At 29.4% G+C, this 43,302-nt stretch carries 35 protein-coding genes, 10 tRNA genes and 1 other annotated feature; of the genes, 4 read left to right on the top strand and 41 right to left on the bottom strand.

Features of this window, described 5'->3' with window-relative positions; translation table 11 throughout:
* Positions 1 to 13: 13 nt before the first annotated feature.
* From murD to purR, 40 genes are all read right to left on the bottom strand, one after another.
* Complete coding sequence (gene murD / locus CSBG_RS17600; protein WP_008681677.1) at positions 14 to 1,390, bottom strand: UDP-N-acetylmuramoyl-L-alanine--D-glutamate ligase; 1,377 nt, start codon at positions 1,388 to 1,390, stop codon at positions 14 to 16.
* Between the two features lie 582 nt (positions 1,391 to 1,972).
* A complete protein-coding gene (locus CSBG_RS17595) occupies positions 1,973 to 3,364 on the bottom strand; it encodes a glycine--tRNA ligase (protein ID WP_008681675.1) in 1,392 nt (463 codons plus the stop codon).
* Between the two features lie 43 nt (positions 3,365 to 3,407).
* Positions 3,408 to 3,574: a binding site (T-box leader), on the bottom strand.
* Positions 3,575 to 3,783: 209 nt separating this feature from the next.
* Positions 3,784 to 3,858, bottom strand: a tRNA-Asn gene (locus CSBG_RS17590).
* A gap of 31 nt (positions 3,859 to 3,889) precedes the next feature.
* Positions 3,890 to 3,964: transfer RNA gene (locus CSBG_RS17585), tRNA-Asn, on the bottom strand.
* A gap of 29 nt (positions 3,965 to 3,993) precedes the next feature.
* Positions 3,994 to 4,068: transfer RNA gene (locus tag CSBG_RS17580), tRNA-Asn, on the bottom strand.
* A 183-nt stretch (positions 4,069 to 4,251) separates the two neighbouring features.
* A complete protein-coding gene (gene lysS, locus CSBG_RS17575; protein ID WP_008681674.1) occupies positions 4,252 to 5,757 on the bottom strand; it encodes a lysine--tRNA ligase in 1,506 nt (501 codons plus the stop codon).
* Between the two features lie 14 nt (positions 5,758 to 5,771).
* Positions 5,772 to 6,254 carry a transcription elongation factor GreA gene (greA, locus tag CSBG_RS17570; RefSeq protein WP_008681672.1) on the bottom strand — a complete coding sequence of 161 codons (483 nt, stop codon included), beginning with the start codon at positions 6,252 to 6,254 and terminating at the stop codon, positions 5,772 to 5,774.
* A 214-nt stretch (positions 6,255 to 6,468) separates the two neighbouring features.
* Complete coding sequence (gene dusB, locus CSBG_RS17565; protein WP_008681670.1) at positions 6,469 to 7,455, bottom strand: tRNA dihydrouridine synthase DusB; 987 nt, start codon at positions 7,453 to 7,455, stop codon at positions 6,469 to 6,471.
* Positions 7,456 to 7,461: 6 nt separating this feature from the next.
* Complete coding sequence (locus CSBG_RS17560; protein ID WP_008681669.1) at positions 7,462 to 8,241, bottom strand: type III pantothenate kinase; 780 nt, start codon at positions 8,239 to 8,241, stop codon at positions 7,462 to 7,464.
* A gap of 131 nt (positions 8,242 to 8,372) precedes the next feature.
* Positions 8,373 to 10,043, bottom strand: coding sequence for a formate--tetrahydrofolate ligase (locus CSBG_RS17555; protein ID WP_008681667.1), 1,671 nt, complete (start codon positions 10,041 to 10,043; stop codon positions 8,373 to 8,375).
* 321 nt (positions 10,044 to 10,364) lie between these two features.
* Positions 10,365 to 12,167 carry an ATP-dependent zinc metalloprotease FtsH gene (ftsH, locus tag CSBG_RS17550; RefSeq protein WP_008681665.1) on the bottom strand — a complete coding sequence of 601 codons (1,803 nt, stop codon included), beginning with the start codon at positions 12,165 to 12,167 and terminating at the stop codon, positions 10,365 to 10,367.
* Positions 12,168 to 12,212: 45 nt separating this feature from the next.
* Positions 12,213 to 12,752 (bottom strand): hypoxanthine phosphoribosyltransferase, encoded by a 540-nt coding sequence (gene hpt, locus CSBG_RS17545; RefSeq protein WP_008681664.1) that lies wholly within the window; start codon positions 12,750 to 12,752, stop codon positions 12,213 to 12,215.
* A gap of 4 nt (positions 12,753 to 12,756) precedes the next feature.
* Positions 12,757 to 14,151 (bottom strand): tRNA lysidine(34) synthetase TilS, encoded by a 1,395-nt coding sequence (tilS, locus tag CSBG_RS17540; protein WP_008681662.1) that lies wholly within the window; start codon positions 14,149 to 14,151, stop codon positions 12,757 to 12,759.
* 330 nt (positions 14,152 to 14,481) lie between these two features.
* Entirely contained in the window at positions 14,482 to 16,866 is a 2,385-nt protein-coding gene (spoIIE, locus tag CSBG_RS17535; RefSeq protein ID WP_008681661.1) for a stage II sporulation protein E, read from the bottom strand.
* 494 nt (positions 16,867 to 17,360) lie between these two features.
* Positions 17,361 to 17,447, bottom strand: a tRNA-Leu gene (locus CSBG_RS17530).
* A gap of 5 nt (positions 17,448 to 17,452) precedes the next feature.
* A tRNA-Met gene (locus tag CSBG_RS17525) sits at positions 17,453 to 17,529 on the bottom strand.
* Positions 17,530 to 17,535: 6 nt separating this feature from the next.
* Positions 17,536 to 17,611 (bottom strand) — tRNA-Met (locus tag CSBG_RS17520).
* Positions 17,612 to 17,633: 22 nt separating this feature from the next.
* A tRNA-Leu gene (locus tag CSBG_RS17515) sits at positions 17,634 to 17,720 on the bottom strand.
* 5 nt (positions 17,721 to 17,725) lie between these two features.
* Positions 17,726 to 17,802: transfer RNA gene (locus tag CSBG_RS17510), tRNA-Met, on the bottom strand.
* Between the two features lie 6 nt (positions 17,803 to 17,808).
* Positions 17,809 to 17,884, bottom strand: a tRNA-Met gene (locus tag CSBG_RS17505).
* Between the two features lie 22 nt (positions 17,885 to 17,906).
* Positions 17,907 to 17,993, bottom strand: a tRNA-Leu gene (locus CSBG_RS17500).
* Positions 17,994 to 18,182: 189 nt separating this feature from the next.
* Positions 18,183 to 18,593: a S1 domain-containing RNA-binding protein gene (locus tag CSBG_RS17495; protein ID WP_008681660.1), complete on the bottom strand. Its 411-nt coding sequence runs from the start codon at positions 18,591 to 18,593 to the stop codon at positions 18,183 to 18,185.
* An 82-nt stretch (positions 18,594 to 18,675) separates the two neighbouring features.
* Positions 18,676 to 18,960, bottom strand: coding sequence for a septum formation initiator family protein (locus CSBG_RS17490; protein ID WP_311315505.1), 285 nt, complete (start codon positions 18,958 to 18,960; stop codon positions 18,676 to 18,678).
* Between the two features lie 84 nt (positions 18,961 to 19,044).
* Positions 19,045 to 19,434, bottom strand: coding sequence for a spore cortex biosynthesis protein YabQ (yabQ, locus tag CSBG_RS17485; RefSeq protein WP_008681656.1), 390 nt, complete (start codon positions 19,432 to 19,434; stop codon positions 19,045 to 19,047).
* An 8-nt stretch (positions 19,435 to 19,442) separates the two neighbouring features.
* On the bottom strand, positions 19,443 to 19,736 hold the full coding sequence (gene yabP / locus CSBG_RS17480; RefSeq protein WP_008681654.1) for a sporulation protein YabP: 294 nt from the start codon (positions 19,734 to 19,736) through the stop codon (positions 19,443 to 19,445).
* A 51-nt stretch (positions 19,737 to 19,787) separates the two neighbouring features.
* The gene (locus CSBG_RS17475) at positions 19,788 to 20,048 is read right to left on the bottom strand and encodes an RNA-binding S4 domain-containing protein (RefSeq protein WP_008681652.1); all 261 of its coding nucleotides are present in this window, start codon (positions 20,046 to 20,048) and stop codon (positions 19,788 to 19,790) included.
* Between the two features lie 76 nt (positions 20,049 to 20,124).
* Positions 20,125 to 20,400 carry an HU family DNA-binding protein gene (locus tag CSBG_RS17470; RefSeq protein WP_008681650.1) on the bottom strand — a complete coding sequence of 92 codons (276 nt, stop codon included), beginning with the start codon at positions 20,398 to 20,400 and terminating at the stop codon, positions 20,125 to 20,127.
* A 203-nt stretch (positions 20,401 to 20,603) separates the two neighbouring features.
* Positions 20,604 to 22,076 carry a nucleoside triphosphate pyrophosphohydrolase gene (gene mazG, locus CSBG_RS17465; RefSeq protein ID WP_008681648.1) on the bottom strand — a complete coding sequence of 491 codons (1,473 nt, stop codon included), beginning with the start codon at positions 22,074 to 22,076 and terminating at the stop codon, positions 20,604 to 20,606.
* A 19-nt stretch (positions 22,077 to 22,095) separates the two neighbouring features.
* A complete protein-coding gene (locus tag CSBG_RS17460; RefSeq protein ID WP_008681647.1) occupies positions 22,096 to 23,631 on the bottom strand; it encodes a polysaccharide biosynthesis protein in 1,536 nt (511 codons plus the stop codon).
* A 105-nt stretch (positions 23,632 to 23,736) separates the two neighbouring features.
* On the bottom strand, positions 23,737 to 24,285 hold the full coding sequence (spoVT, locus tag CSBG_RS17455; RefSeq protein ID WP_008681645.1) for a stage V sporulation protein T: 549 nt from the start codon (positions 24,283 to 24,285) through the stop codon (positions 23,737 to 23,739).
* Between the two features lie 219 nt (positions 24,286 to 24,504).
* Positions 24,505 to 25,482 carry a peptidylprolyl isomerase gene (locus tag CSBG_RS17450; RefSeq protein ID WP_008681643.1) on the bottom strand — a complete coding sequence of 326 codons (978 nt, stop codon included), beginning with the start codon at positions 25,480 to 25,482 and terminating at the stop codon, positions 24,505 to 24,507.
* A gap of 96 nt (positions 25,483 to 25,578) precedes the next feature.
* Positions 25,579 to 29,088, bottom strand: coding sequence for a transcription-repair coupling factor (gene mfd, locus CSBG_RS17445; RefSeq protein WP_008681641.1), 3,510 nt, complete (start codon positions 29,086 to 29,088; stop codon positions 25,579 to 25,581).
* Between the two features lie 20 nt (positions 29,089 to 29,108).
* The gene (gene pth / locus CSBG_RS17440) at positions 29,109 to 29,684 is read right to left on the bottom strand and encodes an aminoacyl-tRNA hydrolase (RefSeq protein WP_008681639.1); all 576 of its coding nucleotides are present in this window, start codon (positions 29,682 to 29,684) and stop codon (positions 29,109 to 29,111) included.
* A gap of 124 nt (positions 29,685 to 29,808) precedes the next feature.
* Positions 29,809 to 30,942: a S1C family serine protease gene (locus tag CSBG_RS17435; RefSeq protein ID WP_008681637.1), complete on the bottom strand. Its 1,134-nt coding sequence runs from the start codon at positions 30,940 to 30,942 to the stop codon at positions 29,809 to 29,811.
* A gap of 25 nt (positions 30,943 to 30,967) precedes the next feature.
* A complete protein-coding gene (locus tag CSBG_RS17430) occupies positions 30,968 to 32,389 on the bottom strand; it encodes a HAMP domain-containing sensor histidine kinase (RefSeq protein ID WP_008681635.1) in 1,422 nt (473 codons plus the stop codon).
* Positions 32,389 to 33,075, bottom strand: coding sequence for a response regulator transcription factor (locus CSBG_RS17425; protein ID WP_008681633.1), 687 nt, complete (start codon positions 33,073 to 33,075; stop codon positions 32,389 to 32,391). The genes CSBG_RS17430 and CSBG_RS17425 overlap by 1 nt, the downstream gene beginning before the upstream one ends.
* A 167-nt stretch (positions 33,076 to 33,242) precedes the next feature.
* Positions 33,243 to 34,202, bottom strand: coding sequence for a ribose-phosphate diphosphokinase (locus tag CSBG_RS17420; protein ID WP_008681631.1), 960 nt, complete (start codon positions 34,200 to 34,202; stop codon positions 33,243 to 33,245).
* A gap of 49 nt (positions 34,203 to 34,251) precedes the next feature.
* Complete coding sequence (gene glmU / locus CSBG_RS17415) at positions 34,252 to 35,622, bottom strand: bifunctional UDP-N-acetylglucosamine diphosphorylase/glucosamine-1-phosphate N-acetyltransferase GlmU (RefSeq protein ID WP_008681629.1); 1,371 nt, start codon at positions 35,620 to 35,622, stop codon at positions 34,252 to 34,254.
* 256 nt (positions 35,623 to 35,878) lie between these two features.
* Positions 35,879 to 36,163, bottom strand: a complete 285-nt coding sequence (spoVG, locus tag CSBG_RS17410; RefSeq protein WP_008681625.1) for a septation regulator SpoVG — start codon at positions 36,161 to 36,163, stop codon at positions 35,879 to 35,881.
* A gap of 127 nt (positions 36,164 to 36,290) precedes the next feature.
* On the bottom strand, positions 36,291 to 37,109 hold the full coding sequence (gene purR, locus CSBG_RS17405; RefSeq protein WP_008681622.1) for a pur operon repressor: 819 nt from the start codon (positions 37,107 to 37,109) through the stop codon (positions 36,291 to 36,293).
* Between the two features lie 279 nt (positions 37,110 to 37,388).
* Between purR and murC the strand changes: the two genes are divergently transcribed.
* The 3 genes from murC to CSBG_RS17390 all read left to right on the top strand — a co-directional run bounded on the left by murC (position 37,389) and on the right by CSBG_RS17390 (position 41,132).
* Entirely contained in the window at positions 37,389 to 38,762 is a 1,374-nt protein-coding gene (gene murC, locus CSBG_RS17400; protein WP_008681621.1) for a UDP-N-acetylmuramate--L-alanine ligase, read from the top strand.
* 269 nt (positions 38,763 to 39,031) lie between these two features.
* On the top strand, positions 39,032 to 39,850 hold the full coding sequence (locus tag CSBG_RS17395) for a purine-nucleoside phosphorylase (protein ID WP_008681620.1): 819 nt from the start codon (positions 39,032 to 39,034) through the stop codon (positions 39,848 to 39,850).
* Between the two features lie 61 nt (positions 39,851 to 39,911).
* Positions 39,912 to 41,132, top strand: a complete 1,221-nt coding sequence (locus CSBG_RS17390; RefSeq protein ID WP_008681618.1) for a NupC/NupG family nucleoside CNT transporter — start codon at positions 39,912 to 39,914, stop codon at positions 41,130 to 41,132.
* An 80-nt stretch (positions 41,133 to 41,212) separates the two neighbouring features.
* Here CSBG_RS17390 and CSBG_RS17385 read toward each other — a convergent pair whose 3' ends face one another.
* Entirely contained in the window at positions 41,213 to 42,289 is a 1,077-nt protein-coding gene (locus tag CSBG_RS17385; protein WP_008681613.1) for an aminopeptidase P family protein, read from the bottom strand.
* 289 nt (positions 42,290 to 42,578) lie between these two features.
* Between CSBG_RS17385 and CSBG_RS17380 the strand changes: the two genes are divergently transcribed.
* A complete protein-coding gene (locus tag CSBG_RS17380) occupies positions 42,579 to 43,277 on the top strand; it encodes a metallophosphoesterase family protein (RefSeq protein WP_008681612.1) in 699 nt (232 codons plus the stop codon).
* The last annotated feature ends 25 nt before the right edge of the window (positions 43,278 to 43,302 follow it).

Genomic DNA, 43,302 nt, shown 5'->3' with positions numbered 1-43,302 from the left:
TTTTATTTTTTTATCATATCTTGTTTACTATTTCCTTAAATCTATTTCCTCTTTCAGCAAAATTAGGGAACATATCAAAAGATGCACAAGCTGGTGATAAAGTAACTACATCCCCCTCATCAGCTAAGTCTTTAGCTTTAAATACAGCCTCTTCTAATGTATCTACTAAACTTATAGAAACTTCAATTCCTTTTTCTTCTTTTAATTTTACAAAAGCATCTTTTATCAAATTTTTTGTAGCTCCTAATAGTATTAGCTCTTTTATATATGGATACCCTTCTTCTGCTAAAGGTTCAAATGGAATATGTTTATCATATCCTCCAGCTATTAAAATTACCTTTTTATCAAAAGCAAATAATCCAGCTAATGTTCTTGTTGGGCTTGAAGCTATTGAATCATTATAGTATTTAACACCATCAATTTCTCTAACTAATTCACATCTATGTTCAACACCACCAAATCTCTCAGCAACTTTCTTCATAACATCTATAGATACATCATCTTTTGTTGCTAAAAATGCAGCTAAATAATTTTCTATATTATGAATCCCTTTAATAGCTATATTTTCTTTTTCACAAACTATATTATTTTCTAGGTATAACATATTATCTTTTAAGTAAGCACCATTTTCAATTTCTCTTTTAGAACTAAATTCTTTAACTATCCCTTTAGCCTCAGGAACAAACCCATGAGTTATTTCATTTTCTCTATTTAATATTAAAACTCCATCTTTATCTTGATATAAGAATATATTTTTCTTAGCATCTATATATTCTTGCATATCAAGATGCATATCCAAATGATTTGGTGCAAGATTAGTTACTACAGCAATATCAACTGGAACATCCATAGTCATAAGCTGAAAACTAGATAATTCTAATACAACTTTATCCTCTTCTCTTATTTCTTCTATATTAGAAAACAATGGAGTTCCTATATTCCCCCCAACCCAAGTTTTATATCCTGCCTCTTCTAAAAGCTTTGATATAATTGTTGTTGTTGTTGTTTTCCCATCACTTCCTGTAATTCCGTAAACTTTCCCTTTACAATATCTAACAAACTCCTCCATTTCTGAAGTTATATATGCGCCCTCACTTTTTACTTTTACTAAAGCATCACAATCTATTCTCATTGACGGGGTCTTAAATACTACGTCAAATCCTGTTAATCTATCTAAGTAATCCTCTCCTAATTCTAATGTAACTGATAACTCATCAAACTCTTTTGCTATATCTCCTAGTTCTTCTCTATTTTTCTTATCAAATGCAGTTACAACTGCTCCAAGTTTAACTAAAAATCTTATAAGAGGTATATTACTAACTCCTATGCCAACAACAGCAACTTTTTGTCCTTTTATAAAATCTTTAAATTCATTAAATTGCTTCTTCATAATCTTCCTCCAAAACCATATATAAAATATTATATGAAACTCCTTTTACTAAGTTCAAATCAATAATATAAACTTACTAAATAAGTCATTTAAAATCCAATAAATATGTATTTACCACTCTCACATTTTTCTAATGAGTAAGTTTACTTTGCCAAATATAAAATTTGGAAGTTTTGTTGTAACTCCTTCTCATATGCATTCGAATGAGTAAGTTCGCCTTGCTAAATATAAAATTTGGAAGCTCACTTATCTTTAAGTCTGTCCCAATTCTTTCTAATTATAACACTTAAATTTATTAAATACAAAAAAGACGCAGTCTCAGAAATCTATTTAATATAAAATTTATTTAATTTCAAATAAGCTTTATTGCCTTAAAAAGTTAATCTCTTATTTTTATAAAAGGGCTCACGAAACGCGAGCCCTTTTTAAACTATTGATTTTACTTACTTAAAGGTATCTTTAAACTTAAATGGAAATTTAGGGTATATTATTTATATATGAACAAAAAGAGAAACTCTAATTCGAGCTTCCCTTTTTATCAGCTAATATCAAAGTTTATTTTAATATAGCCCCTTCTTAAAATTAGAATTCTAAGCTTTTTTCAATATAAGCTTCTAAATCTGAAATTTTTATTCTTTCTTGTTCCATAGTATCTCTATTTCTAATAGTAACTGCTTCATCTTCTAAAGTATCAAAATCTATTGTTATACAGAACGGAGTTCCTATTTCATCTTGTCTTCTATATCTCTTACCAATACTTCCAGCTTCATCATATTCTATATTGAATTTTTTGCTTAAGTCAGAATATACATCTAAGGCTTTTTCTGAAAGCTTCTTTGAAAGTGGTAAAATTGCTGCCTTATATGGAGCTAAAGCAGGATGTAAATGCATAACAGTTCTAACATCCCCACCTTCTAACTCTTCTTCATCATATGCATCTACTAAGAAAGCTAATGCAACTCTATCAGCTCCTAAAGATGGTTCTATAACATAAGGAACATATTTTTCATTAGTGCTTGGATCTAAGTAACTCATATCTTGACCTGAGTGTTCTTGGTGCTTTTTTAGGTCATAATCTGTTCTATCAGCTATTCCCCATAATTCACCCCATCCAAATGGGAATAAATATTCTATATCTGATGTTGCATTTGAATAGAAAGATAATTCTTCTTCACCATGATCTCTCATTCTTAAATTATCTTGTTGTACTCCCAGATTTAATAAGAAATTCCAACAATAATCCTTCCAATACTTAAACCATTCTAAATCTGTTCCTGGCTTACAGAAAAACTCTAACTCCATTTGCTCAAATTCTCTTGTTCTAAATGTAAAATTTCCTGGAGTTATTTCATTTCTGAATGATTTACCAACTTGAGCAATACCAAATGGAACTTTCTTTCTTGAAGTTCTTTGTACTGATTTAAAGTTTACAAATATACCTTGAGCTGTTTCCGGTCTTAAGTATATTGTACTAGCAGAATCTTCTGTTATTCCTTGGAATGTTTTAAACATTAAATTAAATTTTCTTATATCAGTATAATTTAATTTTCCACACTTAGGACATACTATATTATTCTTTTCTATATATTCCTTTAATTGCTCATTAGACCAACCATCTGCACTAGCAACTTCTGCTCCATTTTCAGTCATATGATCTTCCACTATCTTATCAGCTCTGAATCTTGCTTTACATTCCTTACAATCCATTAAAGGATCTGAAAATCCACCAACGTGTCCTGATGCAACCCACACTTCTGGATTCATTAATATAGCACAGTCTACTCCTACATTATATGGACTTTCTTGAACGAACTTCTTCCACCATGCCTTTTTAACGTTATTTTTAAATTCTACTCCTAATGGACCGTAATCCCAAGAGTTGGCTAACCCTCCATATATCTCTGATCCTGGGAATACAAAACCTCTACTCTTACAAAGAGCAACTATTTTTTCCATAGTTTTTTCTACTGCCATTTTAATACCTCCAATTTTTTATAAATAAAAAAGGCCCCAAACCTAAAGGGACGAAATTTCAATTCCGCGGTTCCACCCTTCTTGGCTTTAGCCCAACTTTCAGTGTTAATACTCAAAAGCGCCCTTCAACTTAAATTAATAACGATTTACACCAACCATCGTCTCTCTAAAAGAAATATTAAGTTTACTCCTCTTTATCATTGTATCTATTAAATTATATATTAATTTTACCAAAAGCCTTTTATATGTCAAGTGCAAAAGGCTTTCTATTAAAAATCTTTATTAAATTAATACTTATATTATTTTTAGCTATATTCTATTTATCATTATTTAAATTTAAATATTATATCTCTCTTATATACAAAAAGAGTTTTATAACAATAGACAAATTATCTATTCTTATAAAACTCTTATAAAAATGGCTCCGTGGAGAGGATTCGAACCTCCAACCTATCGGTTAACAGCCGAGTGCTCCACCATTGAGCTACCACGGAATATTCTTATAAATTAATTTTAAAATTAAAATGGCTCCGTGGAGAGGATTCGAACCTCCAACCTATCGGTTAACAGCCGAGTGCTCCACCATTGAGCTACCACGGAATATTCATAAATTAATTTTAAAATCAAAATGGCTCCGCGAAGAGGATTCGAACCTCCAACCTATCGGTTAACAGCCGAGTGCTCCACCGTTGAGCTATCGCGGAATATTTACTACATTAGTTATTATATCAAGTTTCATTAATATTGCAAGTGTTTTTTATGATTTTTTTAATTTTAATTTTTAAATATCTCAAAATGCATTAAAATTTAATAAAAATATTTATGTGAATTTTAATAAAATCTATCTACTACAAAATAAAAAGGCTGTCTATGACAGCCTTAAAATACTACTTTTGTGGTTTCATTGTTGGGAACATTATAACATCTCTTATAGATGCTGAATCTGTTAAGAACATTATAACTCTATCTATACCTATTCCTAATCCACCTGTTGGAGGCATACCTGTTTCTAAAGCACTCATAAACTCTTCATCTATCATGTATGCTTCATCATCCCCTAGTTCTCTTTCTTTTTCTTGTTGATTAAATCTTTCTCTTTGAACTATTGGGTCATTTAATTCTGAATATGCATTACATATTTCTCTTCCAAATACAAATCCTTCAAATCTTTCAGTAAATTTATCATTTCCTCTTTTCTTTTTAGTTAAAGGTGATATTTCTACTGGGTAATCACATATAAATGTTGGTTGTATCATATGTTGTTCTGCATATTCTTCAAATAGAACATTTAACACTTCGCCCTTTGTTACGTGCTTAATATTCTTCTTAAATTCTAAATTCTTTTCTTTAGCTATAGCCTGAGCTTCTTCATCTGATTTTATCTCATTAAAATCTATACCTGTATGTTCTTTTACAGCATCAACCATAGTTATTCTTCTCCATGGCGGTGCAAAGTCAATTTCTGTACCTTGATAATTAACCTTAGTTGTTCCATTTACTTTTTCGCATACTGATGCAATCATATTTTCTGCAATTTCCATCATATCGTTATAGTCTGAAAATGCTTCGTATAATTCTATCATTGTAAATTCAGGATTATGTCTTACAGACATACCTTCATTTCTAAAAGTTCTTCCCATGTCATAAACTTTTTCTAATCCAGCAACTATACATCTCTTTAAATATAATTCTGGAGCTATTCTTAAATACATATCTATATCTAAAGTATTATGATGAGTTATAAATGGTCTTGCTGACGCTCCTCCAGCTATAGGTGCAAGCATTGGAGTTTCAACTTCTATAAATCCTCTGTTATCTAAGAATTCTCTTACTCCTTTAAGTATAGTTGCTCTCTTCATGAAATTAGTCTTAACTTCTGGGTTTGAGATCATATCTACTTCTCTTTGTCTATATCTTAAATCTGGATCTTTTAATCCATGCCACTTTTCTGGTAATGGTTTTAATGATTTACATATTAATTCAAAATTCTTAACCTTAACTGAAACTTCTCCAGTTTTAGTTTTAAATACTTCTCCAGTTGCAACAACCCAATCACCTAAATCATATGTTTTATATGACTTTAAAGCTTCTTCTCCTACTTCATCTATTTTTATAAATAATTGAATTTTTCCGTCTCTATCTTGTACGTCTGAGAATACAACTTTTCCTTGACCTCTTTTAGACATGATTCTTCCAGCAACTGTAACTATAGTTCCTTCTAGGTTTTCAAAATCCTTCTTAACATCCTCTGACATATGTGTTCTTTCAACTTTATAAACGTCAAATGGATCCTTTCCTTGATTTTGTAACTCTACTAACTTTTCTCTTCTTAATGCTTCTTGCTCACTAAACTGAGATTCTAACTCTTGTATATTCATTTCCTCAGTTGACATTAAATATCCCTCCGTTACTCTCTTCTTATTCCTAATATTTCAAACTTGTTTATTCCACCTGGAACTAAAACTTCAACTATTTCTCCAACCTTTTTACCTAATAAAGCTGCTCCTACTGGTGATTCATTTGATATTTTAAATTCCATAGGATCTGCTTCTGCTGAACCTACTATTGAATATTCAACTTCCTCATCAAATTCATAATCTTTAACTTTAACCTTTGTTCCTACTGATACCTTATCTGTTGGAATTTCTGATCCATCAACAACAACAGCATTCTTTAGCATATTTTCTAATTGAATAATTCTACCTTCAGTAAATGCTTGTTCGTTTTTAGCTTCATCATATTCTGAGTTTTCGCTTAAATCCCCATATCCTAATGCAACTTTTATTTTTTCAGTTATTTCTTTTCTTTTAACAGATTTTAAAAACTCTAATTCATCTTCTAACTTTTTTACACCTTCGTATGTCATTACGAACTTTTTAGTTTCACTCATGATTTTCTCCCCTTCAAAATTACTACTTTTATTTAAATACCTAACACTAGGTCTGATATTCTTAAAATCATTTAAAACATTATAAATCAGCAAGTATTATATGTCAACTAAGTTATAATATAAAGACATCCCTTTATATTTATTTAACAGATATATAGTATTCTCGCTTTTAATATATTTATTCTTTTAAAAATTTATTATTCAGGTATATTATTTAAACTTTATCAGAACTTATTGTTAATTCATTTTTATAGTTATTTAACAATTCAATTACAGCACTACTATCCTCTAAAGTATTCATAACTCCCCTTATGTCAGCACTCTTAGGTAATCCCTTTATATACCAGGATGCATGCTTTCGCATTTCCCTCACAGCTTTTCTCTCACCATCGTACTTAAGTGCTAATTCATAATGCCTTAAACACATATTTATTCTATCTAAATATGTTATCTCTAAAGGTACTTTTCCTTTTAGTGCATATTCAATTTGCTTAAATATCCAAGGGTTCCCCATACTACCTCTTGCAATCATTATTCCATCACAATTAGTTTTATTTTTTAACTCTATTGCATCTTCTGAAGTAAATACATCTCCGTTTCCCAGTACTGGTATTGATACAGAATCCTTAACTTTTCCTATTATATCCCAATCTGCTTTACCTTCGTACATCTGCTCCTTTGTTCTTCCATGAACAGTAACTGCATCTACTCCAGCCTCTTCAAGTCTCTTGGCAAATTCAACAGCATTGATATTTCCTTCATCCCAGCCTTTTCTAAATTTAACTGTTACTGGTTTAGTAGATACCTTTTTAATTTCTCTCACTATATTAGCGGCTAGCTCTGGATGCTTTAACAAAGCTGATCCTTCTCCATTTTTAGTAATTTTATTTACAGGACAGCCCATATTTATATCTACTAAACAAATATCTTCTCTCTCATTAAAATATCTTTGTACTACTTCAGCCATTATCCTAGGATCATTCCCAAAAATTTGAGCTGCAACAGGAGTTTCTTCATCAGCTATTCTAAGCAATGACTTGGTATTTTCATTTCCATAGTAAAGAGCCTTAGCGCTTACCATCTCTGTATAAACCAACCCACACCCCATCTCCTTACATAGTCCTCTAAAAGAGATATCGGTTACCCCTGCCATAGGCGCTAGAAAAACATTATTTTCAAATTCTAGGTTTCCAATTTTCATATTATACTACTCCTTATTTTTTTCGTATATTATTCTTAACCCCTCTAATGTTAAACTAGAATCAACCTTATCTATAACGTTAGTTTTCTTAGCTATTAATTTTGCTAATCCTCCAGTCGCTATAACTAAAGGCTCATCTGAACCAAGATCTTTCATTTCTTTTTTTATTTTATTTACTATATATTCTACCTGCCCTATATATCCATAAATTATACCCGCTTGCATGCTAGATATAGTATTTTTACATATTATATTTTTGGGTACTTCTAATTCTACTCTCGGTAACTTTGCAGCTCTATCAAATAAAGCATCAGATGCTATTCTTATACCTGGTGTAATACACCCTCCAAGATAGTTTGCTTCTTTAGTTAATGAACAAAATGTTGTTGCTGTTCCAAAATCTATTATTATAAGATCCCTCTTATATTTGTCATGAGCAGCTACAGCATTTACAATTCTATCCGCTCCTACTTCCTTTGGATTATCATATTTAATATTTATTCCAGTTTTAACACCTGGACCTACAATTAAAGGATTAATTCCAAAGCTCTTTTTTATCATATTTTCTAATGAATGCATTATGTTAGGAACTACAGATGAAATTATTATTCCTTTTACCTCTCTAGGATTTAGATTACTTTGAATAAAAAGCTGCATAACTTGAATAGAATATTCATCTGATGTCTTTTTTGCATCAGTAGAAATTCTCCAGCTAGCAATATTTTCAGAATTATTATATACTCCCAAGACTATATTGGTATTACCTACGTCTACCACTAAAATCATACAAGCACCACCTTAATACAATTAAAAGCAGCTTTGAAAGCTGCCTTTATTAAATAAATATAATCACAATAATTTAACAATCTAATTTTAACAATTACAAATTATTTGTCAAGTGTTGTAAATTTTATATATTAAAATAACCCTACTATTTCTCCATTATCTAGTATATCCATTTTATTTGCAGCTGGAACTTTTGGAAGTCCTGGCATTGTCATTATATCACCATTTAATGCAACAATAAACCCTGCGCCATTAGAAACTCTAACCTCTCTAACAGTTATATCAAAATTTTCAGGTCTACCTTTTAATGATGGATTATCAGATAAAGAATATTGAGTCTTTGCCATACATATAGGCAATTTATCTAGCCCAAATTTCTCTAATTCCTCAATTTGTTTTTTTGCATTTTGAGTAAATACCGCTCTATTTGCTCCATAAATTTCTCTAGCTATTATATTTATCTTTTCTTCTATACTATTTTCTATATCATAAATAGGTTTAAAGTTAGATTTTTCTTTTTCTAATACATTACAAACAACTTCTCCTAATTCAATTCCACCTTCTCCACCTTTTGCCCATACATCCGATAAAGCAACCTCAACTCCTAATTTGTTACAATAATCTATAATAAACTCTACTTCTTCATTGCTATCACTTATAAATTTGTTAATAGCTACAACTACTGGTACATTATATTTTTTAATATTTTCAATTTGCTTTTCTAAATTAGTTATTCCCTTAGCTAAAGCTTCAACATCAGGAGTACTTAACATCTCCTTATTCACTCCACCATGATTCTTTAAAGCTCTAACAGTTGCAACTATGACAACACAATCCGGAGTTAGTTCACCATATCTACATTTAATATCCAAGAATTTTTCTGCTCCTAAATCAGCTCCAAACCCAGCTTCAGTAACAACTATATCACCTAATTTCAAGGCCATCTTGGTTGCTATTATGGAATTACATCCATGCGCTATATTTGCAAAAGGTCCTCCATGTATTATGGCTGGAGTATTCTCTAATGTTTGAACTAAATTAGGCTTTATAGCATCTTTCATAAGTAAAGCCATTGCTCCTTGTACATTCAATTGCTTTGCATAAACTGGATTCCCATCTAAATCATATGCTATTAATATATTACCCATTCTTTCTTTAAGATCTGATAAACTATTAGCTAAACATAATATAGCCATAATCTCTGATGCAACAGTTATCATGAATCCATCTTCTCTTAAAAAACCATTAAGCTTTCCACCTAATCCAACAACTATGTTCCTAAGTGCTCTATCATTCATATCCATTACTCTTTTGAACACTATTCTTCTTGAATCAATCCTTAAATCATTTCCTTGATGTATATGATTATCTATAGCTGCCGCTAATAAGTTATTAGCACTAGTAATAGCATGCATATCACCTGTAAAATGTAAATTTATATCTTCCATTGGTACTACTTGAGCATAGCCACCACCTGCTGCTCCCCCTTTTATTCCAAACACCGGTCCAAGTGAAGGTTCTCTTAATGCTATAACTGCATTTTTACCCATTTTACAAAGTGCTTGCCCTAGACCAACTGTAACTGTTGATTTTCCTTCCCCCGCAGGTGTAGGATTTATTGCAGTAACTAAAACTAACTTACCATTTTCTTTATTTTTATTTTTTTCTAATATATCTAAGGATAATTTACATTTATATTTTCCATATTGTTCTATATCATCTTCAGTTAAATTTAGCTTTTCTGATATCTTAGTTATATATTCCATTTTAGCTTCTTGAGCTATTTGAATATCGCTCTTCATCTCAATACACTCCTAACTTTCATAAAATTATTTCATATTCTTATTCTATACATAAATTATATCATTTAATTCATAACTTTTAAACATATATTCGAACATTATATTTTTAATAACCGTTATGATTCGTAAAATAGCTATAAATTGCTTGTTTTCGATTTGCACTTGCAATATATAATTCGTATTTATATTTTTATAAGATATCTATTAAATTTATAAAGTATCTTTTATATTATAAACATCTTTATATGTTAATAATTAATTTCAAACTTTATTATAAATTCCTAATAAAAAAACAGTAGCCATATGGCTACTGTTTTTTTATTAGCTAGCTTCAAAAATTCTTACAAATTCTGCGCCATCTATTTTTTCTTTTTCTAATAAAGTTGCTGCTACTGCATGTAATTTATTAATATTTTGACTTAATAAAGTTTCTGCTCTTTCATATGCTTCATCAATAAATCTCTTAACTTCCTTATCGATTTCTGCTCCAACTTCTTCACTGAAATTTCTGCCGTGTCCTAAGTTTCTTCCTAAGAACACTTCATTATTATCTCCGCCATATGAGATAGTTCCAAGCTTTTCACTCATTCCATATTCCATTACCATAGCTCTTGCTATAGCACTTGCTCTATCAATATCATTCTTAGCTCCAGTACTAATATCTGATAATATTAACTTTTCAGCAACTCTACCACCAAGTAATCCAACCATATCATCTCTTAATTTTTCTTTTGATGTATATGATCTATCTTCTTCAGGTAAATGCATTGTATATCCACCTGCCATACCTCTTGGTATTATACTAATTTCATGAACTGGATCTGAATGAACTAAAAGTTTCATTACAACCGCATGACCTGCTTCGTGATATGCAGTTAACTTTCTATCATGTTCATTAATAGCTCTACTCTTCTTTTCTGGTCCAGCTATTACTCTAGTTATAGCTTCCTCAAAATCTTGCATTCCTATTAATTTTTCATTTTTTCTAACTGCTAATAACGCAGCCTCATTTGCTAAGTTTTCTAAATCCGCCCCACTAAATCCTGGAGTTCTCTTAGCTAAAACTTTCAATTCTACCTCTTCTGATAAAGGCTTTTTCTTAGTATGAACTTTTAGTATCTCTTCTATTCCCTTTACATCAGGAGCTCCAACAACAATTTGTCTATCAAATCTACCTGGTCTAAGTAAAGCTGGATCTAAAATATCCGGTCTATTTGTTGCTGCAATCATTATTATTCCTTCATTAGCACCAAAACCATCCATTTCAACTAATAGTTGATTTAATGTTTGCTCTCTTTCGTCATGTCCTCCACCAAGGCCTGCACCTCTTTGTCTGCCTACTGCATCTATTTCATCTATAAACACAAGTGATGGTGCGCTCTTTTTAGCTTGCTCAAATAAATCCCTAACTCTTGATGCACCAACACCAACGAACATTTCAACGAAATCTGATCCTGATATACTATAGAAAGGCACTCCAGCCTCTCCAGCTATAGCTTTTGCTAATAAAGTTTTACCTGTTCCTGGAGGTCCTACTAATAAAACTCCCTTAGGTATTCTAGCTCCCATCTCAGTATATCTTGATGGTTGTTTTAAGAAATCAACTATTTCTTCTAATTCTTGCTTTTCTTCATCTGCTCCTGCTACATCATCAAATGTAACTCTCTTGGCATCTGGAGGCATTATCTTTGCTCTACTTTTTCCAAAATTCATAACACCTCTTCCACCCCCGCCACCTTGTGACTGTTGTGACATCATAAAGAAGAATACAAAGAATAGAACCATTATCATCACTGTAGGTATTATACTAATCCATACACTACTATTTGAAGGTTGTTTAAAATCTACTCTAATATCATCTTTAGGAGTTTGAGCCATTAACATCTGCACCATTTCACTAGGAGCATATGTATTGAATTGCTTACTATCTCTTGTCTTTCCTGAAATTAACATCTTATCTGGATGAACCATAATACTTTCTATCTCATCATTAACCCATTTTTGTTGAAAATCACTGTATGATATCTCATCTGCCATCTTACCGCTATTCCATAAGAACGTTGCAGATAAGAAAAGTATCAAAATAACAAATATCCATACTGTTGCACTTGAATATTTTTTCATTCAAGGCCCCCCTTTCTTCTAGTTTTATTATATTGCATTTTAAATTTAATTTTTATACACTTCTTCTTTTAATATACCTACATATGGTAGGTTCCTATATTTTTCAGCAAAATCTAATCCATATCCAACTAAAAACTCATCTGGAACTTCAAATCCACAATATTTAACTTGTATATCTACCTTTCTTCTAGATGGCTTAGTTAAAAAAGTTATTATTTCTATGCTATTAGCTTTTCTAGTTTTCAAGTACTTTAATAAGTAATCTAGTGTAACTCCACTATCTATTATATCTTCTACTATAATTATGTCTTTACCTTCAATGCTATGATCTAAATCTTTTAAAATTCTAACCACTCCAGATGTTTCTGTAGAACTTCCATAACTAGATACCGCCATAAAATCAATTTCGCAAGGTATTGTTATATTCTTTATAAGATCAGACGCAAACATAACTGACCCTTTTAAAATCCCTACAACAAGTAAATCTTTATTCCTATAATCTTCACTTATCTTAGTTGCTAATTCTTTAACCTTTCCTACTATTTGTTCTTCAGTAAGTAATATTTCCTTTATGTCCCTTATCATTTCCCTATTCCTTTCTAGTAAAAGTAATTTTTAGTACATTTTTAGTATCCTTAGTTATTTTAAACTTATCTGAAACCTTATGACCTACTATCCAAGCTATTTCATTATCAAAACATAAAATAGGAATTTCAGGTCTTTGTTCAACTGGAACTTTTAGATTAATAAATATGTCTTTTACTTTTTTACTTCCTTTCATTCCAAGAGGGACTATCTTATCCCCATTTCTTCTTTTTCTAATAATTATCTTTTCTTTTATCTTATCATAATCAAAATATTTTATTAATACATTATTTGAAAATTCTATATTATTTTTACCTTTTATAACCTTAAAACCAATATCATATCTGTCATATTCAAAAGAACCCTTATTCAATTGACTCTTATTTATCAACACCTCTTTTTCTACATATTCTTTATTATTATATTCTTTATTTTTTAAGTATATATCTCCATATATATTTTCGGCTACTATTCCATTTGGTAAATCAACTTTTTTATTTGTAGAATTTTTTGCAATCTCAATCACTTCATAAATATGCTTCATCTCGAAATTATTGTACTTTCCAGTAAACTCTACAAACGACTTTTTTATAATCCTTGTTATTATTGCCTTCTCTAATAAAAATGCTTCTTTCGATATAACTATATGACTATTTTTATTACTACAATACTTTTTATAACTATTATTACATTGTTTTTCAATAAAGTCATTATCTATTTGTAATAAATTTGTCATTCTATTCAAAGTTTCTATTATATCTTTATTAAAATTTTCTTTCATATAAGGTAGTATATCTAACCTAACTTTGTTCCTACTATATATATTTTCTAAATTAGTTTTATCTATTCTAGGATTCAAATTATTTTCTTTACAATAATTTTCTACATCTTCTCTTGAAAGACATAATATAGGCCTTATTATCCCGCCATCCCGCTTACTTCTAATTCCACACAACCCTTCAATTCCAGCCCCTCTCATCATATTCATAACAACAGTTTCAGCTTGGTCATTAGAATTATGAGCTACAGCTATTTTACTATAGTTTTGTGTGTTTTTTATAAAGTCAAAGAATTTATATCTTTCTTCTCTTCCTGCCATTTCATGAGAAATACCCTTTTCTTTAGCTATTTTATCTATATCAATCCTTATTGGATAAAACTCGATATTAAATTCTTTACATATTTCTTTTGCATATTCTTCATCATTTAAAGCATCTTGACCTCTCAGCATATGATTAACATGAGCTGCTCCTATATCTATATTTAGAGATTCTCTTAACTTATAAAGTATATGAAGTAAACAAACTGAATCAGGCCCTCCAGATAAAGCAACTAAAACTCTATCTCCTTCTTGTATAAGATTATTTTTAATTATAAAATCCTTTACTTTGTTTATCACATTTATGCTCCTCAGTATATTTATTTTATTATATAACTCCTAATAATCACTTCTCTAATATAATTCAATTAATATTCTTCCTATTAATTAGTGTTCTTCTTATAATAGTTTTCTAATATTAATAATCTTATGAACTTATTTAATTAAATATAAACCTTAAAGTTATATATCGCACTTTATATTTCACATTAATAATCAAAACATATATAATATAATAACCTTAACATTTATATATGTAAACAATTATGACTGTTAATTTTTTCAACATAAAAAATTGAAGAAGATGAGATACTACATTTATATCCCATCCTCTTTTATTTAATCTTCTTATTAATAAACAGAGTACATTTTGGAAACTAAAACTGTCATATCATCCCATACCTTTCCACCACTTAACACTATTGCCTTTTCAAGAATATCCCTAGACAACGCCGCTGGATTCGTATCTGCATATTGTAAATATTCCTGTAACCAAGAATAACTTCCAACATTATTTTTGTCTATATCTAATACACCGTCGCTAATTGAAATTATTATATCACCATGTTTTAGTTTTACTTTCTCTGAACTTAAATCTACACTATCCAATATTCCAAAAGGTAAACTGTTAGATTTAACAACTTTAACGCTTTGTCCTCTCTTTATAAAGCTAACAACTCCACCTATCTTTATAAATTCCGTTTCACCAGTATATAAATCAACTACACTTAAATCCATAGTAGTAAATTTTTCATCTTCGTTAAATTTCATAGCCATTATAGAGTTAACCGTATCTATGGCTGTTTTTTCACTAAATCCATTTTCTATAAACTTTTCAATTAAATCAACAGCTAGTCCACTTTCTGTTCCTGCTTCAGGGCCCGATCCCATTCCATCACTTACTATAGCTAAATAAGTACCATCATTATTTTTAGAAAAACTATAACTATCTCCCATTGAAGTTTCTCCATCCTTAGCTCTTGTCGCTGCATAAGACGTCATATGATATTTTGGAGTTTCTTCTATTATAATTGAGCAATCATTTGTATCAGGATCTATTCTGCATCCTTCACTTGATATTGATACCGGAACTCTTACTAACCCATTAATTATAGGTAATATGTTTTTTGCACAATAGCATCCGCCCTCACAGTTATTTAAAGTTACTTTTATTTTCATTCTACCTTTTCTATCTAAATAACAGAACACATCCTTATACTCTATTTTATTTTTACTTAAGGCCTTCTTTAAAACCTTGTCTATTTCTGAGCATATAGATATATCTTTTTCAAAATCCCTGATCATATCTCCCATAGTCTGAGATATATTATTTATATGATTTGCAATTAAATTTCTACCTTCCGTTAACCTTGTTTTTAAAGCTTCATTTACAGTATAATTATTTACAATTTCTTGAGCATTTTTCATTAGACTTCTTTTCTTTACACATTTCTTTTCTAAATCTTGCGGGAAATATATATCATTATCTTCACAGCTACTTATAAGTTCAGAAAAACCTTCAAAAGTAGAATGTAGATTACGATCCCAACACCTTTGCTTAAGTTCACAATTGTAACACACTCTATCCGCTAAACTTTCTACCATAGCAGTTCCTTTATTATTTAATGATAAAATATCATTTTCTCCCAAATTTAATATTGATGATGATAAACTTGATAATATCGATTTCATGGAGTTAAGCCTATCGACAAATTCATTTTTTACACCATTTAGATGTATATCATTAATAACCTCTGCCTTCTTTTCTTGATTAAATTCCTTAGTTATATATTCTATAATCCTTTTAGGAATACTAATTAAAATTGCTATAGCTACTATTACTTCTATTCCTCCATGAATAGAAAACTTATCTGAATACATTGATATTATGAAGTAAACAACAAAATATGCTATAGAAGAAAATACTCTTCCTGTATCTTTAAATATCCCAATTATAAGCCCACATAAACTATACAAACTTATGGATGTTATTATATCATTATTAGTTATTCCAATGACAAATCCCATCGAAACTCCTATAGCAGCTCCTAATCCAGCCCCTCCTACATATGCAAAAATAGCTATTATAGTTAAAGCTAACATACTTCTTAAATAAACTCCAAAAATATTTAAATTCCCTATTCCTGCAACTAATAAGCACAATAAAATTCCTATACTTATCAATTCTTCTGTTGAGAAAAAATAATTACTTTCTAATTCATCAACACAATTCAATGCATAATTAAGTATGTACCTAACCGGTATTATGCTTAATACCTTTAAAGCTGAAAATGTTAAATTAACACCTATAGGTTGATTATTTACTATTAAATTATAAATAAAGAACGTTGAGAATATTAACCCAAAAGTTATTATATCTCTTTGCTTTAACTCTATTTTATTGCATATTTCAATATATAGCATTACTACAATAGCCACTATGCAATAAGCTATCGATCCTTCTAGAGTTTTATATATAGAAAGATATCCACCTATAATCCCCAATAAGGATAAAAGCATATCTCTCCCTTTCTCTTTTCTTATTCCAATAAGATACGCAATCCCAAAAGGCGCTATCCCCATATCTATAGTTACCGATAATAAAACCCTACTTAACAAAAACCCCATCAAAAAAGCTGCAATGGCACTAACTCCTGTCCCATTTAATCTTAATTCTTTTTTATTTTTTTTATTTTCTAATCTTTTATATGTTGATATATCAACACCATATTGCATATACTCCCCTCCAACTTCCATAAAATGTAATTTAAATTATAGCATTGCTTTTAAGAAATATATGTCATATGATGTATCCTATTAACTACTTTCGTTGGACAATAAAATATAAATTTCCTTATATGTATATAGATAATTTTTTTAATATTATATTTATATAAACTTGCTTGAAATCCATGTATACTAATAGTTCACAGAATATTTTAATTATATAAGTATTCATTATAAATTCTTTTTAAAAATTTAATTTTTAATACAATTTTGTCACTATAACAAACTTTATGAAGAACATTTTTTTTGCAACATAGTAATTTTTTATTTTTATCTATCATATAATTTATGTTATTAATTTTAATAGTTAACCTTACCCCTATTATATAAATTAATGAAAATTTATATAACAAAAATACTACTAATCTTTTTAATCTACACCACTCTTTATTTAAACAAAAATTTATAAAACAAAAAAGTACTTAAGAAATCTTAAGTACTTTTGGTGCTGAAGACCGGAATCGAACCGGTACGGTATCGCTACCGCAGGATTTTAAGTCCTGTGCGTCTGCCTGTTCCGCCACTTCAGCGTGTATGGTAGCGGAAATAGGACTTGAACCTACGACACCTCGGGTATGAACCGAGTGCTCTAGCCAGCTGAGCTATTCCGCCATTTTATGGTTGCGGGGGCAGGACTTGAACCTACGACCTTCGGGTTATGAGCCCGACGAGCTGCCAACTGCTCCACCCCGCGATATTATAAGCTAAATTCAACTTGGTGCTGAAGACCGGAATCGAACCGGTACGGTATCGCTACCGCAGGATTTTAAGTCCTGTGCGTCTGCCTGTTCCGCCACTTCAGCGTGTATGGTAGCGGAAATAGGACTTGAACCTACGACACCTCGGGTATGAACCGAGTGCTCTAGCCAGCTGAGCTATTCCGCCATCTTATGGTTGCGGGGGCAGGACTTGAACCTACGACCTTCGGGTTATGAGCCCGACGAGCTGCCAACTGCTCCACCCCGCGATATTATAAGTTGAATTTAGCTTGGTGCTGAAGACCGGAATCGAACCGGTACGGTATCGCTACCGCAGGATTTTAAGTCCTGTGCGTCTGCCTGTTCCGCCACTTCAGCATGTTTTTACTGTCGCCCCTCAGCGACAAAATTAATTATATATTATGTTTTCTATAGTGTCAACATATTTTTTAATTTTTTTCTAGTAACATTATGTTATTAAAATTATAAAGGGCTGATATGCATCATGCAATCAGCCCTTTATATAGATTTATATATTAAATTTATATGATGTCTTTATTTATAAAACTAGAAGCTTCTTCTTCCGCTTTTAGCTTTAAAATCTTGATTCTTTTTTACATCCTGCATTCTTTCTTCGCTATCCTTTAAGAATCTTGACATTATATCTTCAAAGTTTCCTGAGTTTCCCCCAGACTTTTTATTTTCTGAAGACCAATCTATTTCTATAGGTTTTACTGATTTTTTTTGAACATTTGCTTGCTTAATTGATAAACTTATCTTGCCATTATCGTCAATTGATATTACTTTTACCTTAACCTTATCTTGTTCATTAAGATGTTGTCTAATATCCTTAACGAATGAATCTGCTACTTCTGAAATATGAACTAACCCTGTTTTACCTTCTATCTCTACGAAAGCTCCAAAACTAGTTATATTAACCACTGTACCCTCTAATATGTTTCCTGCCATTAAGGTCATGTTACAAAGATTCCTCCTTAAAAATTAAATAATATATGTTATTATAATAATAACCTTTTTTTGTAGTTTTAAAACATATTCTTTAGTTTTGCGTTTTAGGATTTACAACTTTTTCGCCCTCTTTTATCATTCCTAGCCTATCTCTTGCAAGCTTTTCAATATATTCATTAGAATCAACTTTTTTCAAATCTGCCTCTAACTTACTATTTTTATCTTTAAGCTCTTCTAGTTCCTTTTGGCTAATAACAATATCCTCCTGGATTCTTTTCATTGTAATTTCCTGTTTAATGTAATTAAATACGAAAATTGCAAAAATAAAAACTATAATTAATCTTTTAAGAGTTACTTGCTTTTTAATTGCTCTCACCCTCTTTAAAATATATTATATAATACATTTTAAACACTATACATATTTTATTCAAGCTATTTTTTTTATGTTACTACTTTGAATCTATTTTTTTCCGCAAATATTATAATATATAAGTTTTATAGGATAAATTAGATTTTTCAAAAATATTCTTATAAATTTACCAGTTTTATCTATCATATATCTCTCTAACTTTAAAATTGTAGGGCTTATTAATTTTAAATAAATAATCAAGGTTACTATCATGAATATATATACATATGGTCCTAAGAAGGCATAATTGGCGTATAGTAAAAAAGCAAATACTATAATAGCAGTTAATATCCAAAATAATATATCTTCTATTATGATTATTATCTTGGGTATTTTCACTCCTCTTATTATGTTATATAGGTCAAACATAATTCCTATCAATATTCCCGAAATAATGGAATACATAACTATGTCAAATTGGACATCTATTGATAACGGCATACTTACCCCTATTTAAATAACTTAGAAATTATATTTTCTTTTTCTTTTTTAACTTCTTTACTACTATATACTATGGAAGATATATTCCCTATAATTATGACATCACCATTTTGCACATCTAATTTATTCATCTTTAATTCTGATCCCTTGATAGTTAAAAACCCTAACTTTGTATTTAATAATATTTTTTCATCATCAAAACTTATAACCTCTTCTACCCCTGTAAGCGTTAATCTTTTTCTATTCTCTAAAGTTATATTACCCCTTGGCTCTTCTAACTTATTTTCATTTCTCTTTTCCATCTTATCTCCTCCACATATTCTTTATAAAAATATATGAAGAAGTTATTGTTTTTATTCTTTATCTTCCTCTCCTTCTAATATCTCATACATTTCTTTTGCATTTTCCTTTTTTACATGCTCAACTATATTAATTATTCTTGCTTTTAATGATCTATTTGCAAATTGAATTTCTATTATATCGCCTTCTTTTACAACTGTTGATGCTTTAGCAGCCTTATCATTAATGGAAACTCTTCCTCCTTCACAAACTTCTTTAGCAACTGTCCTTCTTTTTATTATTCTAGAAACTTTAAGATATTTATCTAATCTCATAATAACTCTCCTTATAACTCTTATTATTGTTTGTATTATTAAAAGAACCCGAGAAAATACTCGGGTTCTAAATATACTACTTATTAACTTTTTCCTTGAATTCTTTACCAGCTTTAAATACTGGAACTGTTGAAGCTGGAATGTTTATAGTTTCTTTAGTTCTAGGATTTCTTCCTTCTCTTGCAGCTCTTTCTCTTGTTTCGAAAGTTCCGAATCCTACTAATTGAACTTTTTCACCTTTTTCTAACGCTTCTTCAACGCTTTCTATAAATGATTTTAAAGCTAATTCAGCATCCTTCTTAGTTAATTTACTTTTTTCTGACATGCTAGTGATTAATTCTGCTTTATTCACAATTACATCCTCCTTAAATAACCCGTTATATATTTTAGTAGTTAACTATTTCTGTTAATATGTACTATAACTACATTCTCTTATTATATATCGTCTTTTGGTGCTAGTCTATAACATTATCAATTTTTTGTTATAAAAGCTATTTATTACAATAAGTTATTTATAGTATAGTATAAACCTTTATATATTATTCTTCAAAAACTTTATAAATCCTTCTTTTCTTCATTAAATTCTTTGTTTTTTGCTTGTTCCCATAACAAATCCATCTCCTTTAATGTCATTTCATTCAAATTTTTGTTGGATTTTAAAGCTTCTTCTTCTATAAAAGAAAATCTTCTTATAAATTTTTGTATAGTTGAATTTACCGCTTCTTCTTCATCAATATTTAATTTTCTGGCTACATTAACACATGCAAATATTAAGTCTCCTACTTCATCTTTTATTTTTTCCTTATTATTGGATTTATATACATCTAATACCTCTTTTAATTCTTCTTGTACTTTTAAAGCTGTATCTTCAATATCATCCCAGTCAAAACCTACTTTAGCTGCCTTTTTTTGAACCTTATGTGCTCTAATTAAAGATGGTAAAGCCTTAGCTATTGCATTCATTTCTTCTGCAACTGTATTAAAACTCTTTTCTTTCTTTTTAAGCTCTTCCCAATTTTCAAGAACTTCTCCACTATTATTAACTTCTCCTTCACCAAATACATGCGGATGTCTATAAATCATTTTGTTACATATAGATTCAAGTATATCATAAATATTAAAATATCCATCCTCTTTACCCAGTGAAGCATGGAAAACTACATGCAATAAGACGTCTCCTAATTCTTCTATCATTCCATCTATATCATCATTATTTATGCTATCTATAACTTCATAAGCTTCTTCTAAAAGTTGATTTTTAATACTCTCATGAGTTTGTTCCATATCCCATGGGCAACCATTTTCTCCTCTTAAAGTATCTATTATCTCAACTAAATCATTAAAATCTTTTTTATTATTCATATCTTTAGGTATATATATAGATGTCAGATAATCTATATCTTCTTGCATATCGAGCTCATATATAGGTATTTTTCTTATAGATTCTTCCGAAACGATTCCCGCTGCTCTAACATAATATATTTCGGTTTCATCGTTATAATATTCAAGCAATCTAAGCTTAACTTCTGAAGCTATTAAAGGATTATACACTTGAGTTATTATAGTCCCTATTCTTTTATCTAAAATTTGATTTTTCATATCAAATGCATCTATAACTTTTAATCCTTCTATTGGATCAATCTTCAATACATCCATCATAGCATCGATAAAACTTACAGCTGGAAGTATTTCATATCTTATTCCCTTTTCATCGCATAAACTCATAAGATTAAAAACTGATTTTTCTGCAACTAAAGGATGTCCTGGAACTGCATATATTATCTCTTTTTCATCTTTATACTTGTTTAGTATATCTTTTGCAATATTATTGTAAACCTCGTCAAAACTTTCAGACGTTTCATAATAATGGTCATATGTCTTGAATTCTTTAATTTTTCCTTTTAAATAATCAACAGTAGGATGCTTCTCTGTTCTAAAATAAATATTCTTTCCTTCTTCTAAAGCCTTAACAGCTCCTATAGTTAAAGCTTCCGGTGCTCCTGGTCCTAAACCTATTATCTTTATCATTAGGTTCTCTCCTCACTCATTAATTTTTTACAATTCTATTTTTTATTTCGTCTATGCTAAATACCTTTAGTATTAGTATTAATGCCATATATATAATAATACCCAAAAATATAGCTATTAAGCAAGCAGAACCATTACTACCTGTCTTATTAAATAAATATAAATATGCTGATAACACTCCAAACATCATGATAAAAGCTGCAATAATTGGTTTTATAGCTGTTTGATATATATCTAGCTTTAATTTTAATCTCTTCTTCAGTGAAATTAAGTTTAATATTGTTGATACTAAATAAGCCGATATACTAGCTATTACAGCACCATAAATATTTATATTTGCCATAGGCACTAGCACAAATGTTAAAATAATCTTTATGATGCATCCTATAAATAGGTTTATTATAGGTCTAATATAATGACCTATACCTTGCATAATTGATGTAGTTGTCTGAGTTATTATTATGAAAGGAACTGATAAAGATAAATATTTAAGTATTAATATACCGTCCCATTTCCCGGGAAATATAAGTTTCATTATTGGTCCTGCAAGAAAGAATAATCCTAAAGTACACGGCATAGCTATTAACATAGATAACTTTATCGACAATTGAACTTTTGACGCTAAATCTTTTCTTTTATTCATTATATAATTTTCTGCTATTATAGGAATAAGTGAAGTTCCTACTGCCATAGATAATGTCAATGGAATATTAGTTATTACATTTGCCTTGCCTGTTAATTGAGCATATAAAATAGTTGCACTCTCTGATGTTAATCCAGCTTGCAAAAGCTTTTGTGGAACTAATATCGAATCAATTAAGCTCATTATAGTACCTACCGTTGTTCCTACTGAAATTGGTAAAGCAATCTTTAATATAGAAGTTAATACTTCTGGATTACTCTTAACTCTTTTATTCCACATTTGTTTTTTTACTTTTTTATATTTTTCACGAAGATATGTTGCTCCTATTACACCTCCGGCAGCTGCACCAAAAGCAGCTCCTCCTGCTGCATATTCTATTCCTCTAGGTAAAAATAATATAGCAAGTCCAACTCCTATTATTACCCTTCCTATCTGCTCAAGTATTTGTGATACTCCTGATGGAGTCATATTTTGCAACCCTTGAAAAAATCCCCTATATATAGTCATTATAGATATTACAAATGGTGCAAAGGATATTCCAAGTAAAGCATAATATGATTTCATGTCCCACTGAACAAATTTTATAATAGGTTTAGCAAAAAAGAACAATATAAGGGTTGTACCAACACCTAAGAACATCATTAAAATTGTTGATTCTTTTACAACCTCAAATATTCCCTGTATATCGCCCTTTGCCTTTTTTTCTGATATCATTTTCGAAATAGCTACTGGTACTCCTGACGCCATAGCAACGAAAAACATATATAAAGGATATGACATTTGATAATATCCAACACCTTCGTCACCTATAAGCATTATTAGCGGCCATCTAAAGAATAACCCTAAAAACTTTGCTACCATTCCTGCTACTCCAAGTACTATACTTGCTTTAAGTAGTGATTGTTTCTTCATAAAATACCTCCAAACTCAAAATAGTTCTAGTAAATTTGTATTGTAAGTTTAGAGGTATTATTACTTTATTTTATTTATTACTTTATATTTAATAAAATATTTATTTTATTGTTCCATTTGTTTACCTAAGAAAGCTGAAGCTGTTTCAGATAACTTCAATTCAAGTTCTCCTAACTTTTCTCCTGATTCCTTTGATAATATAATAACTGCTCCAATTGCATCCCCTTCAGCTATTATTGGAGATATTACTTGACTAGCGTATTTTCCTGTTTCTTCATCATTATGTAATGGAATAGTCTTATTTTGTTCTGTTATAAGAACAGCTCTTCTATCCTCCATTACTTTTTCTAATTCTACACTAACTTTTCTCTCCATGTAGTCTCTTTTTGGAGCTCCACTTACTGATATAAATGCATCTTTATCTGCAATTAAAACAATATGTCCAATTGCTTGTTGCAAGCTTTCGGCATATTCTTTTGAGAAGTCTGTTAACTCTCCAATTGGTGAATACTTCTTTAAAATAACCCCGCCTTCTCTATCAGTGAAAATCTCTAATGGATCCCCTTCTCTAATTCTTAATGTTCTTCTTATCTCTTTTGGTATAACAACTCTACCTAAGTCATCAATACGTCTAACAATTCCTGTTGCCTTCATTCTTATGAGCTACCTCCTTTTATTAATAATAATTAGTTGCAATATTATTATTTGACTTCTTAGAAATTTTATACACATATAACCAAAATTTATAAAATAATAGAATACTTCTAACGTTTTAACTGTAAAACTAAATCTAAAAATAAGTATTGTAAATAAACAAAGGGATCAGTTTAACTAAACTGATCCCTTTAATTTATTATATCTTAATTATTTTTTCTAAAGTCTATCTTCGTATATTTTTACATTATAATCCTTTTTCCATTGCTCAATAGAACTTGAATAAATTTCATTTTTCTTTTGATTTTCTAATGTAGTCTTTATAGAATCCTTAACTTCATCAAAAGTTCCTTGTTTAACTTTAGTTGCTCTAATTATATGATAACCAAATTGGCTTTTTACTGGTTCTGATATTTCTCCCTCTTTAAGGGCTTTTAATCCTGCTACAAAATCTTGGTCATATTCTGTTGTGTTAAACTTAATTACGCCTAAATTACCGCCACTTTCTGCTGCAGCTGGTTCTTCTGAAGACTCTTTTGCCACTGTAGCAAAATCTTCTCCATTTATAATTCTTTCTCTGATCTCTTTTGCCTTAGCTTCATCACTTACCACTATATGTTCAGCATTAGCTTCACCAAAACTATCTTTATTTTCTTCATAATATGCTTTTATATCTTCATCAGTTATATTAACATCTTTAAATAAATCTTCTGTTACTTTTTCTGTTGCTAATTTATTTTTCATGCTTTCTGTAAGCTTAGTTGTATATTCATCTAAAGTCATTCCAGCTTGCTCAAGAGCTGCATTAAATTGCTCATCTCCGCCATAGCTTTCTTTAAGACTTTCTATATACTTTTGAACTTCAGAATCAACCTCTTCTTTGGTTGGAGTTACTCCTAATTCTTCTGCCTTTTTAAGCATCATTTTTTCTTCAACTAATAAATTTATTGCTTGAGTTCTTAAAGCTTTTACCTGTTCTGCCATATTAGGATTAGTATCATAATCACTTCCATATTGTTGTAAATATGGATCAGCTATTTCATCTACTTCTCCCTTAGTTATTTTTACATCTCCAACCTTTGCTAAAACAGTATTCTTTATTGCTTCTGGTGTTTTTTGTATCATTTCACATCCAACTGCTGAAAAAGCAAATATACTTAAAGCTCCTGCAGCTATAATTTTCTTAATTTTAATCACTTAAGTTCCCTCACTTCTCTTTTAATTTGTTTCAATACCATTATACATGACTAGTATATCAATATTGTGTCATTTATTCAATTTATATAAATAACTTTACATATTTTTTGTTAAATTTTCTAATATTTCCTTATAAAATCCTAATATAGTTTCTTTCTTTATCTCTGAACTTCTCACTGCAAAGTATGGTTTTTCTCCAAACATTAAAAATACTTTATCCTTATAATTCTCCAACAGATATTTATATATGCTATTTAAATTCTTAATTCCATCCGCAAATATAAACTTAACTTCCTTTGGTGTTTCCTTTATTTCTTCAATTGAAATAAGTTTAGCCTTACTCTTTATATAAGCTATATCCATTAAATTATAAACAGGATCTGGAATTTCTGAATATCTATCTTCAAGTTCAGATTTAATATCCATATAATCTTCTAATCCATCAATAGCAGCAATTTTCTTGTATATTTCTATTTTTTGAATTTCATCTTCAATATAAGTTCCTGGTATATATGCGTCTACCTTTATATCTACTGTAGTTTCAATAGGTTCCTTCTCTATCTCACCTTTAATAATTTTTATTGTATCCTCCAGCATTCTACAATATAAATCATATCCTATTGCAGCCATGTGTCCATGTTGAGCTGAACCCATCATATTTCCAGCTCCTCTTATTTCTAAATCTCTCATAGCTATCTTAAATCCTGATCCAAGCTCTGTGAAATCTTTAAGGGCCTTTAGCCTTTTTTCAGCTACCTCTGTTAATATTTTATCTTTAGTGTACATAAAGTAAGCATATGCTATTCTATTTGACCTTCCAACTCTACCTCTTAATTGATAAAGTTGTGATAATCCCATTTTATCTGAATCGTGAATTATCATAGTATTAACATTTGGTATATCTATTCCCGTTTCTATAATTGTTGTGCATACTAATATATCATAATCTTTATTCATAAAGCTTACCATTTCTTTTTCAAGTTGTCTTTCAGTCATTTGTCCATGTATAATTCCAACTTTACACTCAGGAACTAATTCCCTGATGTATTTAGCCATCCCCTCTATACTTTCAACTCTATTATAGACATAATAAACTTGACCACTTCTATTCACTTCTCTTAATATCGCATCTCTTACAAGTTGATCATTTTGCTCTACAACATAAGTTTGTATTGGATATCTCTCTTCTGGTGGTGTCTCTATTACAGATATATCCCTTGCTCCTGTTAATGACATATGAAGGGTTCTTGGGATTGGTGTTGCACTTAAAGTTAATACATCAACATTTTTCTTTAATCCTTTTATTTTTTCTTTTTGAGCAACCCCAAATCTTTGCTCCTCATCTATTATTAGAAGTCCTAAATCCTTAAAAACAATATCCTTAGAAACTAGTCTATGAGTTCCTATCAATATATCTACATTACCTTCTTTTACAGCTTGAAGTGTTGCTTTTTGCTCTTTTGCACTTCTAAATCTACTTATCATATCTATTTTTACTGGAAAATCTGAAAATCTCTTTGTCATATTTTTATAATGTTGTTCTGCCAGTATAGTTGTAGGTACTAGGAATGCTACTTGCTTACCATCCATAACAGCTTTAAATGCTGCTCTAATAGCAACCTCTGTTTTTCCATACCCAACATCACCGCATAGAAGTCTATCCATAGGCTTATCAGTTTCCATGTCATGCTTAATTTCTTCTAGAGATGTTAATTGATCTGGTGTTTCCTCAAATGGAAATTCATCTTCAAACTGTTTTTGCCACTCTGTATCTTTTCTAAATTTATATCCCTTTAAAGTAGCCCTTGTAGCATAAAGCTTAACCAAATCTTCCGCTATCTCATTTATAGATTTTTTAACTTTTGCTTTTGCTTTATTCCATTCATTACTTCCAAGTTTATTTACCTTAGGAGTTTTACCTTCACTTCCTATATACTTTTGAACTAAATCTAACTGATCAACAGGGACATATAATTTATCACCTTTATCATAAACAATATCTAAATAATCTCTTGTATGTCCACCAACTTCTATTTGCTTTATTCCTTTATAAACCCCAACTCCATGATTAGCATGAACAACATAATCTCCAAGCTTAAGCTCTGCAAAGCTTTTTATTTTTCCTATACCTTTTCTTGAACTAGCCTTTTTAGATATTTTTCTTTTAGCTTCTCCAAAAACATCTTTATCTGATATTACACACAGTTTTAAATCAGGATACTCAAAACCTTTTAATAGATTTCCGAAGGTAATAACAACCTCTCCAAACTCTATTGATTTTATATCCTCTCTGTAAGAACTTTCAATTTTCCTATCTCTTAATGTATTTACAAGTCTTTCTCCCCTAGTCCTTGTTCCGGATAATATTATCGTCTTATATCCCTTTGACTTTTTCTCTTTAATATCATCTATTAACAAATCTAATTGACCTTGATAACTATTTAGAGTTGATGCATTAAATGAATATCTTTCTATAGGATTTAAAATTTTACTATTAATAGCAAATACATCTAAAGTTATTGATTTTTGAGATTCTAATTTTTCAATTAAATCATCTTTATTTAATAAAAGCTTACTTTGAGATGGTAAAATTCCTCCTCTTTGTAAAAAAGCTTCATAATTTTCACTAAATTCAAAATAACAGCTTTCTAGTTTACCTTCACATTTTTTAACGTCATCAATTACATACATATAATCTTTTACATAGCTAAAAAAGCTATCTGTCTTATCATAGAAATAAGGTAAATAACTATCTAAAGTTTCAAATGTTAAAGTTTCTGTTAAAGATTCTATGTTCGCACTTATAATCGATTCCAACTTTTGTATTCTTTCATCATTTCCTTTAGCTTTACTTTTAATTTCTTGGAATTCTTTTAAAATAGCTTCTTTTCCTCTATTTAATGCTTCTTCATTTAATATAATCTCTTTGGCTGGGAATATCTCTATATTATCAACCTTTTCAATACTTCTTTGTGATTCTTTATTAAAAGTTCGTATAGACTCTATTGAATCTCCAAAAAGCTCTATTCTATATGGATAAGTAGCTATTGGTGGAAATACATCAAGAATTCCTCCTCTTAAAGAAAATTCTCCCTTTCCTTCTACAGCCTCTACCCTTTCATAACCACTTTCTAATAGTTTTTTAGATAAATCTTTAAAATTAACATCATCATCTACACTTAATTTAAATGTATATTCCCTAAATAATTCCTTAGGAGTATATACTGATGTTAAGGTATCGATTGATGTTACTATTATCTTATTTTTATTATCTAAAATTTCTTTTATTACCTTTAGTCTTGCCCATCTCAAATCTCCCGAAATAGCATCTATATTATAAAAAACTACCTCTTTTGCAGGAAAATAATAAATATCATTTGTATAAAAACTTAAATCTTCATATATATTCTTCGCTTCCATATCACTATGAGTAAGTATTATCATAGGTGAATCTATACTTTCATATATTTCAAAAACCCCATAGCTTTTTCCTGAATCCGATAATCCATTTATATTAATCGGGTACCTTTTATTATTAATACTAGTTATTATTTCATTGAAAGTAGAGTCATCTCTTAAAGGTTGTAGTACCCCCTTTAATCTCATTAATATACACCGTCCTTAATCTATTCTTTTTTTGATGTTTTAAACCCATTAAATCTATTCATCGCTTCTTTTGTTCCGTCTTTTATTATAACTTCTACTGCCTTTGAGGAAGCATCTATAACTTCTATCAAACTATCCATATCTTCCTTATTAAATCTCCCTAAAACATGAGAAACTAAATCACTTGTAGGTTGTCCTACGCCTATTTTAACTCTTGGAAAAATATCTGTGCCTATATTAGCTATTATACTCTTGATACCATTATGTCCACCAGCACTTCCTTTTTCTCTAATTCTAAGTTTTCCAACTTCTAAACTAATGTCATCATATATAACTATAACTTCATCATTTTCTAATTTATAAAAATTTATAACCTCTCGTATACTTTCTCCACTTAAATTCATATAAGTTGTTGGTTTCAATAAAATAACCTTATTATTATTTATGAATCCCTCCCCATATACTCCTTTAAATTTTGTCCTATTTATATCTATATTATACTTGTTTGAAATATAGTCTATAGCCTCAAAACCTATATTATGTCTAGTTCCATCGTATTCTTTACCTGGATTTCCTAATCCAACAATTAAAAACATATTATGCAGCCTCCTAATTGCTATTAGCATATTTATTATTATACTAGTTTTTTACAATAATAAAAGTATTTAAAATAAAATTGCAACCCTTAAATAGAGCTGCAAATAATTATATTTATTTTTATTAATTATATATCTTTATTTCTAAGTCTTTTACTTCACCAGAGCGCATTACTTTGCATTTTAATGTATCTCCTGGAAATTTATTTTTTAATATTTCGGACATTTGTGTAATACTCGTTATCTTTTTCCCGTCCATTTCAAATATTATATCTGTAGGACGTAGCCCTGATTTATATGAACCTCTCTCTTGATTAATTGCTGCAATATAAAATCCACCTACATTATTCCACTTATCACTATTAATAAATCCACCCTCTGAAATACCTAGTATATCTTTTATCTCATTTGTTGAACTTACTACTTCCTCTAGAGAACTAAAGTCTAATGCATAGTACAATCCATTTTGATTCATCTCATTCGTTATTTTATAACTAGCAATACCTATAATTTCTCCATTTATATTACTTATTATTCCCCCTGTATTCATAGCTGTTATTGGTGTATTAATTTCTAGTACTTTATATTTAATATTATTGGTGTTTATACTTCTATTAGTTGCTGTTATTATGCCTGGTATTATATTATCTATGTAATCGCTACTAGTAGAATTGCTAATAAGAAAAATTTTTTCTCCTTCTACTATATCTGATTTCATAACAAATTTAATCGGTATTAACTCTTCATCACAATTAACTTGTATAAGCGCAATATCCATATTTTCATTTGCTACAACTATTTCAGCCTTAACAGGCTTAGCTCCTACCGAAGGTAATTTTACATATATATTCTTAAAATTTTTTATTTTCGAGTAGTTTGTTAATATCTTTCCATTGCTTTCTATAATCACACCAGTTGTATTACTATCAAAATACTTATTTTGGGTTAAATTAACCTCACTATCACTTATTGTTACTAATGATTGTTTTACTTTTTCTATTAATCCAGAATACTCTAAAGTAATAGTGCTTTTTTCTAATTTATCATTTAGCTCATTAACTAAATCTTTATATTTATTCTCGATAACTAAAATTGAAAATAATGCACCCGATAATCCAGCTATAATTAATAAGCTCAAAAGCTTACCAAGCATTTTAATGTTAGATTTTGTTCTCTTTCTTTTAAATTGTATTGAAGGAAAGTTTTCATTCATAAACTCATCTTTATCATTAAATTTATCCTTCAACTTTTTATTCATAAAATCCCCTCCTCCAACATTAATTTTATTTAATTGATCTTTTAAGTGTAAAAGTAAATTTAACGCCTTTTCCTTCTATATTATTAACCCAAATATCCTGATTATGTTGAGATAATATTAACCTAACTATTGATAACCCAAGTCCCGTACTTATTTTATTGGTTCTAGCCTTATCCATTTTATAAAACCTTTCCCATATCTTATTGATATCCTCTTTTGGAATATTAGGACCACTATTAAATATACTAACATATACAAAATCACCCTTTGCATATGTTTCCACTTGTATCCTTCCGCCTTCATCGCCATACTTTATAGCGTTTTCAAGGAGATTAGTCACAACTTGTATTATCCTATCCCTATCGCCTATACAGTACTCATAGCTATCATTAAATATAACCTCAACTCTAATTTTTTTCTCGTTTATCTTTCCTTCTAAATTTAATGTACATAAAGTTATAATTTCATTTATATCCAACTTAGCCACTTTTAGCTTAAACTTTCCTGACTCCATAGTTGATATATCTAATAGATCATTTACAAGCCTCGACAGCCTAGAAACTTCATCATTTACTATATTTAAATAATAGTTTTCTTTATCCTTAGGAATAACACCATCAACAATCCCTGTTATGAAGCCCTTAATTGATGTTATTGGAGATCTTAGTTCATGAGATACATTTGAAATAAATTCACGTCTTACATTATCTACCTTTTCTAAAGATTCTGCCATTATATTGAATGAATTTGCTAATTCACCTATTTCGTCATCTGAGTCTATATAAACCCGTTTTTCTACTTCACCTTTTGCAAGCTTCTTAGCTGCATTGTTAATTTCAGATAGAGGACTTATTAATATTTTTTGAGAAAAATAATATGCAACTACACTTGATAAAACAACAGCTCCTAATACAGATATCCATATCACACTGTATAATTTTTTTGAAAAATCAGTACTCTCAGAGTTTTCAAAAACTATTATAATACCATTAAAACTCTCTCCATTAAATAATGGAGTTGTATAAGTTTTAAATCTTTTATTGTTTTTATCAAAAAAACTTTTTTCTATCATTTTACCAGATTTTAATCTTTTTAAATCTGAATCATTCATATCTATTTTGTTATACATTAAATCCTCAAATCTTTCATCAGATATGGCATATACATAACCTTGATTATCTAAAATTATTGAATCCATATCGACAGAAGCTTTAATTATTTTCATTGTACTTTTTAAATCCTCATATCCAGTTTCACTATTTTCATTTAAAAATTCTTCTGTAGAACCTTGAATTATCTCCATGTATTTACTTATACGTTCAGATCTTAGTATTGAATAATCCCTATTAATCCAGGCTGATAAAACCATTCCAATCAATATTAATAATATTGCTGTAATAGATGAAAAGGTAATTAAAATTTTATATATTACACTTTTCTTTTTCATTATTTCACCTCAAATTTATATCCAACACCCCAAACAGTTTCTATCAACCAATTCTCTCCGCCACTTATTTTTTCCCTTAATCTCTTAATATGAACATCAACAGTTCTAGAATCTCCTGGATAATCATATCCCCATACTTCACAAAGCAATTGCTCTCTTGTAAAAACCTTATTTTTATTACTTGCTAAGTAATGAAGTAGCTCAAACTCTTTAGGCGGCATTTTTATTTCAACACCTTTATAAACAACATTATAAGAATTGGCATCAATAACTAAATCTGAATAATTTATTATTTCAGTATTCTTTTCATCATAATTATATCTTCTCATAACAGCTTTCACTCTTGCTAGAAGCTCTTTTGGCTCAAATGGCTTTACTATATAATCATCGGCACCTAGCTCTAAAGCTAAAACCTTATCAAACGTATCACCTTTTGCAGTCAGCATAATCACCGGAATTTCACTTGATTTTCTAATCCACTTCAAAACTTCTATGCCATCTACTCCAGGTAACATAATGTCTAACAGTACTAAGTCTGGTTTAAAATCTCCAAAAACAGCACAAGCTTCTCTTCCATTGTGACACCTTCTAGTTTCATATCCTGCACTTATTAAATACATATTTATTACTTCGCATATATTTTCATCATCATCTACAATTAATACTTTTCCTAATCTATTATTCATAATAACACCATCCTTACTTTTATTATAATTCATTTATATCTTATATAAAAATTTTTATATTAATTATAAATAATAATTAATAATTGTTACAAATTATTAATTATTTACAGAATTAATAGGCCTCTAAAAAGTTTGTGCTTTTTAGAGGCCTTTTATCCTATTATGTATTAAACTTCAAATAACTTACTTATTGGTTCATCATCATATATTCTTTTTATTGCTTCTGCAAATAAAGGTGCTACTGATAATGATTTAAATTTAACTAAATCATCTTTTTCAGGTAACTTAATTGTATTTAACATAACTAATTCTTCTATAGCAGAGTTATTTATTCTTTCGAAAGCAGGTCCTGACAAAACTCCATGAGTACAACATGCATATACATTTTTAGCACCTAAATCCTTTAGTGCATTTGCTGCATTTGCTATAGTTCCTGCAGTATCTATCATATCATCTATTAAGATGCATTTTTTGCCTTCAACATCTCCTATTATATTCATGATTTCTGATACATTTGCCTTCGGTCTTCTCTTATCTATAATTGCTATCGGTGCATGTAATCTATCAGCAAACTTTCTTGCTCTAGTAACACTTCCTAAGTCAGGTGAAACAACTACAACATCATCTCTATCATCAAAGCCGTTTTTCACAAAATACTTAGCTAATATTGGTGATCCTAATAGATGATCAACTGGTATATTGAAATATCCTTGAATTTGTGCTGCATGTAAATCCATAGTTAATACTCTATGAGCTCCTGCTGCTGTTAAAAGATCTGCAACTAATTTAGCTGTTATTGGATCTCTTGATTTAGCTTTTCTATCTTGTCTTGCATATCCATAGTATGGCATAACAACTGTAATTCTACCTGCTGAAGCTCTTTTAAATGCATCAATCATTATTAAAAGTTCCATTAAATTATTGTTAACAGGTGAACTAGTTGATTGAACTAAAAACACATCTGTTCCTCTTACAGTTTCTGCTATATCAACTGATATTTCTCCATCACTAAAAGTTGAAACCTTAGCTTTACCAAGTGGTAATCCTAATATGTCAGCAATTTCTTTTGCTAATTCTGGATGTGAGTTTCCAGTAAATATTTTAATATTTTTTCCATGGGTTATCATTGTGTGAAGACCTCCTTAAAATTTTTAGCACTTTTGTTTATCTAAATAACTATTTGTTAGTAAGACCTTTTTTAGTCACCCAACCTTCAATATTCCTTTGTTTTGCCCTTGCTACTGCAAGTTCTCCTTCTTTTACATCATTAGTAATTGTTGATCCTGCAGCTATATATGTGTTATCTTCTACATTAACTGGTGATACTAAATTAGTATTGCAACCTATAAAGCTATTGTTCCCAATTGTAGTTTTATGCTTCTTTTGTCCATCATAGTTAACAACTACTGTTCCACAGCCAAAATTACAGTTTTCACCTACAGATGCATCGCCTATATATGTTAAATGTGACACTTTAGTATTATTCCCTATAGTTGATTTTTTAATTTCTACAAAATCTCCTATTCTGGCTCCAGAACCAATCACAGACTCTGGTCTTATATATGCAAACGGTCCAACAGTAGTTCTTTCACCAATTTGACTATCAATAATAACAGAAGATTGAATTTCTACATTATTTAATATTATACTATTTGATATTCTTGAATTTGGATATAGTATAACACCTTCTCCTATTTTAGTGTTTCCTTCTAAAACATTACCTGGATATATAATAGTATCCCTTCCTATTTCTACATCATCCCCTATATATGTAGTGCTTGGATCTATTAATGTTACACCATTAATCATATGTCTTGAATTAATTCTATTTCTTAATATTCCTTCTGCTTCCGCTAATTGTATTCTTGAATTAACTCCTATCGTTTCTTCATAGTCTATTGTAACAGCTCCAACCTTATTTCCTTCTTCTTTTAATATTCCGATAACATCTGTTAAATAATATTCTCCTTGATTATTATTATTAGATAATTTATCTAACGAATTTAAAAGCTTTTCTATATCAAAGCAATATATTGCAGCATTCATTTCATTTATTTTTAGCTCTTCTTCAGTACAATCTTTATGTTCAACAATTTTTAAAACTTCATCATTTTCTCTTACAACTCTTCCATATCCAGTTGGATCTTCAACTATTGAACTTAATAATGTCGCACTATTTTTATTTTCTATATGTGTTTTAAATAAATTATCAACTGTTTCAGCTTTTATTAATGGTGCATCTCCACAAAAAACTCCTACAACACCCTTTTTACCTCTTAAAAAGTCAATGGCGCATTTTACAGCATGACCTGTACCTAATTGTTCCTCCTGTAATGCATAGCTCACATTTCTAGAAGAAGTCTTTTCTTTTACAAGATCTGCGCCTTTTCCAATGATAACATTTATATCTTCTATATTAGCTTTTCTCATAGTATCTATAACATGATTAACCATCTCTTTACCACATACTTTATGTAAAACCTTTGGCAAATCAGATTTTATTCTAGTTCCTTGTCCAGCAGCTAAAATTAATGAACATTTATACATAAAAAAACACCCCTCTATAAAATGTTAAGGACAAATTTATAATTAACTTAAAAAACGTTCGTAAACATCTCATTCTATTATATTGTATTAGAAAAAGTATTTCAACCTATTTATCCTTCCTTCATTCTCTTCCATTATGTATCTGCCCTGCTTTGCATCGAATTACATTGCTTTATTAATAATTTTTTTCAATAAATAAAGGAAATTATCACAAAAAAATAAAAGGGTCATCCCTTTTATTTTTAATTAACATAATTTAGCCAACTACTTCTTCAGAATCTTCTTCAAGTTTAGCTTTTTCATAAGCCTCAAGTATTGAATTCTGAATCTTTTCTCTAGTGTCTGTGTTAATAGGATGCGCTATATCCTTAAACTCTCCATCTGGTGTCTTTCTACTTGGCATAGCTATAAATAATCCATTTTGTCCTTCGATTACCTTGATGTCATGAACTACAAATTCGTTGTCAAATGTAACAGAAACTATAGCCTTCATCTTTCCATCAGAAGCTATTTTTCTAATTCTTACATCAGTTATTGTCATCGCACTACACCTCCGTTGCTCTGATAGATATTAAATTCTATAAAAAGTATAAAAATCCTTCTTTTATTTAAAATTTTTTTAAATTTTTTAAATTTTTCAAATTTTGTGTAGCTTGCCCGAAATTTTTTTAATTATTTATCAAATTTGAAGGCTTAACTTCTAAATCTTTCGATTCACCTAAGTGTCTTAATTCGACTATAGATATATAATCATCGACTCTTTTTTGAGCTACTCCTATGTTATCTACTAATACTCCAATTCCTATTAATTCACTTTCAAATTCTTTTAATAAATCCTTTATTCCTTGTGCAGTTCCGCCACCTCTTAAGAAATCATCTATAAATATACATTTACTTTTCGTTTTCATTGATTTCTTTGAAAGTGACATTTGCTGAATTCTCCCGCTAGTACCTGACACATAATTTATTGTAACAGTCGATCCCTCTGTTACTTTGTTATCTCTTCTTATTATAACTAGTGGAATTCCTAAATTCCTTGCAACTTCATAAGCAAGTGGGATTCCTTTAGTTTCAACTGTTACAACATAATCTACATCATTATTACAGAATACTGAAGATAATATAACTCCAGCTTTACTTATAATTTGAGGATTATACATTAAATCTGTCATGTATATAAAGTTCCCTGGAACAATTCTACTTTCATCCTTCAACATTTCACAAAGATCTTCAGCAAACTTTTTTCTACTTTCTTTTTCTATTCCTGGAATGTATTTTATTCCTCCTGCTGCTCCAGCTATTGTTTCAACTTTTCCCATTTCCAATTTTTCTAAAATTTCTCTTACTATTACTATATCTTCACTTATGGTTGATTTTGCTGCATTTAATAAATCTGAAAACTTATTTAATCCTATAACCTTATTTGGGTTCTCAGTTAAAATTTTTGTAATGGCCACTACTCTGCTATTTCTACTTAGCTTTTCCAAAATATATCACCTACAATTTCAATTTTTTCCGAATTATTCGTTAGTTTTAAGCATCTAATATTCATATTTTATTCTATATTTTTCTCAATATCAATAGATTTTAATCAGTTATCTTCTATTTAGCTTATAATTATTATTTTTTTTAATAAAATTTTATCAATTTATTTAAATATATCTTTTTTATGTGTTCATTTTCTTAAATTTGTATATAATTATAAAGTGAAAACTATTTACAGTAATTTTTATAAAAGAATTCTTAATAATAAAGGGGTTGATTTTTTGTCTTTTGATTTAAGCAAAGATATAAATAAGAAAGTTCATTTTATAGGTATTGGCGGAATTAGTATGAGCGGACTTGCTGCTGTTTTACTAACAAAAGGGTTTAAGGTATCGGGTTCAGATTCTAAAGAATCTGAAATTACTAATAAATTAAAATCTGAAGGTGCTGAAATTTACATAGGTCATGATAAAGGTAACTTGAAAGATGTTGACTTAGTAGTTTATACAGCTGCTATTCCATCAGATAATCCAGAAATAATTGAAGCAAAGGATAAAAATATCGATCTTATGGATAGAGCCGAGTTTTTAGGTTTAATAATGAAAGGCCACAAATACAATGTTGCTATATCAGGTACACATGGAAAAACTACTTGTACATCAATGCTTTCACATGTTACTTTAAAAGCTGACTTAGATCCTACAATATTAGTTGGTGGGGAACTAGATGTAATTGATGGTAACTTCAAAATAGGAAATAGTGAATATTTCATAACAGAGGCCTGCGAATATAAGGAATCATTTTTAAAATTTTATCCATATATAGGAGTTATTTTAAATATAGATGCAGACCACTTAGATTATTATAGAGATTTAAATCATATAAAAGAAACTTTTGAAAAGTTCTCAAACATAATACCAAGTGATGGATATTTAATAGGTTATTGTGAAGATGAAAATGTAAATGAAATATTAAATAAAGCAAAGTGTAACACAATTAGTTATGGTATAAATAAAGGCGATGTAAGAGCTACAAATATATCTTTTGATAATAAAGGTCGCGCAAGCTTTACTGTATGTAAGGATAATGATGAATTGTTCGATGTAACTTTAAATACTACTGGTAAGCACAATATATTAAATGCTTTATCAACTATCTGTGTTGGATTAATATTTAATATACCTTATACTTCAATAATAGAAGGATTAAGAGAATGTAAGGGTGCACATAAAAGATTTGAATATAAAGGTGAATTCAATGGAGCTACAATAATTGATGATTATGCTCATCATCCTGTTGAAATTAAAGCTACTTTAGATACAGCAACAATAATACCTCATAAAAATATTTATGCTGTATTCCAACCACATACTTATACAAGAACAAAAACTCTATTTGAAGATTTTACTGAATGCTTCTCAGAGGTAGACGAACTATTGCTTATGGATATTTATGCAGCAAGAGAAAAAGATACTGGTATAGTAAACTCAGAACAACTTGGAGATGCAATAAGAGCTAAGGGGATTAAATGTACTAATATTCATAGCCATGAACAGGCTGCAAATTATTTAAAAAATGTAGTTTCTAATGATGATATTATTCTAACCATCGGCGCTGGAGACGTAGTAAAAGTTGCAGATATAATATTAAAATAATTGTCATTTAAAATTTAACTTATATTATTGTTTTATTAGCAAATACTATAGGAAGCAGACTTATATGAATTTTTTATATAAATCTACTTCTTATAGTTTTCTTTTTGCCATCTTTTGACTAATACACTAATAATATTGATATTATTTGGTTTTTATGTTTATTTTTGAACAAGTTTATTTTATAATTTACAAGACTATAAGTACTATTCTATAATTTTTTTATTGTTTAAAATCTTATATAGTACAAATATTAAAGTAGAGGTGATTTTATGGATTTATCAAATAAGATTAAAAACGCTGCAGATTTTATAATGGAAAAATCTAAATACAAACCAGAAATCGGTTTAATTTTAGGTTCAGGATTAGGCTCATTAGCTGACTCTATAGAAAGCCCTGAATTTTACCCTTATGAGGAACTTCCTCACTTTCCAATATCAACAGTTGAAGGTCATGCTGGAAGATTAGTTATTGGTATGTTAAATGGAAAATGTGTTGTTGCAATGCAAGGAAGATTCCATTACTATGAAGGATATTCTTATAATGAAGTTACTTTTCCAGTTAGAGTAATGAAATTACTTGGAGTTGAAAAATTAATTGTTACTAATGCTGCTGGAGCAGTAAATACAAGCTTTAAGCCTGGAGATTTAATGCTTATAAATGATCATATTAACTTCTCTGGAGATAATCCGCTAATAGGTGCCAATCTTAAAGAATTCGGTCCTAGATTCCCGGATATGTCAAATGCATACAACCCAGAATTAATAAACAGAGCTTTAAACGTGGCTAAAGACTTAAATATAGATATAAAACAAGGTGTTTATATGATGTTTAGTGGCCCAACATATGAAACTCCTGCTGAAGTAAGAATGGCAAGAATACTTGGTGGAGATGCAGTAGGTATGTCTACAGCACCTGAAGTAATCGTAGCAAATCATTCTGGAATGAAGGTTTTAGGTATTTCTTGCTTAACTAACATGGCTGCTGGAATACTAGAACAACCTTTAAACCATGAAGAAGTAGTAGAAACTTCTAATATGGTTAAGGAAAAATTCACTACATTTATGAATAAAATAATTGAAGTAATCTAACTTCAATTAAAGTAAATCATATACATAAGAAGAAATTGAGATAAACAAAGGAGAAATTAAATTGAATAGATTTGTTGGAATAATAGGAGTTATAGTTATAATTGGAATAGCCTTTTTGCTGTCTGAAAACAAAAAGAAAATCAATTGGAAGCTAGTAATAGCTGGATTAGGCTTACAAATAGTATTTGCAATATTGATCTTAAAAGTTCCAGTTGGTAGAACAATTTTTGAAGGTGCAAGTAGTGCAATAACAAAATTATTAGATTTTACTAAGGAAGGAACAGATTTTTTATTTGGTCCACTTGCTGACACTAATGGAATAGGATTTGTATGGGTTGTTCAAATATTACCTACGATAATATTCTTTTCTGCATTAATGGGAGTACTATACTACCTTGGAGTAATGCAATTTATAGTTAAATTTATTGCTAAGTTCATTGGAAAACTACTTGGAACTAGTGGTTCTGAAACTTTAAGTGCAGTTGGTAATATTTTTCTTGGTCAAACAGAGGCACCACTTCTTGTTAAACCTTTTGTTAAAGATATGACTAGATCAGAGCTTTTAGCTATAATGGTTGGTGGAATGGCTACTGTTGCTGGTGGCGTTATGGCAGGCTATGTTGCAATGGGTGTAAATGCAGGCCATTTATTAGCTGCAAGCATTATGGCTGCTCCTGCGGGATTAATACTTGCAAAAATTTTAGTTCCAGAAACAGAAGAAAGTAAAACTAAAAACTCAACTGATATCTCAGTTGAGAATACAGCTTCTAATATCGTTGAGGCTGCTGCCAATGGAGCAAGTGATGGGCTAGGATTAGCATTAAATGTTGCTGCTATGTTACTTGCATTTATAGCATTATTAGCCCTTATTAATTTTATAATTGGAGCTATTGGAGGTTTATTTGGATTCCCAGAATTAAGTTTTCAGTGGATTCTAGGAAAGTTATTCTCCCCATTAGCTTTCGTTATGGGTGTTCCTACTGTTGATATATCAGCAGCTGGAAGTTTACTTGGTCAAAAAATAATATTAAACGAATTTGTTGCTTATTCTGAACTTGCAAATTTAATAACTCTTGATGTATTACAACCAAAAACTGTAATGATATTAACATATGCATTATGTGGATTTGCCAACTTTAGTTCTATAGCAATACAAATAGCAGGTATAGGTGGTTTAGCTCCTGATAAAAAGGGAACTATTGCAAAACTAGGATTTAAGGCTCTTATTGGTGGGGTTCTTGCAACATGCTTAACTGCAACTATAGCAGGTATATTATTTTAAATAAAAATTTTAAAATCTTAAAATTAACTATGAAATTTATTAAAGAGGTGTATCAAATATGTTTGATACACCTCTTTAATTTAGATTATAGTTATATCCTTTGTTACTGAATTTAAAACTTCACATCCATCTTTAGTTACTAATACTAAGTCTTCTATTCTTACACCAAAGTCATCCTTTAAATATATTCCTGGTTCAATTGAAAATATCATTCCAGCTTTAATTTCCTCATGATTTGATGAACTAACGTCTCCAAAATCATGATCTTCTATTCCAATACTGTGCCCTGTTCTGTGAGTAAAATATTCCCCATAACCAGCATCTTCAATATAATCTCTTGCTGCCTTATCTATATCAGAGAACTTCATTCCTTCTTTAACCTTACCTATAGCATTTAAATTTGCTTCTTTAACTATATTATAAATTTTTGCATGTCTTTCACTTGGTGCTTCACCCAAAAATACAGTTCTAGTCATATCTGAACAATATGAATTATATACTCCACCTATATCTATAACTATGCTATGTCCCTTTTTTATAGTATCATTGCTAGAATGATGATGGGGATCTGCTCCATTAGGGCTAACAGCAATTATGGGCGAAAATGAAAATTCATTTACTCCTTGATTTTCATATAAATCTACTAATAAATTAGCATAATATTTCTCTGTCTTTCCCTCTTCTAATCTGTTCCATAATTCAAGCATAACTTTATCATTTATTTGTGAAGATTTTTTCATCAATGCAATTTCTTCTTCATCCTTTATCATTCTTAATCTATCAATAATAGGTGATGAATTAACGAAAGCTTTTGCCCCTTTATTATCCATAAGTTTTATTAAGAAATGTGCTGGCCAATTTTTATCCACACCTAATGTACTTTCTTTATCCACAATTGTGCATAATATTTTTATTGGATCTTCAATGTCTGTGTACCAAACTAAATCTACTCCTAGGTCTTCATATATAGGAAATAGCTTATTAACTACAAGTTTATGATTTCCTTTTGTATTTAAATATAATGCTATCATTCTTTCTCCAGGAGAAAACCACTTTCCAGTTAAATAAAAAATAGCTGGAGGAGATGATATAATCATTTGATTTAATCCTTGCTCTTCCATGGCTTTTAAAACATTGTTGACTCTATTTAATTTCATATACTTTACCTCCTAATTTTTTTCTATAAATATAATATACCTCATCATATAAATAATATCTATTTATAATAATATTATTAAATTTATTTATAGCAAATATTTTAAATGATATAATATATATTATGTGATTGGTATTATTAATAATTGATTTATAAATATATTTTATTTTCCTTAAATAAATCTATTTATTATAATATTATTTTTAATTATGTGGATTATTAATTAAAATATGTATATTTAAATGCAATAATAAAATTGACATTCTATATTTATTGAGGAGGCTTATCTTATGAAAATAGCTGCAATTTCAGATATACACGGAAATATTTACTCACTAATGAAGGTATTAGAAGATATTGATGAACAAAAAGTAGATTTAGTAATTTGTCTTGGAGATTTAGTTGGCTATGGTCCTCATCCAAACGAAGTTATTGCTTTAATCAAAAGAAGAGAAATTCATTGTATAAAAGGAAATTATGATGCTTCTGTAGTTGATGGTGAATTTACATTTATAAGAGATACTAGCATTAATTCCTTTGCACTCCCTTGGGCATGCGAAGAAGTTAGGGCATCAAATAAATATTATTTATCACAATTACCAACATATTTAGATTATGATATTAATGGTGTTAAAATTAAATTTACTCACGGTAGTCCAAATGCTATAAATGAATACCTATTTGAAGATAAAGAAAATACTGAAAAAGTAATGAGTAAATTAGAAGAAGATATTTTAGTTTGTGCTCATACTCATATCCCTTCCTATAAGAAATTTAATAATAAAATATTTATAAATGTAGGAAGTGTTGGTAAACCCAAAATAGGCCGTCCAAACGCAACTTATTGCATAATTAATATTGATGAAAGTAAAAATGTAGATGTTAAATTTAGAGAGTTAGAATATGAATTCAAAAGAATAGTAAAAGATTCGCAAATGCTTAATTTTCCTGCTCAATTGGTTTCTTCTTATGAAAGTGGAACTGAATAAAATAAAAAAATTGCTACGATTTAAT

The organism is Clostridium sp. 7_2_43FAA (genome assembly GCF_000158375.2).
GTDB classification, from domain to species: Bacteria; Bacillota; Clostridia; order Clostridiales; family Clostridiaceae; genus Clostridium; species Clostridium tertium.
This window is presented reverse-complemented; position numbering and strand designations above follow the sequence as displayed.

Bases quoted from the DNA above. Each gene is read 5' to 3' on its own strand.
- murD (WP_008681677.1), bottom strand. From the start codon at position 1,390: ATGAAGAAGCAATTTAATGAATTTAAAGATTTTATAAAAGGACAAAAA.
- CSBG_RS17595 (WP_008681675.1), bottom strand. From the start codon at position 3,364: ATGGCAGTAGAAAAAACTATGGAAAAAATAGTTGCTCTTTGTAAGAGT.
- lysS (WP_008681674.1), bottom strand. From the start codon at position 5,757: ATGTCAACTGAGGAAATGAATATACAAGAGTTAGAATCTCAGTTTAGT.
- greA (WP_008681672.1), bottom strand. From the start codon at position 6,254: ATGAGTGAAACTAAAAAGTTCGTAATGACATACGAAGGTGTAAAAAAG.
- dusB (WP_008681670.1), bottom strand. From the start codon at position 7,455: ATGAAAATTGGAAACCTAGAATTTGAAAATAATGTTTTTCTAGCGCCT.
- CSBG_RS17560 (WP_008681669.1), bottom strand. From the start codon at position 8,241: ATGATTTTAGTGGTAGACGTAGGTAATACCAATATAGTCTTGGGAGTA.
- CSBG_RS17555 (WP_008681667.1), bottom strand. From the start codon at position 10,043: ATGAAGAGCGATATTCAAATAGCTCAAGAAGCTAAAATGGAATATATA.
- ftsH (WP_008681665.1), bottom strand. From the start codon at position 12,167: ATGAAAAAATATTCAAGTGCAACAGTATGGATATTTGTTATTTTGATA.
- hpt (WP_008681664.1), bottom strand. From the start codon at position 12,752: ATGATAAGGGACATAAAGGAAATATTACTTACTGAAGAACAAATAGTA.
- spoIIE (WP_008681661.1), bottom strand. From the start codon at position 16,866: ATGCAATATGGTGTTGATATATCAACATATAAAAGATTAGAAAATAAA.
- CSBG_RS17495 (WP_008681660.1), bottom strand. From the start codon at position 18,593: ATGACCTTAATGGCAGGAAACATATTAGAGGGTACAGTGGTTAATATA.
- yabQ (WP_008681656.1), bottom strand. From the start codon at position 19,434: ATGCCGTTATCAATAGATGTCCAATTTGACATAGTTATGTATTCCATT.
- yabP (WP_008681654.1), bottom strand. From the start codon at position 19,736: ATGGAAAAGAGAAATGAAAATAAGTTAGAAGAGCCAAGGGGTAATATA.
- CSBG_RS17475 (WP_008681652.1), bottom strand. From the start codon at position 20,048: ATGAGATTAGATAAATATCTTAAAGTTTCTAGAATAATAAAAAGAAGG.
- mazG (WP_008681648.1), bottom strand. From the start codon at position 22,076: ATGATAAAGATAATAGGTTTAGGACCAGGAGCACCGGAAGCTTTAACT.
- CSBG_RS17460 (WP_008681647.1), bottom strand. From the start codon at position 23,631: ATGAAGAAACAATCACTACTTAAAGCAAGTATAGTACTTGGAGTAGCA.
- spoVT (WP_008681645.1), bottom strand. From the start codon at position 24,285: ATGAAGGCAACAGGAATTGTTAGACGTATTGATGACTTAGGTAGAGTT.
- mfd (WP_008681641.1), bottom strand. From the start codon at position 29,088: ATGAGATTAAAGGGGGTACTACAACCTTTAAGAGATGACTCTACTTTC.
- pth (WP_008681639.1), bottom strand. From the start codon at position 29,684: ATGTTTTTAATTGTTGGATTAGGAAATCCAGGTAAAGAATACGATGGA.
- CSBG_RS17435 (WP_008681637.1), bottom strand. From the start codon at position 30,942: ATGAATAAAAAGTTGAAGGATAAATTTAATGATAAAGATGAGTTTATG.
- CSBG_RS17430 (WP_008681635.1), bottom strand. From the start codon at position 32,389: ATGAAAAAGAAAAGTGTAATATATAAAATTTTAATTACCTTTTCATCT.
- CSBG_RS17425 (WP_008681633.1), bottom strand. From the start codon at position 33,075: ATGAATAATAGATTAGGAAAAGTATTAATTGTAGATGATGATGAAAAT.
- CSBG_RS17420 (WP_008681631.1), bottom strand. From the start codon at position 34,202: ATGATAACCCATGGAAAAAATATTAAAATATTTACTGGAAACTCACAT.
- glmU (WP_008681629.1), bottom strand. From the start codon at position 35,622: ATGTATAAATGTTCATTAATTTTAGCTGCTGGACAAGGAACTAGAATA.
- spoVG (WP_008681625.1), bottom strand. From the start codon at position 36,163: ATGACAATAACTGATGTAAGAATTAGAAAAATAGCTTCTGATGGAAAG.
- CSBG_RS17395 (WP_008681620.1), top strand. From the start codon at position 39,032: ATGGATTTATCAAATAAGATTAAAAACGCTGCAGATTTTATAATGGAA.
- CSBG_RS17385 (WP_008681613.1), bottom strand. From the start codon at position 42,289: ATGAAATTAAATAGAGTCAACAATGTTTTAAAAGCCATGGAAGAGCAA.
- CSBG_RS17380 (WP_008681612.1), top strand. From the start codon at position 42,579: ATGAAAATAGCTGCAATTTCAGATATACACGGAAATATTTACTCACTA.